General features: G+C 61.3%; 43 protein-coding genes and 2 pseudogenes (1 of these 45 cut by a window edge). 33 read left to right on the top strand and 12 right to left on the bottom strand.

Going from position 1 to position 50,218, the window contains the following annotated elements:
* Positions 1–174 precede the first annotated feature (174 nt).
* The 5 genes from AC0L14_RS23905 to AC0L14_RS23885 all read left to right on the top strand — a co-directional run bounded on the left by AC0L14_RS23905 (position 175) and on the right by AC0L14_RS23885 (position 6,771).
* Positions 175–2,070, top strand: a complete 1,896-nt coding sequence (locus tag AC0L14_RS23905) for an ABC transporter ATP-binding protein (protein ID WP_473528292.1) — start codon at positions 175–177, stop codon at positions 2,068–2,070.
* Entirely contained in the window at positions 2,067–3,965 is a 1,899-nt protein-coding gene (locus AC0L14_RS23900; protein WP_473528293.1) for an ABC transporter substrate-binding protein, read from the top strand. The genes AC0L14_RS23905 and AC0L14_RS23900 overlap by 4 nt, the downstream gene beginning before the upstream one ends.
* Before the next feature lie 2 nt (positions 3,966–3,967).
* A complete protein-coding gene (locus tag AC0L14_RS23895; RefSeq protein ID WP_473528294.1) occupies positions 3,968–4,966 on the top strand; it encodes an ABC transporter permease in 999 nt (332 codons plus the stop codon).
* Positions 4,963–6,144 (top strand): ABC transporter permease, encoded by a 1,182-nt coding sequence (locus AC0L14_RS23890; protein ID WP_473528295.1) that lies wholly within the window; start codon positions 4,963–4,965, stop codon positions 6,142–6,144. The genes AC0L14_RS23895 and AC0L14_RS23890 overlap by 4 nt, the downstream gene beginning before the upstream one ends.
* A 147-nt stretch (positions 6,145–6,291) precedes the next feature.
* A complete protein-coding gene (locus tag AC0L14_RS23885; protein ID WP_473528296.1) occupies positions 6,292–6,771 on the top strand; it encodes a class I SAM-dependent methyltransferase in 480 nt (159 codons plus the stop codon).
* A gap of 13 nt (positions 6,772–6,784) precedes the next feature.
* Here AC0L14_RS23885 and AC0L14_RS23880 read toward each other — a convergent pair whose 3' ends face one another.
* A complete protein-coding gene (locus tag AC0L14_RS23880; RefSeq protein ID WP_473528297.1) occupies positions 6,785–8,200 on the bottom strand; it encodes a DUF5939 domain-containing protein in 1,416 nt (471 codons plus the stop codon).
* Positions 8,201–8,406: 206 nt separating this feature from the next.
* Here AC0L14_RS23880 and AC0L14_RS23875 point away from each other — a divergent pair, with 206 nt between their 5' ends.
* From AC0L14_RS23875 to AC0L14_RS23855, 5 genes are all read left to right on the top strand, one after another.
* Complete coding sequence (locus AC0L14_RS23875) at positions 8,407–9,228, top strand: hypothetical protein (protein ID WP_473528298.1); 822 nt, start codon at positions 8,407–8,409, stop codon at positions 9,226–9,228.
* Positions 9,229–9,301: 73 nt separating this feature from the next.
* Positions 9,302–9,826: a GNAT family N-acetyltransferase gene (locus AC0L14_RS23870; protein WP_473750910.1), complete on the top strand. Its 525-nt coding sequence runs from the start codon at positions 9,302–9,304 to the stop codon at positions 9,824–9,826.
* 179 nt (positions 9,827–10,005) lie between these two features.
* The gene (locus AC0L14_RS23865) at positions 10,006–11,391 is read left to right on the top strand and encodes a hypothetical protein (RefSeq protein WP_473750909.1); all 1,386 of its coding nucleotides are present in this window, start codon (positions 10,006–10,008) and stop codon (positions 11,389–11,391) included.
* A gap of 292 nt (positions 11,392–11,683) precedes the next feature.
* Positions 11,684–14,983, top strand: coding sequence for an ATP-binding protein (locus AC0L14_RS23860; RefSeq protein ID WP_473750908.1), 3,300 nt, complete (start codon positions 11,684–11,686; stop codon positions 14,981–14,983).
* Between the two features lie 18 nt (positions 14,984–15,001).
* Positions 15,002–15,682 (top strand): peroxiredoxin-like family protein, encoded by a 681-nt coding sequence (locus AC0L14_RS23855; RefSeq protein WP_473485755.1) that lies wholly within the window; start codon positions 15,002–15,004, stop codon positions 15,680–15,682.
* Positions 15,683–15,720: 38 nt separating this feature from the next.
* On the opposite strand, the gene AC0L14_RS23850 is transcribed toward AC0L14_RS23855, so the two are convergent.
* On the bottom strand, positions 15,721–18,699 hold the full coding sequence (locus AC0L14_RS23850; RefSeq protein WP_473750907.1) for a trifunctional glycosyltransferase/class I SAM-dependent methyltransferase/polysaccharide deacetylase: 2,979 nt from the start codon (positions 18,697–18,699) through the stop codon (positions 15,721–15,723).
* Between the two features lie 919 nt (positions 18,700–19,618).
* Between AC0L14_RS23850 and AC0L14_RS23845 the strand changes: the two genes are divergently transcribed.
* The 20 genes and pseudogenes from AC0L14_RS23845 (at position 19,619) to AC0L14_RS23750 (ending at position 37,671) form a co-directional block, all read left to right on the top strand.
* The gene (locus tag AC0L14_RS23845; RefSeq protein ID WP_473528303.1) at positions 19,619–20,284 is read left to right on the top strand and encodes a hypothetical protein; all 666 of its coding nucleotides are present in this window, start codon (positions 19,619–19,621) and stop codon (positions 20,282–20,284) included.
* A 7-nt stretch (positions 20,285–20,291) separates the two neighbouring features.
* Entirely contained in the window at positions 20,292–23,357 is a 3,066-nt protein-coding gene (locus AC0L14_RS23840; RefSeq protein ID WP_473750906.1) for an OmpA family protein, read from the top strand.
* 15 nt (positions 23,358–23,372) lie between these two features.
* The gene (locus AC0L14_RS23835; RefSeq protein ID WP_473485751.1) at positions 23,373–23,864 is read left to right on the top strand and encodes a Rab family GTPase; all 492 of its coding nucleotides are present in this window, start codon (positions 23,373–23,375) and stop codon (positions 23,862–23,864) included.
* A gap of 3 nt (positions 23,865–23,867) precedes the next feature.
* Positions 23,868–24,938: an adenylate/guanylate cyclase domain-containing protein gene (locus tag AC0L14_RS23830; protein WP_473485750.1), complete on the top strand. Its 1,071-nt coding sequence runs from the start codon at positions 23,868–23,870 to the stop codon at positions 24,936–24,938.
* A 990-nt stretch (positions 24,939–25,928) separates the two neighbouring features.
* Complete coding sequence (locus AC0L14_RS23825) at positions 25,929–26,888, top strand: MBL fold metallo-hydrolase (RefSeq protein ID WP_473485749.1); 960 nt, start codon at positions 25,929–25,931, stop codon at positions 26,886–26,888.
* A gap of 52 nt (positions 26,889–26,940) precedes the next feature.
* Positions 26,941–27,150 carry a (2Fe-2S)-binding protein gene (locus tag AC0L14_RS23820; RefSeq protein WP_473485748.1) on the top strand — a complete coding sequence of 70 codons (210 nt, stop codon included), beginning with the start codon at positions 26,941–26,943 and terminating at the stop codon, positions 27,148–27,150.
* A 514-nt stretch (positions 27,151–27,664) separates the two neighbouring features.
* Entirely contained in the window at positions 27,665–28,918 is a 1,254-nt protein-coding gene (locus AC0L14_RS23815) for a cytochrome b (protein ID WP_473485747.1), read from the top strand.
* Positions 28,919–29,029: 111 nt separating this feature from the next.
* Positions 29,030–30,538 carry a mechanosensitive ion channel family protein gene (locus tag AC0L14_RS23810; protein ID WP_473485746.1) on the top strand — a complete coding sequence of 503 codons (1,509 nt, stop codon included), beginning with the start codon at positions 29,030–29,032 and terminating at the stop codon, positions 30,536–30,538.
* A gap of 2 nt (positions 30,539–30,540) precedes the next feature.
* Complete coding sequence (locus tag AC0L14_RS23805) at positions 30,541–30,714, top strand: hypothetical protein (RefSeq protein ID WP_473485745.1); 174 nt, start codon at positions 30,541–30,543, stop codon at positions 30,712–30,714.
* Positions 30,678–30,781, top strand: a pseudogene (locus AC0L14_RS23800) (pirin family protein); the annotation flags it as partial. The gene AC0L14_RS23805 and the pseudogene AC0L14_RS23800, both read left to right, overlap by 37 nt.
* 177 nt (positions 30,782–30,958) lie before the next feature.
* Entirely contained in the window at positions 30,959–31,342 is a 384-nt protein-coding gene (locus AC0L14_RS23795) for a pirin-like C-terminal cupin domain-containing protein (RefSeq protein ID WP_473485823.1), read from the top strand.
* A 101-nt stretch (positions 31,343–31,443) separates the two neighbouring features.
* Positions 31,444–32,229: an alpha/beta fold hydrolase gene (locus tag AC0L14_RS23790; RefSeq protein ID WP_473750905.1), complete on the top strand. Its 786-nt coding sequence runs from the start codon at positions 31,444–31,446 to the stop codon at positions 32,227–32,229.
* Positions 32,230–32,289: 60 nt separating this feature from the next.
* Positions 32,290–32,385, top strand: a pseudogene (locus AC0L14_RS23785) (NmrA family transcriptional regulator); the annotation flags it as partial.
* Positions 32,386–32,722: 337 nt separating this feature from the next.
* A complete protein-coding gene (locus AC0L14_RS23780; protein WP_473750904.1) occupies positions 32,723–33,493 on the top strand; it encodes an SDR family oxidoreductase in 771 nt (256 codons plus the stop codon).
* Between the two features lie 199 nt (positions 33,494–33,692).
* Entirely contained in the window at positions 33,693–34,523 is an 831-nt protein-coding gene (locus AC0L14_RS23775; RefSeq protein ID WP_456008405.1) for an alpha/beta fold hydrolase, read from the top strand.
* 99 nt (positions 34,524–34,622) lie between these two features.
* On the top strand, positions 34,623–35,054 hold the full coding sequence (locus tag AC0L14_RS23770) for a cupin domain-containing protein (protein ID WP_473485741.1): 432 nt from the start codon (positions 34,623–34,625) through the stop codon (positions 35,052–35,054).
* 76 nt (positions 35,055–35,130) lie between these two features.
* Positions 35,131–35,568: a CBS domain-containing protein gene (locus tag AC0L14_RS23765; protein ID WP_473750903.1), complete on the top strand. Its 438-nt coding sequence runs from the start codon at positions 35,131–35,133 to the stop codon at positions 35,566–35,568.
* Positions 35,569–35,605: 37 nt separating this feature from the next.
* A complete protein-coding gene (locus AC0L14_RS23760) occupies positions 35,606–36,220 on the top strand; it encodes a glutathione S-transferase N-terminal domain-containing protein (RefSeq protein ID WP_473485739.1) in 615 nt (204 codons plus the stop codon).
* 11 nt (positions 36,221–36,231) lie between these two features.
* A complete protein-coding gene (locus AC0L14_RS23755) occupies positions 36,232–36,981 on the top strand; it encodes an SDR family NAD(P)-dependent oxidoreductase (RefSeq protein ID WP_473485738.1) in 750 nt (249 codons plus the stop codon).
* A gap of 36 nt (positions 36,982–37,017) precedes the next feature.
* Positions 37,018–37,671 carry an HD domain-containing protein gene (locus AC0L14_RS23750; RefSeq protein WP_473485737.1) on the top strand — a complete coding sequence of 218 codons (654 nt, stop codon included), beginning with the start codon at positions 37,018–37,020 and terminating at the stop codon, positions 37,669–37,671.
* A gap of 57 nt (positions 37,672–37,728) precedes the next feature.
* Here AC0L14_RS23750 and AC0L14_RS23745 read toward each other — a convergent pair whose 3' ends face one another.
* Genes AC0L14_RS23745 through AC0L14_RS23730 form a run of 4 tightly spaced genes read right to left on the bottom strand, consistent with a single transcriptional unit; the run spans position 37,729 to position 42,263 of the window.
* Positions 37,729–38,424, bottom strand: a complete 696-nt coding sequence (locus AC0L14_RS23745) for a response regulator transcription factor (protein ID WP_473485822.1) — start codon at positions 38,422–38,424, stop codon at positions 37,729–37,731.
* Positions 38,414–38,803, bottom strand: a complete 390-nt coding sequence (locus tag AC0L14_RS23740) for a response regulator (RefSeq protein WP_473485736.1) — start codon at positions 38,801–38,803, stop codon at positions 38,414–38,416. Before AC0L14_RS23740 ends, AC0L14_RS23745 begins: the two co-directional genes overlap by 11 nt.
* Positions 38,800–39,447 (bottom strand): response regulator transcription factor, encoded by a 648-nt coding sequence (locus AC0L14_RS23735; RefSeq protein ID WP_473485735.1) that lies wholly within the window; start codon positions 39,445–39,447, stop codon positions 38,800–38,802. The genes AC0L14_RS23740 and AC0L14_RS23735 overlap by 4 nt, the downstream gene beginning before the upstream one ends.
* A complete protein-coding gene (locus AC0L14_RS23730; RefSeq protein ID WP_473750900.1) occupies positions 39,444–42,263 on the bottom strand; it encodes an MASE1 domain-containing protein in 2,820 nt (939 codons plus the stop codon). Before AC0L14_RS23730 ends, AC0L14_RS23735 begins: the two co-directional genes overlap by 4 nt.
* A gap of 303 nt (positions 42,264–42,566) precedes the next feature.
* On the opposite strand from AC0L14_RS23730, the gene AC0L14_RS23725 reads away from it, so the two are divergent.
* The 3 genes from AC0L14_RS23725 to AC0L14_RS23715 all read left to right on the top strand — a co-directional run bounded on the left by AC0L14_RS23725 (position 42,567) and on the right by AC0L14_RS23715 (position 45,344).
* On the top strand, positions 42,567–43,088 hold the full coding sequence (locus AC0L14_RS23725; protein ID WP_473485734.1) for a carboxymuconolactone decarboxylase family protein: 522 nt from the start codon (positions 42,567–42,569) through the stop codon (positions 43,086–43,088).
* 599 nt (positions 43,089–43,687) lie between these two features.
* On the top strand, positions 43,688–44,038 hold the full coding sequence (locus AC0L14_RS23720) for a YciI family protein (RefSeq protein WP_473528309.1): 351 nt from the start codon (positions 43,688–43,690) through the stop codon (positions 44,036–44,038).
* A 31-nt stretch (positions 44,039–44,069) separates the two neighbouring features.
* Positions 44,070–45,344: an RNA polymerase sigma factor gene (locus AC0L14_RS23715; protein ID WP_473485732.1), complete on the top strand. Its 1,275-nt coding sequence runs from the start codon at positions 44,070–44,072 to the stop codon at positions 45,342–45,344.
* A 705-nt stretch (positions 45,345–46,049) separates the two neighbouring features.
* Here AC0L14_RS23715 and AC0L14_RS23710 read toward each other — a convergent pair.
* From AC0L14_RS23710 to AC0L14_RS23685, 6 genes are all read right to left on the bottom strand, one after another.
* On the bottom strand, positions 46,050–46,754 hold the full coding sequence (locus tag AC0L14_RS23710; protein ID WP_473485821.1) for a GntR family transcriptional regulator: 705 nt from the start codon (positions 46,752–46,754) through the stop codon (positions 46,050–46,052).
* Between the two features lie 102 nt (positions 46,755–46,856).
* On the bottom strand, positions 46,857–47,597 hold the full coding sequence (locus AC0L14_RS23705) for an aspartate/glutamate racemase family protein (protein WP_473485731.1): 741 nt from the start codon (positions 47,595–47,597) through the stop codon (positions 46,857–46,859).
* A gap of 8 nt (positions 47,598–47,605) precedes the next feature.
* Positions 47,606–48,328, bottom strand: coding sequence for an ABC transporter ATP-binding protein (locus AC0L14_RS23700; RefSeq protein WP_473485730.1), 723 nt, complete (start codon positions 48,326–48,328; stop codon positions 47,606–47,608).
* A gap of 2 nt (positions 48,329–48,330) precedes the next feature.
* Positions 48,331–49,110: an ABC transporter ATP-binding protein gene (locus AC0L14_RS23695; RefSeq protein ID WP_473485729.1), complete on the bottom strand. Its 780-nt coding sequence runs from the start codon at positions 49,108–49,110 to the stop codon at positions 48,331–48,333.
* A 4-nt stretch (positions 49,111–49,114) separates the two neighbouring features.
* Positions 49,115–50,089, bottom strand: coding sequence for a branched-chain amino acid ABC transporter permease (locus AC0L14_RS23690; RefSeq protein ID WP_473485728.1), 975 nt, complete (start codon positions 50,087–50,089; stop codon positions 49,115–49,117).
* A 5-nt stretch (positions 50,090–50,094) separates the two neighbouring features.
* A protein-coding gene (locus AC0L14_RS23685; RefSeq protein ID WP_091600116.1) for a branched-chain amino acid ABC transporter permease crosses the window boundary here: on the bottom strand, positions 50,095–50,218 show its end. The gene runs 743 nt beyond the window's last position; 124 of the gene's 867 nt are visible here — the last part of the coding sequence; its start codon lies beyond the right edge, outside the window — the gene reads right to left on this strand; its stop codon occupies positions 50,095–50,097.

Here is a 50,218-nt window from a genome sequence, read left to right as displayed (position 1 = left end):
AGCGAAAACTCGCAACCTGGGATACCGACTACCTGATGGCAGCTCTCCAAGCCCGTTAACCTGGACTCGTTGCCCTGACCGATTCGAATCCAAGTTGCTCTAGGCTGGCAATGCGCTAGTCTCGCTTTCTGGGTCTGCCGCCCGGCAGGCTGCCAGAGTGGGGGTGGTGTGAGAATGAATTCGGGTGTTGATCTGCTGCGGATCGAGGATGTTGGCATCTCTTTTGCCATCATCGGGGGACCGTTGCATGCCGTCAGGCGTGCAAATCTTCGCGTCCTGCCCGGCAAGGTTACCGCGCTTGTGGGCGAGTCCGGTTCCGGAAAATCGGTTATCAGCCAGGCAGTGATGGGCATTTTGCCGAACACAGCCCATGTTCGCGGCCGTATTCTGTTTTCCGATCCTGAAAAGCCCGGCACGACGCAGGATATCCTGCAGATGCCGCGTGACGGACCCGATATCCGGGCGTTGAGAGGCAGCCGCATCGGCAAGATCTTTCAGGAGCCGATGACATCGCTGTCGCCGCTGCACACGATCGGCAACCAGGTCAGCGAATCCCTGCAGATTCATAAGCCCATGGCTCGGGCGGAGCGCAAGGCGCGGACCGAGGAAATGCTCGGCCTTGTCGGCTTTCCCAATCCCAAGCGCGCCTATGACATGTATCCCTTCGAACTTTCGGGAGGATTGCGTCAACGCGCCATGATCGCCATGGCGCTTATCTGCCGGCCCGCCCTGTTGATCGCCGACGAGCCGACGACGGCGTTGGACGTCACCATCCAGGCGCAAATCCTGCAATTGCTGCGCGGACTTCAGACCAAGCTGAACATGGCGATGCTACTGATCACGCACGACCTCGGCGTGGTCGCCAATGTCGCCGATGAGGTGGTGGTCATCTACCATGGCGAGATCATGGAAGCAGGACCTGTCGAGGCGATATTCCGCCGGCCAGGTCACCCTTACCTGAAGGGCCTGATGGCAGCCGTTCCGCATTTCGATCTGAAGCCTGGCGAAAGGCTAAAAGCGCTCCGCGAGGTGCCGGTGAATGTCGGGACCCTGCTCGGCAAGCAGACGGCGCCGGCATCGAAGGGGCCGGACGACATCCTGCTGTCGGTCAGAGATCTGAAAAAGACCTTTACCACCCGCAAGTCCGGATGGTTCGGCGGGGATCATCAAACCTCTGTTCGCGCCGTGGACAGCGTGAGCTTCGATATCAGGCGGGGTGAGTGCCTGGGTCTGGTCGGCGAAAGCGGCTCCGGTAAAACCACTGTCAGCAAGATCCTCATGCGGGCTGTCACCCCTAGCGGCGGCTCTGTGATCTTCAACGGCCGCGATGGACCGATCGACGTCTTGGAAGCCGAGGGAGACGCCCTGCGCATGCTGCGCGCGAAAATCCAGATGGTCTTCCAGGATCCGGTTTCGTCGCTTTCACCTCGCATGACAGTGGAGAACATCTTGAGCGAGCCGCTGGAAATCCATCAGCGTGGCAATGCCGCGTCCCGACTCGCCACGGTCAAGAGCCTGATGCAGGCAATCGGGCTCGATCCGCGCTTCATCAAGCGTTATCCGCACAGTTTCTCCGGTGGACAGCGTCAGCGTATCGGCATCGCGCGCGCGTTGGCGCTGGGGCCTGAACTCCTGATCTGCGACGAGCCGGTTTCGGCACTCGATGTCTCTGTCCAGGCGCAGATCCTGAACCTTCTGAAGGACCTGCAGGAGGAACTGGGCCTGACCTACCTGTTCATATCCCACAACCTGGCGGTGGTGGACTACATGGCAGACCGCATCGCGGTGATGTGCGGCGGGCGTATCGTCGAGCTTGCGCCGCGCGAAATTCTGCTGAGGAAACCGGTCCACCCCTACACGCGCTCACTGGTCGCCGCAGTACCTTTCCCCGATCTCGACAGGCCAATGGATTTCAAGACGCTGAAGCTCAGCGGCGCTTCCGACACCAGCGCATGGGGACCGCAATTCCGCGACGAGGGCGACGAGGATATGCTGTCGCCGCTCGAACTTGGCGGCGGCCACCTCGTGCTGGCCCGACGTTCGGCCGATGTCAGCGAGTTACGCCATTGATCAGCCGGCGCACCGTCCTTGGACTTATGGCTTCGGCATTTCTGCCGGGCACGTCGCGCGCCGGCGATCTGGAGCCGGAATTTCTTCAGCCGCAGCTGAAGGCCAGGGCGCTGCCGGCACTCGCCGAACGCCTGCCCAAGAGCCCGCGCGCGTTGAACCTCGCCGCGATGGGCCGGCAGCCCGGCCAGTATGGCGGCACGCTGCGCACGATCATCGGCAGCCAGAAAGATATCCGAATGATGACGATCTACGGGTATGCTCGCCTGGTCGGCTATGACGAAAAGCTTAACTTGCAACCCGACATTCTCGAAAGTTTCGACGTAGCGGATGATCGCGTCTTCACTTTCAAGATTCGGGAAGGGCATAAATGGTCTGACGGTAGCCTGCTGACGCCGGAGGATTTTCGCTATTGCTGGGAAGATGTCTGGCTGAACGATGAGCTTTCGCAAGGCGGGCTTGCCCCGGCCCTGCTGGCGGGCGGCAAGCCGCCACGTTTCGAGATCGTCGATCCGTCGACGGTCCGCTATAGTTGGGATGCGCCCAATCCCGACTTCCTGCCCAAGCTTGCTGCTGCTTCGCCGCTATCGCTTGTTCTGCCGGCCGCCTATCTCAAGCAGTTCCACAAGAAATACCAGGATCCATCCCGGCTCGCCGGCCTAATGAAGGAGAACCGGGCCCGGAAATGGACGCTCCTGCATATCCGCATGTCGCGGCAGTATCGCCCGGAGAACCCGGAACTGCCGACGCTCGATCCCTGGCGGAACCGGACCAAGCCGCCGGCCGAGCAATTCGTCTTCGAGCGCAACCCGTTCTTTCATCGAATAGACGAGAATGGCCGGCAACTGCCCTATGTTGACCGGATCGTCATGAATGTCAGCTCGCCGGCGATCATCTCCGCCAAGACCGGTGCGGGCGAGAGCGACCTGCAAAGCATGGGAATTGACTTCAGCGATTACTCGTTCCTGAAGGACGCGGAGAAGCGCTACCCGGTGAAGATCCATCTCTGGAAACGCACACAGGGTTCGCGGCTGGCGCTGCTGCCCAATCTGAATTGTTCCGACCAGGTGTGGCGTGGCCTTCTTCGTGACGTGCGCGTGCGCCGCGCCCTTTCGCTCGCTGTGGACAGGCGCGAGATCAATTTGGCCGTGTTCTACGGATTGGCGCAGGAAAGTGCCGATACGGTCCTGCCGGAGAGCCCGCTCTACCGGCCGGAATTCGCGAAAGCCTGGGTCGCCCATGATCCCGACCAGGCCAATGCCCTGCTCGACGAGGCCGGGCTTCAGACGAGTGACGATGACGGCCTGCGGATACTTCCCGATGGACGCCCTGCGCAGATCATAGTGGAAACGGCCGGCGAAAGCACGCTGGAAACCGACGCGCTCGAACTCATCACCGATCACTGGCGCAAGATCGGCATCGCCCTGTTCATCCGGACTTCGCAGCGCGATATCTTCCGCAGCCGCGCCCTTGGCGGCCAGATCATGATGTCGATGTGGTCGGGCATCGACAATGGCGTGCCGACCGCCGACATGAACCCGTACCAGCTGGCCCCCACCATCGACGACCAGCTGCAATGGCCGCTCTGGGGTGCTCACTACTTGTCTCATGGCAAGGTGGGTGAGGCGCCTGATCTTCCGCCTGTGGTCGAGCTGATGGCTTTACTCAAACGCTGGAACGCATCGACCGAAGCCACGGAGCGCGCCGAAATCTGGAATTCAATGCTGTCGATCTACACCGATCAGGTGTTTTCGATCGGCACCGTGAACGGAACGCATCAGCCGGTTCTGGCGTCCTCGCGGCTGCGCAATCTGCCTGACAAGGCGCTCTACGGCTACGACCCGACCGCCTATTTCGGTGTCTACATGCCGGATACATTCTGGCTTGGAGAGTCCTGAGCGTGCTTCGATATTTTGTCTGGCGCATCGCCGTGATGGTTCCAACGCTGCTGGTCATATCGGCACTGGTGTTCACGATCATCGAACTTCCACCAGGCGACTATTTCGACAGCTATGTTGCCGAGCTTCGGGCTCAGGGCGAAGCGGTGGATTCCGATCGCATCGAGATGATGCGCAAGGACTATGGTTTCGACCAGCCACCGGTCATTCGCTACTTCTACTGGGTCGGCGGGATGCTACACGGCGATTTCGGCTATTCCTTCGAATATGAGATGCCGGTTCGCGACGTCGTCGGGGACCGAATGTGGCTGACCGTGCTGGTTTCCTTCGTCACGATCATCTTCACCTGGCTCATCGCCTTTCCGATCGGCATGTACTCCGCCACGCATCAATACAGCTGGGGCGACTACGGCCTGACTTTCTTCGGCCTTCTCGGCCTTGCCATTCCGAACTTCATGCTGGCGCTGATCCTGATGTATTTCGCCAACATCTGGTTCGGCACATCCATCGGCCATCTCATGGACCAGCAATATCTCGGCGAGCCGATGAGCTGGGCCAAGGCGAAGTCGATCCTCGCCCATCTCTGGATTCCGGTCTTGATTATCGGCACCGGGGGCACGGCAAGCATGATCCGGCGGCTGCGCGCCAATCTGCTCGATGAGCTACACAAGCAATATGTCGTGACCGCGCGCGCCAAAGGCCTTCATCCGTTCAAGGCGCTGGTCAAATACCCGCTGCGCATGGCGCTCAATTTCTTCATTTCCGACATCGGCTCTATCCTGCCGGCCATCATCTCCGGCGCCGAAATCACGGCGATCGTGCTGTCTTTGGAAACGACCGGGCCGATGCTGATCAAGGCGCTGCAAAGTCAGGACATGTATCTGGCAGGGTCGTTCCTGATGTTCCTCGCCTTCCTGACGGTCATCGGTGTCCTGATTTCCGACCTGGCGCTGGCGCTGCTTGATCCACGAATTCGTTTGCAGGGCGGCAGCACCAAATGAACACGCATTCGCCGCTGCCCGCTCCGGGTGCTCCACTTCAACACTACGTTTCCACCGCGCCCATTGACCTGCAGTCGGTCGAGGCGATGACGCCGGAGCAGTCGAAGGTCTTTCAGGCGTCGCAGTTGCGGCTGATGTGGTGGAAATTCCGCAAGCACCGGCTTGCGCTTATATCCGGCATATTCCTGGCAGTGCTCTATTTCGGGATACTGATCAGCGAGTTCCTGGCGCCCTACAATCTGCACACGCGCAACATGGACTACATCTATTCGCCGCCACAGCAGGTGCACCTGTTCCACAATGGCGAGTTCATCGGGCCGTTTGTCTATGGCCGCCAGATGACGCTGGATATGGACACGCTCAAGCGGAACTACGTCGAGAACCACGACGATGTTCAGCGACTCAGTTTCTTCTGCAAGGGCGACAGTTACCAGTTCTGGGGCCTGATCGAAGGTGACAGGCATTTTGTCTGCCCTGCTGAAAACGGCCAGCTCTTTCTGGCCGGCACCGACAGGCTGGGGCGCGACGTGCTCTCGCGCATGATCTATGGCGCACGCATTTCACTGACAATCGGCCTCGTCGGCATCAGTTTCAGCTTCCTGCTCGGCATCGTCATCGGCGGACTGGCCGGCTATCACGGCGGTATCTTCGACCTGATCGTTCAACGAATAATCGAAGTTCTGCAATCGATTCCCAGCATTCCGCTGTGGCTGGCCCTGGCGGCGATCATGCCGATAACCTGGAGTCCGATCCTGATCTATTTCGGCATCACCGTCATCCTCGGGCTGCTCGACTGGACCGGACTGGCGCGGGCCGTGCGTTCAAAGCTTCTGGCCTTGCGCGAGGAGGATTACGTTCTGGCCGCGCAGTTGATGGGCGCGGGGAGCAGCCGCATCATCAGGCGGCATCTCATTCCCGGTTTCATGTCGCATCTGATCGCGACGGCGACGCTCTCCATACCGGGCATGATCCTGGGCGAGACGGCGCTGAGCTTCCTCGGGCTCGGCCTGAGGGCGCCGATAACCAGCTGGGGCATCCTGCTCACCGAGGCGCGCAGCGTCAGCGTGATCGCGTTCTATCCATGGCTGCTTTTGCCGATGCTCCCCGTCATCCTCGTCATCATGGCGTTCAACTTTCTCGGCGACGGCTTGCGGGACGCCGCGGACCCCTACAAGTGAGATCGCTGTTCCGCCGCGCGGCCTGCCGACGACTCCACCCGGTATGACGCTTGTCGGCGGCCGGTTGCGTTATTGCAAGGTTCGTCGTTCGCCTCTATATGCGGCAAGCCTCGATCGGGGCTGCTGGTTCAGGACATACAATCGCATATGAGCCGCCTCGATAATTTCATCAGCAGGATGACCGCACAGCGCGACATTCTCAATCAAATCTGCCCCGAGGTGGCGAAGATGGAGGGGCTTGTGCTTGAGCTCGGCCTCGGCAATGGCCGGACGTTCCACCATCTGCGCGAGCTTCTGCCCGGGCGCCGGATCGTGGTGTTCGACCGCGAAGTTGGCGCACACGCCAGCTCAATTCCCGAAGCTGAAAACCTCGTGCTCGGCGAAATACGCGAGACGGGCCGCAAGTTCATTGGCATCGACGCCGCTCTTGTTCATGCCGACATCGGCACCGGCTATGACGATCGCGATGCAGTGACCGCTACCTGGCTTCCCGATCTGATTGCGCGCCTGCTTCGCGTCGGCGGCTTCGCGGTCAGTGGCACGCCGCTCGATCACCCGCTGCTGCAACGCCTCCCGCCGCCGACTTCGGAGCCCGCCGATCGTTATTTCCTCTGCAGGCGCGTGTAAGGCCGAGAAATCCTCAGGGGATTGTATACACCGCTATCTCTCGCTCAATGCCGCGCAGCGAGACCTCGTGAGCCACGGGCGTCAGCGCGTTCCTGTGCAACAGATCGGCGGTGAGATTGTCGTCGACCACCGCACGCGTGGCGAAGATCGCCTGTGCGTTGGCAAGGTTCTGGACCCGCGAAGCAATGTTGACCGTCTGGCCGAAATAGTCCTGTCGCTCGTTCATAGACACCGCGATGCAGGGGCCGGCATGGACTCCGATCTTGAGCAGTAGATCGTCGCGCCCGCTCTTGTCGTTGAGCGCACGCATGGCATCGCGCATCCTGAGGGCCGCAGCAATCGCACGATCAGGCGTCGCGAAAGTCGCCATCACCGCATCACCGATCGTCTTCACCACCGCGCCTGCCTCCGCCGCGACGATCTCGTGCAGAACCTGGAAATGCTCGCGCACGAGATCGAAGGCTGAAAGGTCGCCCACCCGCTCGTAAAGCTCGGTCGATCCGCGCAGGTCGGTGAACAGGAAGGTCAGGCTGGTGATCTTCAGGCGCTGGTTGATGTCGAGTGTATCCGTGCGATAGAGATCGCGGAACGTCTGGTTGGTGAGCAGGCGCTTGGCGGTCAGGAAGGGCCGGCGTTTACCCAGGAAATCATGCAATAGCTGGCCGGCGATGAAGACCGTCGGCAGCACGCGGGTGTCGGTCCTGTTCTCCAGCGAAATGCGCAACGGGCCGGGTTGCATCTCCAGCGTCTGGTTCTGGACATGGTCGCGATCGAAGACCAAAGAGAGGCTTCGGCGCTCTTTTGTTGGTTCGCCCTTCCCGTCGATGAACTGCGCTGAATGGGTGACCGGCTCGAAGACGATGATGAATTCAGACGGAAGCTGTATGGGCAGAACCGCCTTTTCACCGGGGGCAAGCTCGATATCCTCCAGCGAGAACGCTTCTATCTTTTTCGCGAAATCCTCTTCCGGCAGATCGACGCCGGACGCCCAGTAGATCTGGCGGAAATATTCCACCAACGGCAGTTCGTGTGGATTGTGGGCGGCAATCCTGCGCACGCGGGGACTGACGGTGAATGTCACCTCGACCATCTCGTCGAGGGTTGGCGAATAGCCCTCGGAGCACAGCGCGCAGGTGTATTCGTCCTTCTGCAGGGTCTTCAGCGTGGCGTTGGTGTCGAGCACGCCGCCACAGCCGGGGCACAGAACATTCCAGGAAATGTCGAAGATGCCCACCCGTGCCGCATGGAGAAAGGCGCTTATGGCGCGTTCCTCGTCGAGGCCATGCTTGCTGGCGAAGGCTGGCGCATTGATGCGGCAAAGTTCGCGGTCCTTGCCCTCCGCGATGGTTCGCTTGATCGCGTCGATTGCCTGCGGATCGACATCGGTCGATTGCCGCAGAAGCGAGAACAGATCCTGAGCTTCGTTCATCGTGCAGGCTCCGGAAAATGCGCCCCCGGGGCGTGTTGACCGGACCGGTCTTCGGTCCGAGCGCTCCATCTTACTTCGAAACGGACCGTACGGCCATTCGAATGGACAAGCCTGGTGACAGTTCAATTTCCATTCGGGGGATTTTCACCGGCCGCAAGCGGCACTATGATGGGTCCATGGGGCATTCATCTTTGGGACTTTCTCCCATGCCGACACCCAACAACCCGCCATTTCCCGCGGCCCTGCGCCTTTTCTCGGTGGGGGTCATCATCGTCCTGATCGTAGGCGCCGGCCTGTTTTTCGCGCCGGTGCTGGTCAAGCCGCGCTGGCCTTGGGCCGTCACGCCGTTCAATGCCCGCTTCCTCGGCGGCTTCTACACCGCCGAAATGGTCGTGATGGCGGCGCTGCTGGTCTGGAATCGCTGGTCGCCCGGCAGGCTAGTGCTCGTCATGGCCTTCATCTTCACCGCCATCGTGTCGGTGGCTTCGTTCATCAATCTCGGCTATTTCAACTTCGAGCGCAAAGCGCCCTGGCTCTGGTTTTTGGTCTATCTCGCTTCGGTCGCGGTATCCGGGCTGTTCCTGTGGCGGGCCAGGGCCCGTCCTTCTGCAAAAGGCGTGACCTTAACCCCCGCATGGCGCGGCTACATGCCGGTGGAATCGGCGATCGTTGGGCTCTATGGCGTCGGCCTGTTGCTGTTTCCCCTGACATTCGGCAGCATCTGGCCATGGCCGATCGATGCCTTCCACGCTCAGGTCTACAGCGCCATCTTCCTCGCCGGTGCGGGCGGCATATATCTCGTCTGGAGAAGCGCGCCGCGCGAGGAACTGCTGGTGCTCGGCTTGGCGCAGTTTCTGGTTGGCCTGCTTGCCATCCTTGGCCTCGTTATCACCGACGCTGCGGTGCACCGGATCGACTGGACAGCGACCGGGACATTGTGCTGGCTCACCCTTTTTGGCTGGATCGGCATCAGCGGCGTCTTCAAACTCTACGCCGCCTCCCGGTATTTTAGTTCACAATCGGCATAGGTTGCGGAGACGGCTGGATTTTTAGGTGACGTCCGGTGCATCGTGCCGGGCCGATTGCTTTGCCGGGAGCGCCATGACCAGCACGACCTCGCCATCCTCCGAGAAAATCCAGCCGCAGCTCCGGTCCGTCCGGCCAAGCGATGCGGAGGCGCTTTGCGCTATCTTCAACATGCCGGGCTTCCGCTGGGGCACGCTCAGGATGCCCTTCGAGATGGTGGAGCAGGTGGAGCGGCGCATCGCCAAGTCCGGCCAGGAAACCACCTGGATCGTTGCCGAGTTGGACGGCAAGGTCGTCGGCCATGGCAGCCTGGTCGTGCAGGGTTCGCCGCGCCGTTCGCATATCGGCGAGATCAATATCGGCCTTGACGATGCCTTTGTCGGCAGGGGTATCGGCTCTGCCATACTCGGCGCGCTGCTTGACGTGGCCGACAACTGGCGCGCCCTGAAGCGGGTCGAATTGACCGTCTATGCCGACAACGAACCGGCCGTCCGTCTCTACACAAGCCACGGCTTCGAGGTCGAAGGCCGGCATGTGAAGGCCGGTTTTACCGACGGGCAGTACCACGACCTCCTGAGCATGGCCCGGCTGCGGTTCTGAGATCCGCTGTTTGGCCCTTAACTGTTTAGCCAATCTAACAATTCGTGACGAGTCGGCGAACAGACGATTGCTCATGGAGAACTCCGTTGGATACGGTCAACAATCTATGTGTGGGCCGGTCGCATCCAGCAAGTGTGGTCTCCCTTGGCGTTTGCACCGCAAGCGGCTAGACGGGACCAATGACCGCCGTCTTTGACCCAACCCCTACGCCTCCGGTGGAAGTTCTGGCTGTTCTGTCGCTGCTCTGCCCCGAAGTCGTGCGTGACATCGAGCAGAACTGGAATGCACCGGTTTCCGATTACGCCCGCCATCTGTGGCGGCCGGTGGCAAGGCCTGCATCGGGCCCGGCGATCGCTGCCCGCTCGATCCTGCGCGAAGTCCTGCATCAGCGCCTTGGTGTGATCATGCAGCCTGAAGAGATCGGCAAGACCCTTGAAGAGTTCGAGCACAGACCGGTGATTCAGTCCGGCCTGCACTGCCTGCTTCTGATGGACCGGATCACCTTCGATGCCCTCCTGCTTGCCTGGCTCGGCGCGGTCGAAAACGGGCTGTCGGCCTTCTTCGGCTTCATGGGAACGACGATGACCATGGAGACAATTGGCCGGGAGGGGCCGGGATGGCTCGATGTCGGTGACGACAAGGTCAACCTGTTTGGCATGGGGCGCCACAAACTGTGCCGCAAAAGCGCCTGCGTGACCGGTCCCGTCTCCCTCAACAAGCGCGCGCTCGAGGCGGTGGGCGATGAAACAGATGCCAGCCGCTGGCTGGGCACATTGCTTGCCAGCCAGGACAAGGTGTTTGGAACCGCCGCCGATGCGCTGACAGCCCTCAACGAAGATCTGGTCGCCGATTGGGATCGTTCCGGCATGGCCCTGCCGGTTTTCATCGATGATCGGGTGGCCGCGGCTGCCATGGCGCGGCATCTAGAATATGACGGCAGCCTTCTTTCCAGGCTGCTCATTGAGCCCGCAAGGCGCCAGCGTCTCGAACGTGCCTTGCAAGATGCCGCATCGAGCCCATTTGGCAGATTCCTGCCCAATGCCACGGCCTATTTCTGGGGCATCCGCGAGGAGCGCGTGCGCAAGCTCGTCCTCGAGAACGGGCACCTGATCGAGCCTGGCAGGTCGCATGGTCTTTCCATCCCGTTCGAGCGGCCGCATCTCAGGCAGGCGCTGCTGGACGGCGTGCTGCTGCCGAACTTGTTCCTGATGTTCCTCGTCCTTGCCATATTGCCGCGCGTGCGGGTTGTGGGCGGCCTGAGACAGATTGGTTATGTAGCGCTTTTCCACTCGATCCTGCTGGCTGCGCTAGATGAAAACGCGCCGGAAGAGCGCGATCTGGCTGCGGAGCTGCAGGTTCGGGAAAATGCCTGGGGCATGCGGGTCATCGACGAAAAGATCTCGGTCCGCGAGCAGCTTGCCGGCCTGCCGGAAGGGGCGCTCTTCCCGGACCTGCTCCGGCAATACCGTTTGCAGACATTTGCCGAGACGACCGACGACCTGAAGCTGGTTCGCGAAAACGCCCGATGGCGCAAGATCGGCCAGGCAGAGATCAAGGCGAGCTGAGCCTTACTTCAGGTTGATTTTCTGGTGCGCAACCGCGCAAGCGACGGCGATCTATCGGTGAGCCTCTGGCGTCTGATCCGGCCGCTTCCTTGACGCTGATGCCTTTCGGGATTTCGACGACGGCTTCCGCCTCGATCGGCAGCGCTCTGCCACCGGACCCAAACGGATCGCTCGATGCCCATTTGCGCTGCCGCTTGCCGGTCGACGGCTATCGGTGCATCCTTGTGAATAGCCTGGCCGTGAAGTGCGTAGCGAGATCACGCTGCCACGGCCCCTAGTGAGGTCTGGTTCGATGGACTGCTCGGGCTGCGGTTTCGAGGTTGAGGGTGGTTACGCCTTCTGTCCGAGGTGTGGCAGGCGCCAGCCCGTGCCATGCGTCAGTTGCGGCTACCCCTGCGCACCTGATTTCGAGTTCTGTCCGAAATGTGGGGCAAGCCTCGGTGCGCCCGCAAAAGCCGTCGAACGGCCTGCTCCGACACCAAGCCGAGCCATTGTGCCGCCTTCTCGAACTCCGTCGCTGCTTCCGAACATCGAAAGCGAAGAAGGGCTGTATCCCGTCTCTGACGCCGATCGCCGGACGGTAACGGTCCTGTTCGCCGACCTTTGCGGCTTCACGACACTCAGCGAGCAGCTTGACCCCGAGGTCATGCAAGCGCTGCAGAACGAACTGTTCAAGGAATTGACGGCGGCCGTGCGAAACTTTGGTGGTTTCGTCGACAAATTCATCGGCGATGCACTGCTCGCTTTGTTCGGTGCGCCGGTCGCGCATGAGGACGATCCGGAACGTGCGCTTCGCGCCGCTCTCGACATGATCACCCGGACGGCGCGGCTCGGCGAAAGCACCCCCCACTCCGGCTCGCCTCTGTTACTCCATATCGGCATAAACACTGGTCCGGTCGTTACTGGCGGATTGGGCATCGGCACCGCCAAATCCTATTCGGTGACCGGCGACACAGTGAATACGGCACAACGCCTGCAATCGCTTGCCGCACCGGGTGAGGTGCTGGTAGGCGAGCTCACTCACAGGCTGACCCGGCATGCCTTCTCTTACGAGTCGCTGGGTGATGTCGTGTTTCGCGGCAAGGCTGGCAGTGTGCTCGTCCATCGACTGGATGCACCGCTTGCGGCGCCGCGTGCAGCGCGTGGGCTCGAGGCGCTCGGCCTCAGTGCGCCGATAATAGGTCGTGGTGCGGAGCTCAATAGAATGCTGGCGAGCCTTGACCAGGCGTGCGGCGGCTCGGCCCAACTTGTCCGCCTCGTCGGAGAAGCCGGTATCGGGAAATCGCGGCTGGTGAAGGAGTTCGTCGCCCGCGTCGGCGACGAGGATCGTTTTCGCAACGTCGCCGTGCGGCTGGCCACGTGCTCACCGCTGGGCGAACAATCATTTGGCGCCTTGGGCGCAGTGGTGCGCAGCGCTGCCGGGATGATGCAAAACGACAATGGGGACGAAATGCGGGGGAAGCTCGCAGGCTTGCTTACCGATCTCGGCCTGCAGGGCGAGGAGGCGAAGCGGCTGATGCCTTTGCTCTACCATGTGCTCGGCCTTGGCGACCCCGATGCCACCTTGCAGCATGTCGAGCCCGAGCAGCTGCGGCGGCAAATTCTCTACGCAGTCCGCACAATCGTCGAACGGCGGCTTGCGTTGTCGCCGCTGTTGATTGTCGTCGAAGACCTGCATTGGGCCGACGCCGTGTCGCTCGAGGCACTGCGTTTCGTGATGGACAGGTTGGAACGCACGCGGTTGATGTTGCTGGTCACGCATCGTCCGGCGCCGGACAACGGCCAGCTCGATTCAAGTCGGGTCAGTCACACAGCGCTTAGGCTTTCGCCGCTCAACAATGATGACGGACGCAGCCTGCTGGCGGCGCTTTTCGGCGAGAGCTGGGTAAACTCCGCAGGAGGGCTTCTTGACCAGATCCTCGAGCGCGCGGGCGGCAACCCCCTTTTTTTAGAGGAGATCGTCCGCGGCCTTATCGATCGCGGTGTACTGATGCGCGAGGGCCAGCGATGGCGGACTGTGGCAGGCGAAGTCGCAACCGACATTCCCGCCACTATCCAGGCAATGTTGCTTGCTCGCGTCGATCGGCTGCCCCAAGAGGTGCGCCGGTTGGCCCAGGAAGCCGCGGTAATCGGCCCGCGCTTCGATGCCACACTTCTGAAAGCCGTGACATCCGATCCCGGCCGGCTAGAAGCCGGCTGCGAACTGCTTTGCGATGCGGAAATCATCGAGGAAGTTGCCGGATCAGGCTCGGTCTCGTCGCAAAGCTACCGCTTTACGCAAACATTGCTGCAGGACGTGATCTACCAGAATATGCTCCTGCAACGTCGCACCGACATCCACGGGCGGGTCGGTACTGCCTTGGAGCAACTGTGCGGCGACAAGCCGGAACGGCTCGAGGATTTGACCGTGCTCGGTCATCATTTCGCACAGAGCGCCGAGCGGGAGAGGGGCGCGCGTTACCTGCAGGCGGCGGGCGATCGCGCTCGCATGATATACGCCAACGACGACGCCCTTCGTTTCTACGAGCGAGCACTGACTGCGTTGGGCGCGATCGGGCAAACACCGCTCAAACTGGCAATTGCAGAGCGCATTGCCGATTTGAGCGGCCCGGTAGGCCGCCGCGAGATCGCGCACCACCACTACGAGACGGTGTTGCAGGCATACCGCGAGTCAGCCAATCGTGTCGCGTCGGCGCGAGTTTTGCGTAAGATCGGTCGGCTGCTCTGGGACGTCGGCAAGCGGGACGACGCAGAATCCCGCTATGCTGAAGCGGCAGCGCTCCTCGATGGAGCGGATGCCCCGATCGAGCAGGCGCATCTCTGGCAAGAACGTGGCCGCCAGGCGTTCCGTAGCGGAGATCACGCCCTCGCGGCAAAATGGGCAGACGCGGCGCTGGATTGCGTACGCTCTCTGACAACGGAGCATGTCTCTGAGGTCGGGTGTGATGCCACTCTTGTGACCGCCGAGGCACTTAATACCAAGGCTGTTGCGCTGGCTCGCCTTGGGCGAAACCGTGAAGCGGTGCGTCAGGTTGAGCGTAGCATTGAATTGGCCGAAGCCGCCGGTCTACTGGGCGCGGCCTGCCGCGGCTACACCAATCTCGGCGTGCTTTACACGACCATCGATCCGGCACAGGCGATGGAGGTCTGTCGGCGCGGTCTTGAAGTGGCGCGCCATATTGGTGATTTGGGTTTCCAGGCGCGCCTCCTCGCCAATCTGGCGGTCGCTTGTTGTACTTTCACGGATCGCTGTCCAACGGAGGGCGTGCCTGCTGCCGAGAAGGCCATCGAGATCGACCGGGCGCTCGACCAGCGCGAGCACCTGCCGGTGCCGTTGATCGTGCTTGGGCAGATCCACCAGTGCAACGGCCGTCCGGAACTGGCGATTGGCTTGTTCCAGGAAGCGCTGGACGTAGCCCGCGAAACGGGCGAGCCCCAACTGCTGTTTCCGTGCTATGATGGTCTCGCAACGCTTAATCTCGACCTCGACAATCTGGCCGAGGCCGAACGCTACTTTTCCCTGGCGCAGGGCATATGCGCCCAGCACGGGCTCGACCCGGAAGCGCTTGTGGTGCTGCCTTTTCTCGACTAGCCGGGTTGGAGGTTGGAAATGTCCGCGCGTAGTGACTTGGTACCCCTTCAACCGGGCGACCGTGCGCCGAACTTGGTACTCGACGCGATTACCCAGGAAGGCAAGATCGCGCTTGACGACTTTCGCGGACAAAAACCGGTGCTGGTCGGCCTGTTTCGAGGTCTGCATTGTGCGTTTTGCCGGCGCTATATCGCCGCCCAGGCGCGGCTTGATCCGGAGCTGCGCGAAAAGGGCGTGGAGAGCCTGACGGTGGTCAACACGCCGATCGAACGGGCGCGTCTCTATTTCCGCTACCACCCGATGCCGAATCTGCTTGCGGCCTCCGACCCTGAACGCGCTTCACATCGTGCTTTTGGACTGCCCAATCTCGAATTCACCCAAAACGAGACGATCTGGCCGTACAAGGTCTCGATGGCAGCGGCAAAGGACATGCGGGTCAACATACCAGGCGAGTTGCCCGGTCCGATGGATCCTTTTGCGGCCACCGAAATTCTCAACAAGAAGGACAAGTACGAAGTGACCGAAGCCGACGAGCAGATGATGGCAACGGGACACGGACAATTGGTCGGTCAATTCCTGCTCGACCGGCAGGGGATCGTCCGCTGGAGCTTCACGGAAGTTCCAGAGGGTGGGCGATACATGTTTGGGGCGCCAAGCCCGCAGGAGCTGATGTCAGCCGTGACCCAAGTCGCCCAATAGACTTGCGAACGAGGTAAACGGGCGGGACACTGACAAGTTCACCGCTCTTCGAGTACGGCCTCGACGGTGGCAACAAAGTCATCGAGCGAGCGATCCCCGCGAATCTCGATGCGCGGAAGGTCGATGGGATCGCAATCGAGGTCCGCCGGCCCGTGTCTGCCGCCGAAGCCGATTCGATAGCCGCACTCCTTGGCCAGCCTGCCAAGCCGTCGGTCGGTGACAGAAAAGGGTGCCGCGAACGACGTGGTTGGCCGACCGGTCCACCGTTCGATGAACATATGAGAGCGCAGGAGCTCGGCGGCCAAGTCAGAGCTCGACAGACCATCGATCGCGCGATGCGTCGCCAGATGGCTTCCGAAGAACGCACCTTCGGCGGCGAGGCGTCGCACCGTCCCGGCGTCCATAAGCTGTATCGGCGGACCGCTGTCGGCGTCCCACTGTGCGCTTGCGCCCACCAGGTCCGTCACCAGGAACACTTCCGCGGTCAGGTCGTTCGCGCGCAAGGTCGGCCAGGCATGGTCGGCAAAGTTCTGGAAGCCGTCATCGAAGGTGATGAGCACTGGGCGGCCAACGAAAGGTTGACGGTTGGCGATGAACCATTCCAGCTGCTCGGACCTAATCGCGTGAAAGCCATTGGCGCGCAGCCATGCCATCTGGCTGTGGAATGCGGCGGGCGTGAGCCGAAAACGGGCGAGCGCGGCCGGACCATCCTCGGAGACGCTGTGATACATGAGGACAGGGACACGCTGCCGCCGCTCGCTACGTGCGACGTCGCGGCGCAAGGCCCGCGCCCCGCCCCAGACGATGTTTCGCGCGACCCCGATTTCGATGGGTGCGCGGATTGGGACGTAATCGATTGTCGGTTCCGTCGCCACATCTCCAGGTGACAGGCGGCGGAAGCGGTCTATGCGATAGAGCTCGGTCTGGATCGATTGATCGAGGACGAGGCCTTCGGTCGCTGACAGTGTCTCTGAGATCGCTTGTGCACCGAATGTGTTCCAGTCGAAGCCGGTTCTTTCAACATTGTCACGTAGCACGAATGCGTGTGCGTTGATGAAACTGCCGCCAGGCGCCAATGCCTCAACGATTTTTTTGGCAATGCGCCGCAACTCGGCGAGATCGTCCAGGTAGTAGAGCACTTCCGAACAGACGATCAGGTCCATCTCACCAGGCAGCGTGTCCGCGCAGAAATCCAGTACGCCGAACTCAACATTCGGCTGATCGCTGCATCGCGCGCGCGCTCGCCCGATGGCTACGGCGGAGATGTCGGTTGCGGTCAAATGGCCCACTCGCGGCGCCAGCTGCCGCGTGAAGTGCCCCTCCGCGCAGGCCAGCTCAAGCGTCCGTCCGATCGGACCGGCAGGCAGAATTTCGAGCTGCCGCTCATATTTTTCCTGCTCATAGGACGAACCGTAGTTCCAGGGATCCTCGGTCGCGAAACGGCGATTCCAGAACGACGTGCGATCATTGTCGTGCCCATCCGCGGCCGATGCACGGCGCGGCGCTGCAAGCGGCTCTGTAGCTTCGGCGCTCGACCGAACCAGCCCCCGCGCTTCCGCGGCCAACCGCGCGAGTTTGCCGAAGTGGCTGTCCCGATCGGACCGGCGTCCCGCGATGGACGACAATGCCTCAGCTGCAAACATGTTTGACTTGTCGGCACCGGCGCCCTGTTGCGGGGCATGTACAGGCGATCGCCTCGCAAGCCGCGTGGCACTGTCTATAAGCCGCTCAGGGGGCACGAAATCCCGGGTCAATTCGATCCAATGGCGCCTTGTCACTTTCCCGAGTACGCCGAACTGCACGAGAGCCTCGATCTGGCCATCCATCATCAGATAGGCATAAATTTGATCGATTCCTTCCGGAAGTTCGGTCGAGGCCGGGTTTCGAGCGTCGACGCGAATTCCAAGTGTCCGCGCCAGCCTGCGCGGCGCGGCAAGATCGTCGACGTCGAGAAGCATTTGCTCAAGGTAATACTGGACGCGGCGACCCGCGACGGGATTGTCCCAGACCTTGCCGAGTTCGATGATCAACTCCGTGAGGGAGTCGCCGAACCTGTCCCACCTGGCAGCCAATTGCGCTGGCACCGATAGGCTTCCTACCATAAGGCCATCGAAGGCCACCTTGGCGATCTCACGCGCCCACTTACGTCCTGCCGGGAGCGCGCGCAGGGACTGTGGGTTGATCGAGCGTGAGCCGCAGCCGCAATCGGACGCGGCGTTCCACAACGCGAACCACGCGAGTGCTTCGGAAGCGGTGCGGCCGTTCGCCTCGATCGCTCCATTGGCGTGAGCCGATGCTGGCTGTTTGACCCTGGGATCAGGAGAAAAGCCACGGGCGATCACTATTTCCGCATCTACCAGCATCTGCGTCGAATTACGGCTGAGCGAGTTGGGGCTGGTCCGATAGAAAGCGAGCGGCTCGTCGACCATCACCCAACGTTTGCCGAGACGTGCGAGGCGCTGCCACAGATCCCAGTCCTCGCAGGTGCGCAGCGACACATCGAAACCGCCCAACTCGACAATTGTCTCCCGGTCGACGAGCAGAGCGTGAGTGCGGATGGCGCACCGGCGGGCGAATGTTTCGAAGGGCTGGATCGCAACCTCCGTCGGGATGCTCGACGGGGTGAGTTCGCCATCGGGCATCACGCGCCGGGAACCGCAATAGACGGCGACCGCATCGGGCGCGGCTTCAAGTGCGGCCAGCATTTTCGCAAGGAAGCTGGCATCCACCCAATCGTCCGCATCCAGGAACATGAGCCAGCGTCCGCGCGCTGTCGAAATCCCGCTATTGCGCGCGCCGGCGGCGCTATACGCGCAAGAGCTCAACGTCCGAAACCGGGCATCGTGCTCCACATAACCGGCGACAATCGCGGCGGTGGCGTCCGTGGAGGCGTCGTCGACGACGATCGCCTCCCAATCCATTATTTCCTGATCGAGAAGGCAATCGAGTGCGCGTGCCAGCGTTACCTCCGCGTTGTGCGCAGGTACCACGATTGAAACCAAGGGATTATGCGCCACGCCGTCTTACCCGCGCCTGGTTCGAAGGTAGAACAAGAGTCCCGAAACATAGCCGGCGATTTCCTGCCAAAGGAAACGGTTCTCAGGGACGCTGCGTCCAAGCAGTCTTCTGCGAACTCTTCCGAGCCGCCGCGACGCCGCCATTTGGCTGCAGAGCGAGCTTGCTCCTGTCGTGCTGCCGATGTTGGAAGCCTGACGCAGCATTCGCATCCGTGCCGCCGAGCTTGGGCGCCAGTCGTCGCAGATGCCCGTCAAAGCCAAGCATGCCGCATACTCATGTCGATCCCCGGAGTCGGCCCCATGACCACAAGCTACGGTCCCTGGCACCGTATGAGTGCAACAGCTACGGCAAACTGATGTCTTTTGCAATCGGGGGCGCAATAAATGCAATCCCGCTGAAGCTTTGGTGTGAATGACTGCAGTTACTGGGACTATTGCTCCCCTCCTATCGACCGAAACGCCTCGATTCCGAGGTGCATTCTCGAACAGCCATTCTCCGTGCCAAAGAAGGCCTTCCTTCTACCGTTGGGCAGGCATCGGAAGCTGATCGTCGCAGTATACAGCCGGGTGCGAAACAGTATGTGCACCGCCAGACCAGCTAATTTAGATACTTCTAATGAATCTGCGCTACTTAATTGCGCTCCAGTAGCTATAGCCTGACATTGTATTACCCATTTCGATAGTAGATTGCGTCCAATGGTCGATTAGATTAGCCGGTTATGGCTTCTATCACAAAGAGATGCCAGAGCGACACCAATCGGAACTCGTGCATTTGCTGCTAGTCCAAGAGATGTAAAAGGGACGCACGATTTGGTTTAAGTCAAGAAGATTCCGGCTTGCGAGCCGGGTATTTTGCTGACATGCTTGGGTGTTTTTGAGTTTTGCACTGTGGCAGGTGCTCAAATGAAGGGGCATAAGGATGGCTAAGGAATCTTCGAATACCGCTTCTTCAGCAAGTAAAGCGGACGGAAATCTGACAAGTAATGCAGAGGGAAACGGGCTGGCCTTGATGGGGGTCCAGGCTCGCGAGGGCGGGGTCTCCGGCGACGCTGTAGGTGTCGACAAGATACGTGATCTGCTGTTCGGCAACCAGATGCAGGACTATGACCGCCGTTTTTCCAAGCTTGAAGAACGGTTCTTGCAGCGCTTCAAGGATGTCGAATCCGAAGCCAAGCGCAATCTTGAAATGTACGAGTCAAATGCAAAGAAGCAGGTCGAATCGCTCGCGGCGCAATTGCGGAACGAAAAAGATGCACGAGCCGAGGCCGACAAGGAGATTGACCGGAATCTTCGCGAGCAAAATCAGGCGCTTGAAAAGCAGGTGCGCGCGTTGTCGGATCAATTGAGCGAGCTTGAGCGCGAAGTCGCGGACCGGATAAATCGAAGCGATCAATTGCTGCGTGAGGAAATCAAGCAAAAGAATGAAAGCATGCAGATGCTAATGGAAAAAATGTTTTCCGATCTCAGCAACGTAAAGACCGACCGAAATCTTTTGGCTGGCCTGTTTGTCGAGGTTGCAAAATGTCTAAATCAGGATCCCGCCGGCAGCAAGAGCAACTCGGAACGTAGTTGGAAAGTGAGTTGATCGGAACTTGACGTCGACCGTCGACCCAATCAGCCTTCCTCAAAGAGCAGCTTCGAACGATACAGAGATTGATCGCGAGGCTCTGGCTACTCTTTTGGTCGAAATTGCCCGGAACGTCGATCCGGACTATCGTGCGCGTTTCCACGGAGTTCCAACCGCCGATCCTCGCATGGAAACGCTGCGCCAGTTGCTGGTCGGCCGCGAAATTTCGGAGCTTTCACGCGTTACGCACCTGCTCGACGAACCTGAGCAGCTTGCGGCTGCAGTTGGGGGTGTTCTCCCCAGTGCAGCCGCACGTGCGCCTCATGCGCAACTCGGCGAGGCCCTTGCGCCAGCTGTCGAGAGGGCCGTGCAACGGTCCATCCAGAAGAGCCCGCGTACGCTTACGGATATATTATACCCGGTGTTTCTGCCGGCAATTCGCAAGTCGATCGGGGAAAAGATCGATCAGACCTTTCAGTCGCTGAATGAAACTTTAAGACATATATTTACCTGGCATGGGCTCAAGTGGAGATTTGAAGCTTGGAGAACGGGTGCAAGCTTCTCAGAAGTTGTTCTTAAGCATTCTCTTGTATATCGTGTAGAACATGTCTTTCTCATTAACCGCAATTCCGGGCTTTTGATAGCGCATGTAGCTGCCGATAATGCAACGAGTGAAGATCCTCAACTCATTTCGTCGATGCTTAGTGCAATTCAAGATTTTGTGAAAGACTCATTTAACGAGAAAGAACAGAGCGGCCTGGACACTATCCGTTTTGGGGAGCTTCGTCTCTGGTCGGAAGTTGGACCGTTTGCGACCTTGGTTGCGGTGATCCGGGGAAATCCGCCAGAGGAATTACATGAAATAGTTCGCGATGTGTTGCTTCGCATCCATGATGAATGCTCACAGGCTTTAGAGCAGTTTGACGGCGACAGTTCGCAGTTGGCCGGCGTAGAGACGCAGTTGCAGACCTGCGTTGAACTGAAGCAGGAGGAATCAAACCAGGGATTTCCGTGGCTGGTGGTGGCTGCAGTCCTGCTGGTTTTAATTCCGGCAGGCGGTTGGTTCTTTCTTTCCTGGCAATCCGGGCAGCGCTGGCAGGCCTATGTGTCGCGACTGGGGACCCAGCCGGGCATCATCGTTGCCGAACAAAAGATGGGCGATGGCCAATTCTATATTGCCGGCCTGAGAGACCCGCTTGCCGCCGACCCGCAGTCGCTGTTGTCCGGAACGGAGATTGATCCTGCCCGCGTTCATTCGCAGTGGCAATTCTATCAGAGCCTTGATCCGAAGTTCGTGCTGAAGCGGCTAACGGCGTCGCTGACCCCGCCGAAATCGGTTCGGCTTTCGATCGTCGAGGATCGCATCGTTGCCGAGGGTGAGGCTCCCGACACCTGGATAGATCGGGCACGCGCGGCGGCCCGACAGCTTTCGGCAGGCGGACCGGTATTCGACATCTCCAAGGTTCGTGATGTGAGCCCCGAAGCACGCGCGGCGGAGCACTGGCAGACTTATGTGTCGCGACTTGAGGCCCAACCGGGAATCATCGTCGCCCAACAAACGGCGAGGGGCGGACATTTCTATATTTCCGGCCTGAGAGACCCGCAGGCCGCCGACCCGCAGGCTCTGCTGTCCGGAACAGGGGTTGATCCTGCTCGCGTTCATTCGCAGTGGCAATTCTATCAGAGCCTTGAGCCGGAGTTCGTGTTGAAGCGGCTAACGGCGTCGCTGGTTCCGCCGAAATCGGTTCGGCTTTTGATCGTCGAGGATCGCATCGTTGCCGAGGGTGAGGCTCCCGACACCTGGATAGATCGGGCACGCGCAGCGGCCCGACAACTTTCGGCAGGCGGACCGGTATTCGACATCTCCAGGGTCCGTGATGTGAGCCCCGAAGCACGCGAGGCGGAGCGCTGGCAGGCCTATGTGTCGCGACTGGAGACCCAGCCGGGCATCATCGTTGCCGAACAAAAGGTGCGCGATGGCCAATTCTATATTGCCGGCCTGAGAGACCCGCTTGCCGCCGACCCGCAGTCGCTGTTGTCCGGAACGGAGATTGATCCTGCCCGCGTTCATTCGCAGTGGCAATTCTATCAGAGCCTTGATCCGAAGTTCGTGCTGAAGCGGCTAACGGCGTCGCTGACCCCGCCGAAATCGGTTCGGCTTTCGATCGTCGAGGATCGCATCGTTGCCGAGGGTGAGGCTCCCGACACCTGGATAGATCGGGCACGCGCGGCGGCCCGACAGCTTTCGGCAGGCGGACCGGTATTCGACATCTCCAAGGTTCGTGATGTGAGCCCCGAAGCACGCGCGGCGGAGCACTGGCAGACTTATGTGTCGCGACTTGAGGCCCAACCGGGAATCATCGTCGCCCAACAAACGGCGAGGGGCGGACATTTCTATATTTCCGGCCTGAGAGACCCGCAGGCCGCCGACCCGCAGGCTCTGCTGTCCGGAACAGGGGTTGATCCTGCTCGCGTTCATTCGCAGTGGCAATTCTATCAGAGCCTTGATCCGAAGTTCGTGCTGAAGCGGCTGGTGGCGTCGCTGACTCCGCCGAAATCGGTTCGGTTTATGATCATCGAGGATCGCATCGTTGTCGTGGGTGAAGCTCCTGCCGCCTGGATAAACCGGGCGCGGGTCGCCTCTCAACAGCTGTCCGCGGACGGACTCTCTCTAGAAATCTCCGAGCTGCGTGAGTTGACCCCTCAGGAACTCACTCATTTGAGGGAGGCTATTCAAGCGGTCGACATTTTCTTCGATTCTGGCAAGGCTATACCGGGACCAGAACAACTGCCGGTTCTCGACAAATTGGCAAATCAGTTGAAGGAATTGGCCAAGGACGCCCGCAAGGCAGGCGTAACAGCACAGTTCATGTTGACCGGCCATTCGGACGCGACGGGCCGTGAAACGGCCAACGTGTCGATCAGCGCCGCCCGCGCGGAGACAGTTCGTGCGCTTCTCAAGAAGCGCGGCGTCGATCCGGAATTGCTCTTGGTTCGCGGCGCGGGCACCTTTGAGCCAGCGGAGACTGAAAATAGCCGAACCGGGAGCTCCGCCAATCGCAGAGTTTCGGTTACGGTAAACTTCCACTAGGCGGAGCCCAGGATATTGCAAAAGAAGATCTGCATGTTGGGCGGGTTCGCTGTCGGAAAGACGAGTCTGGTTCGCAGGTTTGTGCAAAGCATCTTTTCAGAAACCTACTTGACCACGGTGGGAGTGAAAATCGACAAGAAGAGTGTCGCATTCCCGGACAAAACCGTGGATCTCATTTTGTGGGATTTGGCCGGCGAAGACGATATCGGCTCATTCCGCGTCAGCTATGTGCGAGGTGCGAGCGGGCTCGTGCTTGTCGTCGATGGAACCCGCGCCGCTACTCTTGCCGTGGCGCTCACGCTGCGCGAGAGGGCCGAGGCCGAATTCGGCGCTATGCCGTTTGTATTGCTGTTCAACAAATCCGATCTGGCCGATCGGTGGGCAATATCGGATAGGGAGATTAACGAACTGAGGCAACTTGGATGGCAAATCTATCTAACAAGCGCGCTTTCGGGTGAATATGTTGATGACGCGTTTCGTCAGCTTGCTTCGATGGTTGCCAAATAGACCATGCATGAGTTGCCAAGAGAAGTCAGAAGCTGGATTTACGATTTCTTCTACAACGAGCACTCTGTCGCATATCTGAAAATTGACGCCCAGCTTTGCATCGCTGAGAAGGGCGGTAGTGTTAAACATTACGGCCTATCATCGCTTTGCATTGGCAAGCCCGTAGCCGAGCAGCTTGAATTCATGGAAGGTTTGCTGCCTTGCCCGGAGCTTCCATATCATATGGCCATGGTCGAACTGCCCAACGGGCGTGTCGCGGACCTTCATCTTTTTGCTGACAATGCCAGCGTATGGCTGCTCTTTCTTGACGCCACTGCCGAACGCGACAATAGGCAGCGGCTTCAACAGAAGGCTTATGAAATGACACTCCTGCAAGAGAGGGAGCGTCAACTCAACGAAAAATTACAATTGACGAACGAGGCGTTGAGGCAGAGCCAAGAGGGATTGTCGCGTGAATACCAGCGCGCCGAAAGCCTACTCCTCAACATTCTTCCGGCGTCGATCGCGGAGCGGTTAAAAGCGGACGAACAAATTGCAGACAACCACGCTGAGGTGAGTGTGCTTTTTGCCGACATCGTCGGCTTTACGGAAAGAGCGCGGAGCGTCGGAGCCGAGACAACGCTCGCTATTTTAAATTACTTCTTCAAGGCGGCGGATCTGCTCTCGGAACGATACGGCTGCGAAAAGATCAAGACAATCGGCGATTGTGTGATGGTGGTCGCTGGCCTGCCCGCCGCGCGATCCGATCATGCAGAAGCCCTTGCGCACTATGCACTTGAACTGCGGAAGGCGGTTAAGCGCGAACGCTTCGCAGGAGAACCGATAAGACTCAGAATTGGAATTCACTCAGGACCAATCGTCGCGGGCGTCATAGGCAAAAGGCGGTTTGCCTATGACCTGTGGGGCGAGACCGTTAATCTCGCCGCACGTATCCAAACGTCAGCGGAGCCCGATGAAATCCGTATTTCGGATGCAACTCGCAAACTGCTTGGACCAAATTTTGCTTGCGATCCACTCGCGGAAACGGAATTGCGTGGTACAGGTCGTGTGCGAATGTGGCGGCTCCCGGCCTGATTTGCCGGTTGGCAGTGCCGATCCTGGAGCGCATCGCATCTCAAGCAACATCATGGTTTCGATTGTCCGCAGAGGTGCAGTCGACCACCGAGCGACCGCCAAAGGTCTGTCCTGGGTCACCGGAGGACTCTGTATAGACCGTCCTTAGCCGGAACGCGCGTCGGCACGGCCGCCTCGCCGGATTTGCAAGTCCGATGATCACGCACGTATATGTCGTAAAGCATCAATTTGTCTGCGCGCTGAGTGGTATCGAAGGATGGATCGGTGCTTCGATTGACGGACTCTACCGACCGCCTCGCGCGACATTTGCGATACGTTGTGCCTCTCGATTGCTGCTGCATGACTGGCGAGAATGCTCATTGCAACAAGCATAGCTGTCCGTCTCATGGGATGCTTCTCCTTTCCAGTCGATCTGGTCGTGGATTGTGTCGCTCAGTCGATCGGAGCTTGCCACTTGCGCGTGCTTCGCCGCCGCAATCGGACATGCAGGTACCCTGCCCGCCGGCGGTGGGAAGGCGTCCATTGCGTTGCGCCATCACGAGTCGTGCTGGACTGTCTGTCGGTGCACGACATGCCCGTGTTCCTCATTTGCTCGGTCGACCAGCGTGCAGACCAGAGACATGGGGAGAACGCGATGTTGAGGGCGCGCGTGCAGTCGACTGCATCAAGGCTGTGGGCGACTGAGACCGCGGTATAGCATTGATCCTGATCCTACGCGCTGCGTGTACTGCCAACAGGCGAGAGGCACAGCCGTTGCTCGCTGCTCAAAGCGGCGTCTTCCGACTTTCGCGGGATATCACCCATGCTCGCAACGGGTCTGCCATAGACTTTCGCATCGCCTGACCGGTGCTTCCGTCCGATGGTGGCGCAGGCCGAGGCGGCGCAACTTCCACCGTAGACGCCAGGTGGCGGTCCATGGAGGCTCATGCCAAATCCACGGGCGCCAGCGGCGGAGGTGGCCGATACGGCCGTGGTCAGCAGGAGACAAACATGACCCTGGACAACATTTCACACCCCTCGATCCAGCACTGCGCCGACAGCCTGAACGCCAAGCACAGCAACGGTAGACCGGCGCCCGAATTGGTTCCGTCGCGCTACGCGCTGCAGGTCGGCGACATCGACGTGCTGGTGGTCAGCGATGGAGTGCTGCCGATACCAGCCCCGGTTATGGCATACAACGTCGACCCGGCCGTCCGGGCGGCCTGGCTGGACGACATGTTCCTGCCGCCGGACGTGCTCGAGTGGCCGCTGAACGTGGTCGTCGTACGCAGCGGCGGCCAGACCATACTCGTGGACGCCGGGCTGGGGATGGACCCGGACTTGCACTTGCCGAGGGCCGGGCGGTTGGTCTCGCGACTGGAGGCCGCCGGCATCGATCTCGCATCCGTCACCGACGTGGTGCTGACCCATATGCACATGGACCATATCGGCGGGCTGCTCATCGACGGGGTGAAGGACCGGCTGCGTCCGGATCTGCGGATTCACGTGGCGGCCGCCGAGCTCAAGTTCTGGGAGTCGCCCGATTTCTCCCGCGCCTCCATGCCAACAGGGTTCCCGGATGCGCTTCGGCGGGCGGCCAAGCGGTTCGTGAACGAGTACCGCAGCCAGTTGCGGCCGTTTGAGACGGAGCACGAGGTGGCGCCGGGGGTGGTCGTCACGCTCACTGGCGGCCACACCCCCGGGCACAGCGTGGTCCGCCTGGCGTCCGGCGGCGACCGGCTGACCTTCGCCGGCGACGCCGTGTTCCAGGTCGGGTTCGACCAACCCGACTGGCACAACGGCTTCGAACACGACCCTGAGGAGGCGGCCCGCGTCCGCATCAATCTTCTGCGGGAGCTTGCGGCAACCCGCGAGCCGCTGGTGGCCACTCACCTGCCATTCCCGTCTATCTGCCATGTGGCGGTCGACGGCGATGTCTTTCGTTGCGTGCCGGTTGTCTGGGACTACTGACCCGCTTGTCGGGTCAGAGCCGTACCAGGTCGCCGTCGAGACTCATCGCGCCATGATCGTGTGTTCGTGCAATGTGTTGAGCGATCAGGATGTCCGCTCCGCCATCAAGGTGGAGCGGACGCGCTCGATCAGCCAGGTCTATGGCTGTCTCGGCTGTAGCGCCCAGTGCGGCCGTTGCGCGCGTACTATCCGCCGCATCATTGACGAGGCGCTCGCCAGCGCCCGTCCGGCATCGTGCGACGGCCGCGCGCAGTCTTCGTAATCCTGACTCGGCCGCGGGCTTCCTGGAAATACCGACCGCTTGCCGTGCTTCATGGCTTCATCGACCAACTTGTCGATGTCGGAGGCCGGCGGCGATGCCGCCGAGTGCCGGAAATGGCGTCGACAACCCGCTAATCTCGGGCGCTGAAAGGCACCACGCCCACACGGCACTCGTTTGGCCTCGGGCGATTGGTCGCGGCCAATGATGCACGTTCAATGTTCATGGGAAGAGGCGCAGTTGTTCACGACGAGCGGCCGCGCCGCGCTGGAGCCGGAGGCCGACCGGTCCGCCCCCACGCGCATGCGCGCTTTGCCAATCGTGAAGGCGCGACGGCACGGTTGCGCCTCTGCCGTGTGGCGCAGCCTTTCAGTCAGGAACCCATAGACCAACGTATCGGACGCACGCGTCCTCGGCATGATAGTTCGAACACTGGAAAGGCTGGCATGCTTGAGCGGCTGGCCAAGGAGCGCCGGCCGATATCGATACCGGCAATTTCAAAACCAGAGACACCACGATGAGCGGTGGACATTCCACCTATATTCCCAAGACCAGGATCGGACGCTGGTTCGACGCCCGCCTGCCGGTGCCGCGCCTGGTGCATGGTCAGTTCATCATCTATCCGGTCCCGCGCAACCTGAACTACGCCTATTCGTTCGGCGGCATCCTCTCGATGATGCTGGCAGCGCAGATCGTTACCGGCGTGGTGCTTGCCATGCACTACGCGGCCGACACGACGCTGGCCTTCAACTCCGTCGACAAGATCATGCGCGACGTGAATTCCGGCTGGCTCTTGCGCTACCTGCATTCAAACGGCGCGTCGTTCTTCTTCATCGCGGTCTACGTCCACATCTCCCGCGGCCTCTATTACGGCTCCTGCAAGGCTCCCCGCGAACTGCTGTGGGTTCTCGGCTGCACCAACCTTCTGTTGATGATGGCGACGGCGTTCATGGGTTACGTGCTGCCCTGGGGACAAATGTCGTTCTGGGGCGCGACCGTCATCACCGGCTTCTTCAGTGCCATCCCGCTGGTCGGCGACTGGGTGCAGCAATTGCTGCTCGGCGGCTTTGCGGTGGACAATCCGACTCTAAACCGCTTCTTTGCGCTGCATTACCTGCTACCGTTCATGCTGACGGGCGTCGTCATCCTGCACATCTGGGCGCTTCACGTCGTCGGCCAGACCAATCCGGCAGGCATCGACGTGAAGTCGGAAACCGACGTCGTGGACTTCACACCCCATACCACAATGAAAGACGTGCTCGGGGCCGTGGTGTTCCTGCTCGCCTTTGCGTACTTCGTCTTCTACGTGCCGAACTATCTCGGGCATCCAGACAATTACACCGCCGCCGACCCGCTGAAGACGCCGGCGCATATCGTGCCCGAGTGGTACTTCCTGCCCTTCTACGCGATCCTGCGCGCCGTCACCTTCAACATCGGGCCGATCGACTCGAAGCTCGGCGGCGTGCTCGCCATGTTCGGCGCCATCGCCGTGTTGTTCTTCGTGCCCTGGCTCGACACGTCGAAGGTGCGCTCGGCCGTCTACCGGCCCTGGTACAGGCGTTTTTTCTGGCTCTTTGTCATCAACGCCCTCTTCCTTGGCTGGCTGGGGTCCAAGCCAGCGGAAGGCTGGTACATCCCCGCCATGCAGGTATCGACCCTCTACTACTTCGCGTTCTTTCTCGTCGTCATGCCGCTGCTGGGCGTGATCGAAACGCCGCGCTGGCTGCCGAACTCGGTAACCGAAGCGGTCCTGACGAAAGGCAAGGAATAACATCGAACGATCACCTGCCCGGTCGCCGTGCCCCGAGGCGAGGATTGTGTGAGGATTTTTGAGGATCCGGGTCCGGTCATGAGCTGGTGGAATGCTGCTCCCCCTCTCTACATGGTGCTGGTCGGTCTTGCCGGCATAGTCGTGTGGCACGTCATTCCGCGGCGGCTCTCCACAACCAGGCTGATTGTCCAGATCGCATTCTTCCTCGCTATGTCGGTCCTGCTTCTTGACGGAGCTGTGGTCCCCTACGAGCCGGCATGGGGCAAAGAGACAACCGCGGGAGCAATCCTCATCGGGACCGCCAAGTTGCTGTGGTGGGTTCACCTCGCCTGGGCGCTGATCGGGTTTGTCCGCATCTATCTCGTGTTCGAGCGAAAGCCGCGTGAGGCGCGCCTTCTGCAGGACCTCGTCGTCGGCGGCGTCTACGTTGGGATGCTGCTGTCGATCCTGGCCTTTGTCTTCGGTGCGCCGATCGGAACGCTGATCGCCACCTCGGGCGTCTTTGCCATCGTACTCGGACTGGCGCTCCAGAATACGCTGAGCGACGTCTTTTCGGGCATCGCGCTCAACCTCGGCCGACCTTATGTGCTTGGGGACTGGATCGTTCTCAGCGACGGAACCGAAGGGCGCGTTGTCGAGACCAACTGGCGATCGACCCACCTACTCACTTTGGCCCACAACGTGGTGGCGCTGCCGAACAGCTTCCTCGCGAAGCTCGGGCTGACCAATGTCAGCAGCCCTGAGGAGAGCCATGGGCTGTCCGTCACGATAAGATTGGCGCCGAACAAGATGCCGGCGATCGTCGCGGACGTCATGAACGCGGCCTTACAAAGCAGCAACACAATACTGAGGGAGCCCCCACCGGTGGTCGCTATCAAAGCTCTGGATGCGACGGCGATTGAGGTCGATCTGTTTTTTCGCGTCGCAAATGTTGGCCAGCGAATTCCGGCGAAGAACGAAATCTTCGATCTCGTCTACCGTCATTCCAAGTCCGCGGGTTTGCGGCTGGCGACGCCACCCTCCTCTGCGATTCTCATGAATGACTTGCCGAGCGAAGAGACGGGAAATCTCCCAGAAGTCACGCCGATCAAGCTTATAAATGCCATACCAGTATTCTCGGCGTTGACGGACAACGAAAAAGAAGCCCTCGCGGCAACGGTTGCGGTGCGCACCTATCGCAAAGGCGACATCATAGCACGACAGGGAGAGATGCTGCCGTCCCTCATGATTGTTCGGACGGGCATCATTGTCCGAGAGCACGGCGAAGGTGACGCCCATGCGCAGGAGATCGGCCACCTCGCTCCCGGCGACTTTTTCGGAGAGACGGGCCTGCTCGCGGGCATCGGCGAGACCTCGACCTTGCGCGCAATGAACCACGTCGTGGCCTACGAGATTGACCAGCAAAGCTTCGCGCCCCTGCTGCTCGACCGGCCCGAAATGGCCGAAGACCTTGCGGCCGTCCTCTCAGCCAGGGTGTCTCTCGGCGGTAGCAACGGCGCCGGACAAGAGCACACGGATTCGAAATTCGCGCTGCTCAAAGCCATGCAGACGATCTTTCACCCAGTACCGTTCCGGCGCGGTTTAAGCGCCGGCAGACCGGTCGCACATGAAGGGAGGTAGCCATGAGCATCCGACAATCCGGCGCCACAGATATCGTTTTGCCGGTGTCCAGTGAACCGGTGAGCGGTTTCAAGGTACGGCGCGTATTGCCCTCCAACCAGATGGGGCCAGCCGTGTTCGATACCGGCCGGGCTTCGACATGGGACCGCATCCTCATATCGGCTTGGCGGCCGTGACCTACCTGATCGATGGGGAGATCGTCCACCGGACAGTCTCGGCAAGGTACAAACCCTCCGACCTGGCGAGGTCAGCTGGGTGACGGCCGGTTCGGGGATCGTCCATTCCGAGCGGACGCCGCCGGAGGCTCGAGCGTCCGGAAGCAATTTTTCGGCATTCAGGCCTGGGTTGCCCTTCCTTGCAGGCATGAGGAAGCCGCCGCCGATTTTGCCCATTATAGTGAGCCGGAGATACCGAGGACGTGTGCCAGGCGTCGAATTCACCTTGATCGCCGGAGCCTCGGACGGTTTGGTCTCGCCGGTAAGAACCTTCTCCGACATGGTGTTCGCCGAAATCGTGCTGACTAGCGGCGCGCGATACCAGGTCAAGCGCGAACATCATGAGCGGGCGGTCTGTGTCGTCCCCGGCGAGGTCGAGATCGTCGGCCGGCCGGGCTCGTTCCGTGAAGCCGAATTGATATTGCTGGAACCCGGCGCCGAAATCGTGCTCAAGGCGCCGGCCTTTCATTCAACACGACTGATGCTGTTGGGAGGCCTTACCCCGGCGATGCGTTCGATCGATGCCGGGAACCTACCCGTGCGCCGACCACCGGCTACAGCTGCCACTCCCCCGGGTGCATCGTCCTAGACTTTCGGATCGCCTGACCGAGCCGTCCGTCGAATATTTTCGCGCGCCAAGTGGGCGCATTCTTCTCGGTATCGGGCGACCCGCCGCACAGGAAAAGACACGTGCACAAGATCATCAGAGCTCTGGCCCTTGTTTACGCATGTTGCGTGTCGGACAGCGCGACGGCGCAGGCCGCGGACCATCAGGCAAAACCGACGATCGTGCTGGTGCACGGGGCCTTTGCTGAATCGTCGAGCTGGAACGGCGTCATCGCCGAGCTCAACAGGGACGGTTTCCGGACCATCGCTGCGGCCAACCCACTTCGCGGCGTTGCAAGCGATGCGGTCGCCGTATCGGCCGTCATCGGTTCCATCGGCGGACCGGTCGTCCTGGTAGGCCACTCTTATGGCGGGCCGGTCATCACCGAGGCAGCCAACGGGAAGAACAATGTGAAAGCGCTGGTCTATGTGGCCGGATTCGCCCCGGACAAAGGCGAGTCCAGTCTCACGCTTTCGGGGAAGTTCCCAGGCAGCACGCTTGGCGAGGCGCTCCTGCCGGTGGCGCGGCCGGATGGAGGACAGGACCTCTACATCCAGCCGGAAAAGTTTCACGAGCAGTTCGCGGCCGATGTGCCGGCAGCGCAGGCCAGCCTGATGGCGGCGACACAACGCCCGGTGGCTGACGCTGCCCTGGCAGAGCCCTCCGGCGCGCCTTCTTGGAAGACAATTCCATCCTACGCGATCTACGGCTCGGCGGATCGGAATATCCCGCCGGCGGTCATGAAGTTTATGGCCGAGCGCGCGCATTCGGTGAAGACCATCGTCGTCGAGGGCGGGTCGCACGCGCTGATGGTCTCGCGTCCAGAAGCGATCACCTTGCTCATAGAGGAAGCCGCATCGGCGCAGTGACGAAACCGGCCGCCTCGCGCCGGCTGCATTCGACAAGTGCAAGCCTCAGGAGACATCGACATGAAAATCGTGGTCATTGGCGGCACTCGGCACATCCGGTTAGCGACCGTCGAGAGGTTGCGTCAACAGGGGCACGACGTCGTGGCGGCGTCGCCGCAACGTCGTGCCCTCACAACAGCGGCACCTCATGATCCCGGCCACGCTGGCAGACCTCTTCGGGAATTCCTCGAGAACACCGCCTCCGTCCTGCGCCACCTATGGCACGGCCGACATCTTTGGCTTGGGCTACTACGGCAGCGCCTCGGAGGTCGTGGGGTCGGGGCCAAGCGAGGGAAGGCTGCGAAGACAGTGTCGCTTGAGCCAAGCCCTTCCGCTGGCGGTCGAGCGAGTCGCGGACGCGCGTCGCTCTCATCGAGGAATTCAGGGCCGGCACGGTTAGAGCCGCCGGCGTTGTTCCAAGTAGATCTTTTCGAAGCCAGAACAGGAGAATAACATGAAAATCGTAATCATCGGTGGCACCGGACTTATCGGCTCCAAGACCGTCGCAAGGCTGAGCGTGAAGGGCCACGACGTGTTGGCGGCGTCACCAAGTGGCGGCGTCAACACCTTCACCGGTGAAGGATTGGATAAGGCTCTTGCCGGGGCGGAGGTTGTCATCGACCTCGCCAATTCGCCGTCGTTCGAGGACAAGGCCGTTCTCGAGTTCTTCGAAACAGCCGGAAAGAACCTGCTCGCGGCGGAAAAGGTTGCCGGCGTGAAACATCACATCGCGCTCTCGATCGTCGGGGCGGAGCGCCTGCCCCGCAGCGGCTACCTGCGCGCCAAGATGGCTCAGGAGAAGCTGATCAGGGAGTCGGGAATTCCCTACACGATCGTTCACTCGACCCAGTTCTTCGAGTTCCTTGGCAGCATTGCGCAGTCGGCAACCGTCGGCGACACGGTCACGGTATCGTCGGCCTACTTCCAGCCCATCGCCTCCGACGACGTCGCAGATGTCATGGCTGACGTGGCGCTCTCCCAGCCGATTAATGGCGTGATGGAGATCGGCGGCCCCGAGCCTTTCCGCATGAACGAACTGGTCGCGCGTTTTCTGCAGCTCGCCAACGATCCCAGGAAGGTGATCGGCGATCCTCATGCGCTCTATTTCGGGACCGAGCTAGACGACCGCTCGCTTGTCCCGGGCGCAGGCGCCCGCATCGGTTTGACGTCGTTCGAAGACTGGTTCGACCACGCCCCGTCTCGGCGAAGCGGTGTTGCGGCGTAACGGCGGCATCTGAAGACAACCCGCAAGGGAAACGACGATGGACCACAAGCTGCCCATTGCGCCTCAGGCAAGTCGCCGAGCCCTCCTCCTCGGCGCAGCGGCCGCCGGCATTGCAACCGGCCTGCCCAAATACGCGCTCGGGCAAGGGACAGCCGGCCAGGAGTCGCACTCACCCATTCCTCAGGAAGGATCGAAAGATATGAGCACTATCACCACCAAGGATGGCACCGAGATCTACTACAAGGACTGGGGTCCGAAGGATGCTCAACCGATCGTCTTCCACCACGGCTGGCCGCTCAGCGCCGACGACTGGGACACGCAGATGCTTTTCTTCGTCGGGCATGGATATCGCACCATAGCCCATGACCGGCGCGGGCACGGCCGTTCCGCGCAGGTGAGCGACGGTCACGATATGGATCACTATGCTGCCGACGCGGCGGCGGTGGTCGAGCATCTCGGCCTGAGGGACGCAATCCACATCGGCCACTCGACCGGCGGCGGCGAAGCCGCTCATTATGTCGCCCGCCACGGCAACGGGCGCACCGCGAAGCTCGTCCTCATCGGCGCGGTGCCGCCAATCATGGTGAAGACGCCGGCCAATCCTGGCGGCCTTCCGATCGAAGTGTTCGACGGGCTGCGCAAGTCGCTCGCCGACAACCGCGCGCAGTTCTACATCGATTTCCCGTCGGGCCCCTTCTACAGCTTCAATCGGCCGGGCGCGAAAGCGATCCCGGGCATCATCCAGAACTGGTGGCGGCAGGGCATGATGGGCAGCGCCAAGGCGCACTACGACGGCATCAAGGCCTTTTCGGAAACCGATTTCACCGACGACCTCAAGATCATCCACGTGCCGACACTCGTCATGCACGGCACGGACGATCAGATCGTGCCCATTGCCGATTCCGCGCCGTTATCGGCAAAGCTTCTGAAGAACGGCACGCTCAAGATCTATGAGGGCTTTCCGCACGGGATGTGTACCACGCATGCCGATGTGGTGAACGCCGACTTGCTCACCTTCATCAGGTCCTAGGCTCACGCCGTGCCCTCAGGCGAGAGCCTTGTCGCCGGCCGTCCTCGCCTCCGGCCGGCGACCACCCAACCATCCCCAACCGTAACTGGAGCCAAGACAATGATCAGGACCATTCTTTGCAGCGCAGCTCTCGCCCTCATCGCGACAGGAGCGCTGGCCGAAGATTCGGCCACCGACAAGGCCGCGGAGATCGGCAAGAACGTGAAGCTCGTCTACGACCAGCCGCTTCCGAACGTGCCCGGCAAGAGCATGAGAGGCGTGCTCGTTGAATATGAACCAGGCGACACTTCGCCAGCGCATCTCCATCCCAAGTCCGCCTTTATCTACGCGACGGTCCTCGAAGGGGCGATCAAGAGCCAAGTCAATGATGGCCCTGAAGTCACCTATCGTGCAGGCGAAAGCTGGTCCGAGTTTCCCGGCGACCGCCACAGCGTCAGTGCCAACGCCAGTGCGACCGAACCCGCCCGGCTGCTGGCCGTGTTCGTCGTCGATACCAACGAGACGGAGCTGGTGATCCCTCTCGACGAATGAAACGAGCGCTTGCTTCGGCGCCGGCTTTTTTCGAAGCACACCGGCGCCGATCGGGGAAGCTCAGGAGATATGAACGATGTTCGTTGAGAGGCTGCACGCATTGACGTCCTCCCGCCTGGCAGTTGTCAGTCGCGATGCAACTGTCCAGGACGCGGCCTTGCCGCTTTCCAGACCAGGCGTCGGGCTGGTCCTGGTGTGCAACGCGACCGGAAGCCTGGAAGGCGTCATAAGCAAATCCGATCTCATCCGCCATCTCAGCAGCCCGAACCACGCGTCTCCGCCGGCATCGGCGTTGATGAGCAAGTCCGTCATCACATGCGGTCCGAAGGATGATGTTCGTGACGTTTGGCAGACCATGGCCGCCCGGAGCCTGCAGAATGTTCCAGTCGTCAATGACGGCGCCAAGCCTCTTGGCATCCTGGATATCCGCGACGCGATGAAGGCGCTGTTCGCGGAAGAAGAGCTCCAGGAGCGGACCCTGTCCAACTACGTCACCGGCGTTGGCTATCGCTAGCCGGCCGCCGCCCAACAAACCGATCAAGATCATTATCATGAAACTGTACTATAGCCCACTTGCCTGCAGCCTCGCGGACCACATCGCCCTGCTTGAAGCGGGCGCGACATTCGAGCGTGAGAGCGTGGATCTCAAGACGAAGCGGACAGCTTCCGGGGCCGACTTCAACGACGTCACGCCAAAGGGTTATGTCCCGGCCCTGGTGCTCGACGACGGCGAGGTTCTCACCGAGAACATCGCCATTCTCGACTGGCTCGCCACGAAATATCCGACGCTTGGAGTTTCGGGAGAGCTGGGACGCACACGGCTTCTCGAAGCGCTGGCCTTCATCTCAACTGAGGTGCATCGCGCCTTCAAACCGATGTGGCACACAGGAAACGATATCCAGAAGGCGCAAGCCAGGGTGACCATTTCCAGGCTGCTCGACAATCTGGCGGAAAGCCGAGCTGGCGACTTCCTGTTCGGCGCAACACCCAGCGTCGCCGACTTCTATCTGTTCGTAATGCTCCTATGGGCTGAACGGTTCGACGTGCGCACTCCCGAAGCGTTCGTCGCATTGCGCCGACGGATGGTGAGCCGCCCCGCGGTGCAAGCCGCCTTGCGCGAAGAGGGGCTCCTCAAACTGGTCGAAACAGACGTTTCGTACGCATAGGGAACAGAACGATGATGTTCAGCGCCAAGGTCGCCATCGTAACCGGCGGAAGCTCGGGCATAGGTCGGGCAGTGGCGCTCGCTCTCGCAAGACAAGGCGCAAAAGTCCTGATCACAGCGCGCCGCCCGAAGAGCCTGAAGGAGACGGCCGCCCTGCACAAGGACATCACAGGCATCGTCGCCGATGTCGCGGTCCCCGGCGATGCGCCTGATACGATCGCGAAGGCAATCGATAGCTGGGGCCGGCTGGACATCCTTGTCAACAATGCGGGCGCCGGGGCGCTTCTGCCGCTGCGTGACGCAACCGCCGAACGCATCAACAGCATCCTTGCGGTGAACGTGGTCGGTCCAAGCCTGCTTGCGGCCGCAGCGCTCCCGCATCTCGAAGCCACAAAGGGTTCTATTGTCAACATATCCAGCACGTTCGGTCACAAGCCGGGCGCTGACCTCTCGCACTATGCGGCCAGCAAGGCGGCGCTGGAGCACCTGACGCGCTGCTGGGCGCTGGAACTCGCGCCGCAGGGCATAAGGGTCAACGCCGTCGCGGCCGGCCCGACTGAATCGGGTGCGCTCACCGGCATGATGGGCCTCTCTCCGGAACATGCTGCGGTGATCGAGGTGGCAGAGCGCGAGCGGATTCCGCTCAAGCGACGCGGCACTCCGGATGACGTTGCCCGATGGATCGTGCAGCTCGCGAATCCGGCTTCGGATTGGGTGACCGGACAGGTCATTACCGTCGATGGAGGCCTAGCGCTCACCTGAAGCGAACGGCTTCCCCAATCGCAAGGAACTCTGCCCATGCACGGAATTTTCAGTCGAATGCTCGCAGGGGTCCTCGTCCCCGATACGGCGCTCGTGCGCCAAGCTCTCGATCACGCGCGCAACAGTTGCGAGCGGTATCTGTTCAACCATGTGGTTCGTTCGTGGCTCTTTGCCGTGCGGATCGGACAGATCCGAAATATCAGTCACGATCCAGAAGTGGTCGCAGTGGGCACCCTGCTGCACGACATCACGCTCAACGAGCGCTTCAACGGACCCCGCCGCTTCGAGGTCGAGGGAGCCGATCTGGCAAGAACCTTTGCGCGGCAGGGCGGAGTCGACGAGCGCCGGGCTCAGTTGATCTGGGACAGCGTCGCGCTCAATTCGACGCCGTCGATTGGGCTCTACAAGGAGGCGGAGGTTGCTCTTTGCACGGCCGGCATTTGCCTGGACGTGGTCGGCCTTCAGTATGACACTATTCCGCCCAGCGAGATCGCGCCGATCCTCAAGGAATTTCCCCGGCTGGACATGAAGCGGCGCATGACACGATGCTTCTGCCATATCGCGGAGAATGTGCCGGAGACGACCTACGACAACTTTATACGCGACTTCGGCGACCGTTACGTATTCGGCTATAGGGATAGGGCTCCATCCTCAGACGATCTGGTGGCAAACGCGCCGTTCGACGAGTGAAAACCGGCGGCCGAGCGCCCCAAGCAGCGCCCGCTGCCACACGCCGCCGTAGCGCGACTATGCTTGGCCCAGCTCGCGCATCGAGGCCGGCAGCGTTTCCCATGCCCGGATCAGCTCACCGATGGAAGCGGCCTCCATCTTGCGCATGACGTTGCCGCGGTGCAGCTTTACCGTCACCTCGCTGATGCCGAGGTCGAAGGCGATCTGCTTGTTGAGGCGCCCGCGCGCCACCTGACGCAGAACCTCGCGCTCGCGTGGCGTCAGCGTCTCAAAGCGTTCGACATTGCGCTTGACGACCGCAGCTTCCGCCCGCCGCGCGGCATCCATCGCAATGCCCGCAATAACAGCGTCAAGCAGCGTTTGGTCCCGCACCGGCTTGGTGAGAAAATCCACAGCCCCGGCCTTCATCGCTTGGACGGTCATCGGAATGTCGCCATGCCCGGTCAGGAAAATGACCGGCTTGGGGTTGCCCGTTTGGGCCAGATGCCGCTGCAGATCGAGACCGCTCGCTCCCGGCATGCGCACATCGAGGATCAGACAACCGGCCCGATCCAGTACGTCGGCATCGAGCAATTCGCGCGTCGAGCTGAAACAGACATGTTGAAACCCGGCGGAAAGTATCAATTCCGACAGCGCCTCCTGAACAGACACATCGTCATCCACAATGATAACGAGGGGCTGCTCCGCTTCGCTCCTGCGCTGCGATGACAACGGTGCCGTTCTCCGTAAGTGCGGCAGCTGCTCAACTCTCATGCCCATCTCCATTTTTCGAATTGCGTAATACATTGCCGATGGCTGCCAGCATCACCTTCGCATCGAAGGGCTTACGGAAGCACCCGCTGACGCCCTGGGCTCTGTCCGCATCGGCAATCTCGTGGCGCCCGGTGATCAGGAACACCGGCAGGTCCGGGCGCACCTTCTTCACCAGATCACAAAGTTCGAAGCCGTCCATGCCGGGCATCCCGATGTCGGTGATGAGCACGTCAAGGCCGGACAGCCCGTTGATGAGCAATGATCGCGCTGACGAGAAGCTGCGGGCCGCATAGCCGGCGGACTCCAGCAGATCCTCCAGCGACTCGAGTAGCCTTGGATCGTCATCGACAACGGCCACGACAGGTCTTCCCTTGGTCACGCCCGGTTCCCTCCCGCTCGGCGCGAGTGGGTGATCGGTATCTCCAGCCGCTGCGCGATACGCACGAGATCGGCGAGCGATGACGCCGCCATTTTCTGCATCACGTTCCTTCTATGGATCTGCAGCGTGACCTCGCTGATTCCGAGTTCAGCGGCTGCCTGTTTGTTGAGAAGGCCGCTCACCACGAGCGGCAGCACCTCGCGTTCGCGCGGCGTCAGGTCGAGATAGCGTTGCATCAGCGCGACCAGGTCAGCACGCGCGGACCTCCTTTCCCGATCCTCAGTGAGCGCCGCCTGGATTGCAGCCATGAGATCCGCATCACTGAAAGGCTTGGTGAGAAAGTCCACGGCGCCATGCTTGATCGCCTGGACGGAGGACGGGATGTCGCCGTGCCCTGTTATGAAAACGATCGGCGGATGATCTCCCTTTGATATCTGCCTCTGCAGATCCAGGCCGTTGATGTCGGGCAGCTCGACGTCGAGGATGAGGCATGCGGGGATGTCCGGCTTGTTTGCACCGATGTACTCGCTGGCCGAGCCGAACGCAGCGGCGCGCATACCGTGCGAATCCAGCAGCTCGCTCAGCGCCTCCCGCAGGCGCGCATCGTCGTCCACGATGAAGACGATATGGTCATCTGTGGTCATGGCGCCGCTTTCACTTCAATCGGCAAGGTGAAGACGAACGTCGCCCCCTGTGGTTCGTTCTTCTCCGCCCACAGGCGTCCGCCATGCGATTCGACGATCGAACGGCTGATCGCGAGCCCCATGCCCATTCCGTTCCCCTTCGTCGTGAAGAACGGCTCGAATATCTTGTCGGGAAACACGACCCCCGCGCCGCGATCACTGATCTCCGTTTGGACCACATCGCCCACGCGGCGGACCCTCACCCCAAGAACCCGGTCACCCGCAATGGAGTCCATCGCATCCATGCCGTTTCGAATCAGGTTCACCAGGACTTGCTGGATATGTACGCGGTCGAGAGCGAGAAGCGGCAAGCTGCTTCCGACATCGACATCCAGGCAGACGCGCCGCCGCGCCGCCTCCTCGGCCATAAGATCGCGCGCCTCGGCTATGATGCTACCGAGCTTCGTGCGATTCCTCGGCTCTACGGATTGCCTGAACAAGGCGCGGATTCGGCTGACAACCTCTGCTGCAGAATTGGCGTCCCGGATGATGCGCTCGGCGGTGATCTTCGCGCGCTCGAGGTTTGGGGGTTCGGCCGAAAGCCAGCGGTGGCATGCACTGGAGTTGGCGACGATTGCGGCCAGTGGTTGGTTCACCTCATGCGCTATGGATGCCGAGAGCTCGGCAAGGCTGGCTGCCTGGCTCGCACGCGCTAAACTTGCTTGCGCCAGACGCAACTCTTCCTGCGCCCGAACTTCCCCATCGATGTCGATGGAAATTGCGTACCATTGCACGATCGCGCCGTTTTGGTCCCGCACCGGTTCCCCGCGGCCGTCCACCCAGCGATACGCGCCATCCGCATGACGCATACGGTACTTCATGGAGTAGGGCTCCCCGGTGGCGAAGGAGTGGCGGACGGTCTCCAGCAGACGTGCGGCATCTTCCGGATGGACGAGGGTCGTTATGGCTGCCGCCAGTCGGCTCATGTCCGGCTTGTCCAGTTGGGCCAGGTCGTTCAAGCCGAAGAAGTCGAGCAAGCGCTTGTTGAAGAAGGTCGGCTCGCCTTCCGGCGTCAGACGTCTGATATGGACGGGAACCATGTTCACGAGCTGCGAGAGCTCGCGCTCCCGGTCGCGCAAGGCTTCTTGCGCGCTCACCTCATCGTTGATGTCGAGAGAAACGCCATACCATTCCGTGACCTCACCGTTTTCATCACGGCGAGGCTCCACCCTGCACTCGGCCCAGCGATACGCGCCGTCCTCTTCGCGCCAACGAAATCGCATCGTGGACACGCCGCCGGTTTCGAAGCAATTCCGTAGAGTGTTCTGCACCTCGGGAGCATCTTCGGGATGGATCAGCTCCTGCAGCAGTTGCTCGATGCGCGGCTCCTCGAGAGCTTCGAAATCCGCGATGACGGAGCGGAAATGGTCCTGGTAGCGCTTGTTGAAGTAGACCGGCCCGCCCGTAGGCTTTGCGCTCCAGATCCGGACTGGTACGGCATCGATCGTCTCCTGAAGCTGCCGCTCGCTCCGCCGCAGCGCCTCTTCGGCATGCATCTGATCGTCTATGTCGTGACAGAGCCCGTACCACTGGACGATGCGCCCGTCCTGGTCCCTCATCGGCTCGGCGCGGCTCGACATCCAGCGGTAGACCCCGTCTTGACGGCGCAAGCGATACCGCATCGCAAGGACCTCGCCGGTGGCGAGACAATGGCGGAGCGTGTCCGAGAACGCTGCTCTGTCGTCCGGATGGACGCCGGCCTCTATCATCGCCGTCATGCGGCTCATGCCCGGCTTGATCGTATCCGCCACGTCCAGGCCGAGAAAATCGACCATGCGCTTGTTGAAGAAAATCGGCTCGCCGTCGGGCGCGAGACGCCAGACGTGGCTTGGAACCATATCGACAAGCTGCGAAAGCTCCCGCTCCCGGTCGCGCGATGTGACCAGCGCCAGCTGACGCTGCCGAGATATGGCCGCCACGATGAGCGCCGAAAATGCCGAGATTGCCAGGAAAAGCTGCAGCATGACCTGCCTTTGTCTCTGGAACTCGGGAGCGCCGACAAACTGGCTGTCTCCAGATATCGTAAGTGCCATCGTGATCAGGGCGAGGAGCGTCAAGGCGACGGCGGCGCCTCTGAACTCGAAGCGCGCCGCGGCCCAAAGAAGGGGCGGCATGATGATGTAGGGGGTCGGCAGGTAGACGTCGCTCAAGGAAAGCGCGGCGACCCCAAGGAAGATCAGACCCAGGACGCTGGCTTCTACCGGCTGCGCGGGAGAGAGTCGGGTTTTGCTGCGCCAATACTGGATCACGACCAGTGCCGGTGGCGCTACGAGCAGGATTCCGGTGGCGTCTCCAATCCAAAACAGCGGCCATACCGCCGTGAAGGTTTGCGATTCCACGCCAAACCACGCAAGCGTCGCGCTTCCGACCGTCGCGCTGACGAGCGGCGCAACTCCAGCGCCTAGTACGACGAATGCGAGGACTTCCTGTAAAGTTTCAAGCCGAACCGGACGCCCGCATGCCCGGTTCACAAGCGTTGCGCCGGCAGCCGCGCCAAGGGCGTTGCCGATATAGATCAGAAAGCCCGCAGGCAGCGGACTGTGGAACCACACGAACTGCGCGAACATCTCCGCCAGGCAACCAGCCAGTATCCACCAAGGCCAACTGTAAGGCGAGGTGAGGATGAGCGTCGCGATGAAAACGCCGCCCGGAGGCCAAATGGAAACCGTTATTCCGGGGACGATTGCGAGCGCCTGGGCGAACCCGCAGCCCAAGACATACGCCGCAAAAAATAGCCCCAGATGAAGGAATTGCGGGCGCGACCAGACGGACATCATCGGTTTCTCCTGCCGGGCAAAGAAGGGCTGGGTATTGTCAACGCTGCGTGTAGCACGTCTCCGCGATATCTGGGCTGGCGAACTCATGATCTCGGCTGGCGAACTCATGGCCCACTCTAATTCGGCGCCCCCCCGGCTGCACCTCATGGAAATCCATGAGGCGTGGCCGAAGCGTACCTGGCCTAGCCCTCAGGATGATACTGCCTAGACCAGCCGAGTGGCGACATGGCCTCTCGCATGATGGCTCGGCCCGGCGCGTCCCGGCATGATTGCAGGCGATAAACCGCTTTCAAGGAGACATTCATGAATATCGCCACCAAACCGACGGCGCAGGCCGGGACCAAGCATGGGCCTCGCGTTAACTGGGCCGAGCAATCTCCGGAACTCGTGAAGAAGTTCACCGGGGTTGTCACGGCTCTCCGTGCAAGCTCGATCGAGGAGTCCATCCTCAATCTTGTCAATATTCGTGCTTCGCAGCTCAACGGCTGCTCCTTCTGCCTCGATATGCACGTCAAGCAGGCAAAGATGCACGGCGAGCGCGAACTGCGCCTCTACCACTTGGCCGCGTGGAGGGATTCGACCCTGTTCGCCCCACGCGAGCGCGCCGCACTCGCATGGACGGAAGCCCTGACCAAGCTGCCGGACCAGGGCGTTTCCGATGAGATCTATGAGCGCGTCCGCACGCAGCTGTCGGAAAAGGAGATCTCCGATCTTAGCTTCGCTGTCATGGTGATCAACTCGTGGAACCGCCTCAACGTCGGCTTCAAGACCGTGCCGGGTTCCGCCGATGCAATGTATGGCCTGGACAAGGCGGGGCTCAATTAGCCCGCTACAGACCGGCGGCACGGCTGTCGCCGTGTCGCCGCTGATCCTTGGCTGTGCGCAATGACCCGCCGGGGAAGCGCTATCGACAACCATACGTATCGCCGAATCGCGGCGACCGGCTTCCGCCGCGTTTACCGCCACTGCCGGCCAGTGCGCCTTTTCCACGCTCATTTCACGACACTCACCCAGGACTTGGCCGGACACTCGCCCTGCGAGCTAGCTCGGCCGTCTCGCGTTTCATTCCATCACGCCGGCCAGTTTCGAATTCCAATGCCAGCTCATCCGCCTCGGGCCCCTGCCCATGTCATGCCTGCCAATCGATCACACCGTACTGCGGGCATCCACGACATGGCTGGCGAACGCGCAAGCAGCCTCCTAGCCGCCAAAATTGACACGGCAACGCAACTCACGACGCTGGACGAGTTGTCGGGGTAGATGGGGTTGGTCAATCGGACCTGTTCACTCGCCCATCGTCTTTAGAGCCCGGGCGTGATTTTATTCAAAGCGCATGTCGATCCGCCGGGGGCTGGTTCGTCGACTTATTAGCGAGACTGTTCAGCGGCCATCACGTCCGCGGCTCGCCTCAGGAGGAGTTCTCAATGCGCTTCATGTCGTTCGTCACTTCCGCCCACGCCGGACCGCCAACGGCGGAACTCATCGAGGCGATGAACAAGCTCGCCGACCGGGAAATCAAGGCCGGCCGCATGGTCGACATGGGCGGGCTCACGCCGGTCACGATGGGCGCGCAGGTGCGCATCGCCGATGGGAAGCTCAGCGTCATCGATGGCCCGTTCGTCGAGGCGAAGGAGGTCATCGGGGGCTACGCGATCATGGAGTTCCGGAACAAGGAAGAGGCTGTGGCGTCGGCGGTCGAGTTCATGCAGCTCCACAAGGATTTCATGCCGGATTGGGAGGGCACGTGCGAGGTCCGCGCGTTTGCCGGCCCTTGAGGCGACGTTCCTGTAGACGTGGTCGGCGGCCATGACGGTCGCCGACGCCCATCGCACGATCCTCGCCGTGTGGCGGATCGAGCAGCCCCGGCTGATCACCAGTCTGGCGAGGATGCTGCGCGATGTGCCATTGGCCGAGGATTTGACGCAGGAAGCCCTGCTGGCCGCCCTCGAGCGGTGGCCCGCCACAGGCGTTCCAGAAAAACCAGGCGCCTGGCTGATGGCGACCGCCAAGCGCCGGGCCCTGGATCATCTGCGCCGCAGCCGGATGCTCGAGCGCAAGCACAACATTATCGCCTGGGACATGGAGGAGGAGCAGCAGGCCATGCCCGACCTCGACTCGGCCCTGGACGACGACATAGGCGATGAACTGCTTCGGCTCATCTTCACCGCCTGTCACCCGCGACTGTCGCACGGGGCGCGCGCGGCGCTGGCACTGCGGATGATCTGCGGCCTGACAACCGAGGAGATCGCCAGGGCCTTCCTGCTGCCGGAGGCGACGATCGCCCAGCGCATCGTGCGCGCGAAGCGGACTCTTTCGGAATCGGGGCTGGCCTACGAGACCCCAAGCGGGGAGGAGCTCTCAAAGCGGCTCTCCTCGGTGCTGGAGGTCGTCTACCTCATCTTCAACGAAGGCTACACCGCAGCGAGCGGCGAGGACTGGCTGCGCCCCCAGCTCTGCAATGAAGCGCTTCGCATGGGCCGCGTGCTCACCTCCATCGTGCCGCACGAGCCCGAAGCCCATGGACTGCTCGCTCTGATGGAGCTGAACGCCTCGCGCACGGCGGCGCGTACTGATGCAGGGGGCGAGCCAATCCTCATGCTGGACCAGAACCGCGCACTCTGGGACCAGCTCCAGATCCGGCGCGGGATGCAGGCGCTCGGGCGAGCACGCGAATTAGGCGGAGCCGGCGGCATTTACGTCCTCCAGGCGACGATTATCGCCTGCCACGCCCAGGCGAGGACGGCGGGCGATACCGACTGGTCGCGCATCGCCGGACTTTATGCGGAGCTGGCGGCTGTCGTGCGCTCGCCAATCATCGACCTCAACCGCGCGGTTGCCGTCGGCATGGCCGAGGGCCCAGAAGTGGCGCTGGTGATCGTGGACCGCCTTGCGCGCGAGCCGGCGCTCAAAGGCTATCACCTGCTGCCGAGCGTTCGCGGCGACCTACTCCACAAGCTCGGCCGTTACGAGGAGGCGCGGGCCGCGTTCGAAGCGGCCGCGACGCTGGCGGGCAACAGGCGGGAACATGACCTGCTGAGACGGCGCGCCGCCGAGGCGGCCGACGCAGCGATGTCATCATAATCCCTGATCAGACAAGGACATGGTCGACCCCGGATCGACTGCTTCCGGGGCTTTTGTCATTTCCCTAGCAAGGTCTGACGTGGATGTGGCTGAACGTCCGCTGTCCCGCCGAGCCGGAGTTCCAAGGTGGTTCCGTGAAACGGCAGCTTAGGGTCAGTTCGCGACCCTGGCCCCAGCAGGTTGAACGTCTGATATCTTCGTTATGAAACCTGAGGCTGCCGGTCCTCTCTCGGCGCCAAATGCGACAGTTTTGGTTCTCGGCTCGGAAGGTCGCTCTTGGCGCAACTGAGCCCATCACGAACAGCGGATCCGCAGCATGTGAGCGAAGTCGGTATGACGTTGTTCGATGTTTGTTCGCGCAAAGTTGCATGAGATTGCAGTCTGGAACTGGCCTCTCGCGAGGGCCATCGACCGATCGCATCAGGTCGTATCTAAGGCCAAAAGAAAAACCGGCAGTTTGCCCAATCCTTGCTGCGACTGCGCTGCGTCAAGCTTTGATCGGGCGCGTTGCCCGACCGTTGTGCGGGAGGGACTCTATGGCCCAGCAGGAGCAGGTGCAGCTGGAGGGCAGCGCCGCGGACTCAACGAGCGCTACTGTTATGACAGCAGGAACGAAAAAGCAGTCCTCATGGGTCGATGCATGCTATGCACGCCCAGCATGGTGCGAACATAGGCGAACTCCGGCGAAGAGTTTGACAGCGGAGATCAGCGCAAGATGTCCGACAGGCTCTCGGGCTTCTTCTCGCCAAGCGACAGATCAAGGCCCGACAGAAGGTCGATGAGATGACTTCGCATCAGGTCGGACGCGTTTTTTGCGTCGTGCTTTTCGATGGCATCGACGAGGGCGTGATGGGCGTGGCTTTCGCAGGTGGTGTCGCGGCGGCGCCAGTAGAGCGCGATGATCAGCGACGACCGCGACAACAGGTCTTTGACGAAGCCGGTCAGGATCGAATGGCCGGCGATTTCGGCGATGCCGACATGGAATTTTGCCGACAGCATTATGGCGTCGCTGTCGCGGCCGGCATGCAGGGCCTCGTGCTCTTTTTGGAGATGAAGCCGCAGTTGCGCGATCTCGGCCGGCTTTGCCACTTCGGCGGCAAGCGCCGCGACCTTGGGCTCGATCAGCGCCCGCGCTTCGAACACCTCGCGCGCTTCCTGCTTGGTCGGCTGGGCGACGAACGCGCCGCGGTTCGGCTCGAGCCGAGCCAAGCGGTCATGCGACAGCGCCTGCAGCGCCGCGCGTATCACCGCGCGGCTCACCGAATAGATCGAGGCGAGTTCGTCCTCGGGCAGCTTTGTGCCCGGTGCGAGACGGTGGCTGACGATGGCGTCGCGCAGGCCGGCATAGACCGGAAACCAGCGCATCGTCGGCTTGTCGCCATCCCGTGTCTTTGGTCCAAGCAGGTCCATCGTCTCATTGTCCCGGCGGCCGGATCGCATAGCGGCGCGAACACCGCGTTTCCGGCCGGACATCGAACATCCTGTGTGGGAATGTCAACAATTTTGCGCGCATCAGGATACACGGCCGGTGGGCGAAAAGGGCGCAAAGATTCCGGCGAAGGATTTTTCGAGTGGAACCTGGTAGCCGCCGCGCTTCGAGGTCGACAGGCCAAGGCCGACGAGGCTCTCGCAGAGTTTTACCGCGCAGGCGACGCCGTCGAGCACGGGAAGGCCATGTTCGCGGCTGAGCGCGGCGGCGAGGTCGGCCATGCCGGCGCATCCCAGCACAATCGCTTCGGCCCGGTCGTCGCGGATGGCGCGCTCGATCTCCTCCGAAATTCGATGGCGGGCGTTGGAGCCGGGCACTTCGAGCTCCAGAACGGGAACGTCGCTTGCCCGCACCTTGGCGCAGCGGCTGGCGAGGCCGTAGCGCACCAGATTGTGCTCAATCGCCGGCACCGAACGCGACAGCGTCGTCACCACGCTGAACTTGCCGGCAATCAGGCTCGCCATGTGAAACGCCGCTTCGCCGATGCCGACCACCGGCATCTCGCCAACGCAGCGTACTGCGTCGAGGCCGGTGTCGTCGAAGCAGGCGATGACGCAGGCGCTCGCCGCCGGATGTCTCTGGATCTCGCCGATCATTCCCGGGATGGCGAAGACCTCGTCGAAATAGCCTTCGACGCTCGGCGGCCCGTCCTTCGGATTGACGGCGATGATCCTGGTGCCGGCCGAAGCCGCGCCGCGCGCCGCCTCGCCGATCTTTTCGGTCATGGACGCGGTGGTGTTGGGATTGACGACGAGTATGTCCATTTGCGCTTTCATATTTCGCCGCCGAGATAGAGTTTCTTGACCCGGTCGTCGCCAAGCAGCTCAGCCGAATGTCCGGCCAGCGCGATCTTTCCGGTCGTCAGTGCGTAGGCGCGCTGCGAGATGCGCAGCGCCATGCGCGAATTCTGCTCGACCAAGAGAACGCTGACCTTTTCGTCGCGATTGATCGCCACGATGGAGCGGGCGATGTCCTGGACGAGCTTCGGCGCGATGCCGAGCGAGGGTTCATCGAGCAGCAGAAGCTTCGGTTTGGCCATCAGCGCCCGCCCGATCACCAGCATCTGCTGTTCGCCGCCGCTCATCGTGCCCGCCGTCTGGGAATAGCGTTCCTTCAGGCGCGGAAATCGCCCGAGCACCATGTCCAGCGTCCTGGCGATTTCGGACTTGTCGGTGCGGGTGAAGGCGCCCATCATCAGATTATCGCGCACCGTCATGTAGGAGAAGACGCGCCGACCCTCCGGCACCATGGCGATGCCCATCCTGACCAGCTCGTCCGGGCGCGTTCCGTCGATGCGGTGGCCCCGGAAATGAATCTCGCCGCTGCGGACTTTCTTCAGGCCAGTGATGGCGCGCAGGATCGAGGATTTGCCCGCGCCGTTCGCGCCGATCAGCGCGACGGTCTCGCCCTCGTTGACGTTTAGCGACACGCCCTTCAAAGCATAGACATGATCGTAGTAGAGTTCGACGTCGGAGACTTTCAGCAGTTCGCTCATGGCTAAAATCCGATCGTCTCATCTTCGGCGCCGAGATAGGCCTCGATGACCTTTTCGTTCTCCTGGATTTCCTTCGGCGTTCCCTCGGCGATTTTCACACCGAAGTTCAGGACGACGATGCGGTCGGAAATGTTCATGACGGCGGGCATATCGTGCTCGACCAGCAGGACAGTCACGCCGCGCTTCCGCACGCCGCGCACCATCTCCACCGCGCGCACGGTTTCGTCATGGTTCATGCCGGCGAAGGGCTCGTCGAGCAGAAGCACGGTCGGGTTGGTGGCGAGCCCGATGGCAATCCCGAGCGCGCGCAGATGGCCGTGCGGCAGCGTGCTGGCGATCTCATGCCGTTGCGCGCCGAGATCGAGGAAGTCGATGATCTCGTCGGCCGAGCGGCCGAATTCGTCCTCGTCGCGCCGTGCGGTATTCGTGCCGAGATAGAAGCCGGCAAGGCTGGCATTGGAACGCAGGTGATGCGCGATGATGACATTGTCGCGCACCGTCATGCCCTTGAAGATCGTCGTCTCCTGGAACGTGCGCACCACGCCCTTCCGGGCGACGATATGCGGCGCCAGGCCTGAAATCCGCTCTCCTCGGAACAGCACTTCGCCCGAGGTCGGATTGAGGAAAGAGGAAATCAGCTTGAACAGCGTCGACTTGCCGGCGCCGTTGGGGCCGATGACGGAGAGGATTTCGCGTTCGCGGACCGCGAAGGAAACATTGTTGACCGCGACCAGCCCGCCGAAGCGTTTGGTCACGGCCTTGATCTGGAGAAGCTCGGCCATGGTCCTAGCCCTGCTTCTTGCCGAACAGCCTGAGGCTGAGCAGGCCGTTGGGAAGGAACAGCATCAGCGCGATCAGCACCGAAGAGAAGATCAGCAACTGGAACTCGCCGGTCTCGAACAGGAAATCCCAGCCGAAATAGAGCACGAAGGTGCCGATCATCGGCCCGAAGACGTGGCCGAGCCCGCCGAGGAAGCAGTTCAGCATGAAGTTCACCGAGTCGGTGACGGTGAAGCTCGACGGATAGATCGACTGCGAGATGGCGACGAACATCGCACCGCCGAGACCGCCGAGGAATGAGGAGATGGCGTAGGCGATAACGCGCAGATAGGCGATGTTGACGCCGATAGAGGAGGCCAGTTCCTCGTTCTGCTGCAACGACTGGCAGAGTTTGCCGATGCGCGAATGAACTAGGCGGTAGAGCGCCGCAAAGCACAGCACCATCAGCACAACCGACACCAGATAGAAGGCGGGACGCGGATTGGCGAGCGTCGCGAAATCCGGAAGGATGGTCAGCCCGAAGATCGAGATGCCGCCGGGGAGCGGAATGCTGACCATACCCTTGGCTCCGTTGGTGATCGGCAGTGCCAGCGCGAGCAGCCGCGCCACTTCGGTCAAAACCAGCGTGACCATCGCGAAATAGACGCCGCGAAGCCTGAGGATGGGCAGTCCGATCAGCACGCTTGCAGCGGCGCAGAATAGCCCAGCCAGCGGCAGTGTCAGCCAGAACGACACACCATACTGGACGACAAGAATGGCCGAAACATAGCCGCCCATAAGCGCGAAGGCGCCCTGGCCGATATTGATGCGGCCGATGTAGAAAGTCACCCACACCCCGGCGCTGGCGATGCTGAGCAGCGCGACCGAGGTCAGCGTGTAGTAGAGGTCGAGCCGACCGGTCGCCTCGATCAGCCAGGGCACGCCGACGAGTACGACCATCAGGAAGACAGCGACGGCGAGGATATTGCGTGTACGCTTCATGTCCATCATCCCCACGGCTTGCCCATGAGTCCGTTCGGGCGGATGCTCAGGAACACCATCAGCGCGGCGAAGATGACGAGATAAGTGACGTCGCCATATTGGCGTAGCACCGTCAGGCCGACCGATTCC

Source organism: Mesorhizobium sp. WSM4841 (assembly GCF_055811515.1).
This window is presented reverse-complemented; position numbering and strand designations above follow the sequence as displayed.

Bases quoted from the DNA above. Each gene is read 5' to 3' on its own strand.
- AC0L14_RS23825 (WP_473485749.1), top strand. From the start codon at position 25,929: ATGACCCTGGACAACATTTCACACCCCTCGATCCAGCACTGCGCCGAC.
- AC0L14_RS23905 (WP_473528292.1), top strand. From the start codon at position 175: ATGAATTCGGGTGTTGATCTGCTGCGGATCGAGGATGTTGGCATCTCT.
- AC0L14_RS23890 (WP_473528295.1), top strand. From the start codon at position 4,963: ATGAACACGCATTCGCCGCTGCCCGCTCCGGGTGCTCCACTTCAACAC.
- AC0L14_RS23855 (WP_473485755.1), top strand. From the start codon at position 15,002: ATGTCCGCGCGTAGTGACTTGGTACCCCTTCAACCGGGCGACCGTGCG.
- AC0L14_RS23830 (WP_473485750.1), top strand. From the start codon at position 23,868: ATGCATGAGTTGCCAAGAGAAGTCAGAAGCTGGATTTACGATTTCTTC.
- AC0L14_RS23695 (WP_473485729.1), bottom strand. From the start codon at position 49,110: ATGGCCGAGCTTCTCCAGATCAAGGCCGTGACCAAACGCTTCGGCGGG.
- AC0L14_RS23815 (WP_473485747.1), top strand. From the start codon at position 27,665: ATGAGCGGTGGACATTCCACCTATATTCCCAAGACCAGGATCGGACGC.
- AC0L14_RS23810 (WP_473485746.1), top strand. From the start codon at position 29,030: ATGGTGCTGGTCGGTCTTGCCGGCATAGTCGTGTGGCACGTCATTCCG.
- AC0L14_RS23720 (WP_473528309.1), top strand. From the start codon at position 43,688: ATGCGCTTCATGTCGTTCGTCACTTCCGCCCACGCCGGACCGCCAACG.
- AC0L14_RS23705 (WP_473485731.1), bottom strand. From the start codon at position 47,597: ATGGACATACTCGTCGTCAATCCCAACACCACCGCGTCCATGACCGAA.
- AC0L14_RS23690 (WP_473485728.1), bottom strand. From the start codon at position 50,089: ATGAAGCGTACACGCAATATCCTCGCCGTCGCTGTCTTCCTGATGGTC.
- AC0L14_RS23710 (WP_473485821.1), bottom strand. From the start codon at position 46,754: ATGGACCTGCTTGGACCAAAGACACGGGATGGCGACAAGCCGACGATG.
- AC0L14_RS23700 (WP_473485730.1), bottom strand. From the start codon at position 48,328: ATGAGCGAACTGCTGAAAGTCTCCGACGTCGAACTCTACTACGATCAT.
- AC0L14_RS23845 (WP_473528303.1), top strand. From the start codon at position 19,619: ATGGCTAAGGAATCTTCGAATACCGCTTCTTCAGCAAGTAAAGCGGAC.
- AC0L14_RS23870 (WP_473750910.1), top strand. From the start codon at position 9,302: ATGACCAGCACGACCTCGCCATCCTCCGAGAAAATCCAGCCGCAGCTC.
- AC0L14_RS23865 (WP_473750909.1), top strand. From the start codon at position 10,006: ATGACCGCCGTCTTTGACCCAACCCCTACGCCTCCGGTGGAAGTTCTG.
- AC0L14_RS23730 (WP_473750900.1), bottom strand. From the start codon at position 42,263: ATGATGTCCGTCTGGTCGCGCCCGCAATTCCTTCATCTGGGGCTATTT.
- AC0L14_RS23770 (WP_473485741.1), top strand. From the start codon at position 34,623: ATGATCAGGACCATTCTTTGCAGCGCAGCTCTCGCCCTCATCGCGACA.
- AC0L14_RS23885 (WP_473528296.1), top strand. From the start codon at position 6,292: ATGAGCCGCCTCGATAATTTCATCAGCAGGATGACCGCACAGCGCGAC.
- AC0L14_RS23725 (WP_473485734.1), top strand. From the start codon at position 42,567: ATGAATATCGCCACCAAACCGACGGCGCAGGCCGGGACCAAGCATGGG.
- AC0L14_RS23805 (WP_473485745.1), top strand. From the start codon at position 30,541: ATGAGCATCCGACAATCCGGCGCCACAGATATCGTTTTGCCGGTGTCC.
- AC0L14_RS23755 (WP_473485738.1), top strand. From the start codon at position 36,232: ATGATGTTCAGCGCCAAGGTCGCCATCGTAACCGGCGGAAGCTCGGGC.
- AC0L14_RS23880 (WP_473528297.1), bottom strand. From the start codon at position 8,200: ATGAACGAAGCTCAGGATCTGTTCTCGCTTCTGCGGCAATCGACCGAT.
- AC0L14_RS23780 (WP_473750904.1), top strand. From the start codon at position 32,723: ATGAAAATCGTAATCATCGGTGGCACCGGACTTATCGGCTCCAAGACC.
- AC0L14_RS23715 (WP_473485732.1), top strand. From the start codon at position 44,070: ATGACGGTCGCCGACGCCCATCGCACGATCCTCGCCGTGTGGCGGATC.
- AC0L14_RS23750 (WP_473485737.1), top strand. From the start codon at position 37,018: ATGCACGGAATTTTCAGTCGAATGCTCGCAGGGGTCCTCGTCCCCGAT.
- AC0L14_RS23775 (WP_456008405.1), top strand. From the start codon at position 33,693: ATGAGCACTATCACCACCAAGGATGGCACCGAGATCTACTACAAGGAC.
- AC0L14_RS23820 (WP_473485748.1), top strand. From the start codon at position 26,941: ATGATCGTGTGTTCGTGCAATGTGTTGAGCGATCAGGATGTCCGCTCC.
- AC0L14_RS23745 (WP_473485822.1), bottom strand. From the start codon at position 38,424: ATGAGAGTTGAGCAGCTGCCGCACTTACGGAGAACGGCACCGTTGTCA.
- AC0L14_RS23860 (WP_473750908.1), top strand. From the start codon at position 11,684: ATGGACTGCTCGGGCTGCGGTTTCGAGGTTGAGGGTGGTTACGCCTTC.
- AC0L14_RS23875 (WP_473528298.1), top strand. From the start codon at position 8,407: ATGCCGACACCCAACAACCCGCCATTTCCCGCGGCCCTGCGCCTTTTC.
- AC0L14_RS23765 (WP_473750903.1), top strand. From the start codon at position 35,131: ATGTTCGTTGAGAGGCTGCACGCATTGACGTCCTCCCGCCTGGCAGTT.
- AC0L14_RS23760 (WP_473485739.1), top strand. From the start codon at position 35,606: ATGAAACTGTACTATAGCCCACTTGCCTGCAGCCTCGCGGACCACATC.
- AC0L14_RS23735 (WP_473485735.1), bottom strand. From the start codon at position 39,447: ATGACCACAGATGACCATATCGTCTTCATCGTGGACGACGATGCGCGC.